The organism is Deinococcus peraridilitoris DSM 19664 (genome assembly GCF_000317835.1).
GTDB classification, from domain to species: Bacteria; Deinococcota; Deinococci; order Deinococcales; family Deinococcaceae; genus Deinococcus_A; species Deinococcus_A peraridilitoris.
This window is the reverse complement of record NC_019793.1, coordinates 2,505,001-2,560,534: the sequence shown is the minus strand read 5'-3', so window position 1 is coordinate 2,560,534 and position 55,534 is coordinate 2,505,001. Positions and strand designations below refer to the sequence as shown.

Genomic DNA, 55,534 nt, shown 5'->3' with positions numbered 1-55,534 from the left:
GCCCGACGACCGCCATTCCGGCAGCCATGCTGACGCTGGCCAGCATGATCGTCGACGGGGTGGCCCTCGAACACCCGGAACGAACCGTCGAAACCCTGCAGGCCTTTGAGGACGTGTCGGCCGCAGCAAAGTTGTTTCTCAAGGACACCACACGAGGAGAGGCGTACTGGGAAGAACAGATGAAAACCTTTGGCAACGCCGACTTTCCGCCGGCAGGGACGCCATGAGCCCGCCTTGGCCGATGGACATCGATCCCACGCACCTGATCGGCTACGAAAGGATGTGAATCAAAAAGTGACTTCGCCAGGATGCACCATTCACGATCACCATCACGGCTGGGACCGCTCGCTGCCGCCCGCGCTGGTCGTCATGCCGGGCGAAACGGTCGAGTTCGAGGTGCTCGACGCGAGTGGCGGTCAGCTCGGCGCGCAGGCCACTCTCGACGACCTGCGCGCGCTGGACTTCGGCCTGGTCAATCCCGTCACCGGCCCGGTTTTCGTGGAAGGGGCCGAACCAGGGGACGCGCTGATCGTGGAGATTCTGGAGTTCGCGCCCTCCGGGGTGGGCTGGACTGCCAACATTCCCGGCTTCGGGCTGCTGGCCGACGAATTTCACGATCCTTACCTGAAGGTCTGGTCGTATTCGGGCGACTTCGCCGAGTTTCTGCCGGGCATCCGCGTGCCGGTCCGTCCCTTTCCCGGCACCATCGGCAACGCCCCCGCCGAGGCGGGCCAGCACTCGGTGGTGCCACCCCGGCGTGTGGGGGGCAACATGGACATTCGCGACCTCACCGCCGGGACGCGCCTGTACCTGCCCGTCGAGGTGCCGGGGGCGCTCTTCAGCGTGGGCGACACCCACGCCGCTCAGGGCGACGGTGAGGTGTGCGGCACGGCGATCGAGTCGGCCATGCGTGTCACCCTGCGCTTCGGGGTGCAAAAGCAGGCCAACTTCCAGGCACCTCGTTTCAGCACGCCCGGTCCGGTCACGCGGCACATCGACGCCGGCGGGTATGACGTGACGACCGGCATCGGCCCGGACCTTTTTGAAGCTTCGCGCGACGCCGTACGCAGCATGATCGACCATCTGGGACGCGAGTACCAGCTCGATCCCTACGACGCCTACCTGCTGTGCAGCGTCGCGGCGGATTTGCGCATCAGCGAGATCGTCGACGCGCCCAACTGGCTGGTGAGCTTTTACCTGCCCAGAGCCATTTTTCAGTGATCCCGCCTCTGCCTTCGCCCTTTTCACCCCCCTTCCCACCAGCCAGGAGAACCCATGCGTAGATTTGCCCTTGCACTGACCGTCATGCTGATCGGAACCGCCCAGGCCCAGGGGGCCGCAACCCTCGTCTACGGGGCCGGCGGTGAGCCTGTGACCCTCGAGTCGGGCAACGTGAACGACACCAACTCGGTGATCGTACAGAACCAGATTTACGACACCCTGACCAGGATGAAACCCGGCACGGTCGAGCTGGCGCCCGGCCTGGCGAGCAGCTGGAAAGCCAACAAAGCGCTGACCGAGTGGACCTTCGTGCTGCGTCAGGGCGTGAAGTTTCACGACGGAACCGCGTTCAACGCGGACGCGGTGATCTTCAACGTGAACCGCTGGTGGGACCCCGGTGACACTTACGGCTACCGCGCACAGGGCAAAGCCTGGGAATCCTGGAAGCTGATTCTCGGAGAAGCCAAAGGAAGCGGAAGCCTGCTGAGTGCCGTGCGCAAGGACAGCGACTCACAGGTGACCTTCGTGCTGAGCCGCCCGGTCGCGGACTTTCCGGCCATGATCAGCACGAACTTTTTCGGCTTTGCCAGCCCGACCGCCGTGAAGAAAGCCGGGGAAAAGTACGGCACCCCCGGCGTGGGCGCGGTTGGTACCGGACCTTACATCTTCGAGTCCTGGACCTCAGGTTCACAGCTGACCCTCAAGGCCAACCCCAGTTACTGGGGAAGTAAACCCAAGACCAGCACCCTGGTGTTCCGCTTTATCAAGGACCCCAGTGCGCGCCTCAACGAGCTCAAGGCCGGGACCGTCGATTTCACCTGCGACCTGACCCCGGACGCCCTTGGCGCCATTCGCAACGACAGCAACCTGTCGGTGGTGCTGCGGCCCTCCTTCAACGTCGGCTTTCTCAGCCTGAACAGCAAGCATCCCATCCTGAAAAACCAGAAGGTTCGTCAGGCCATGGCCCTGGCACTCAACAGAAAGGAAATGGTCAGCGCCTTCTGGGGTGAGCTGGGCGAATCGGACAACAGCTTTATTCCGCCCGCGCTGGGCTGGGCCAACAGCAAGGTAGTGCCCGCGCAACCCCGCTTCGATCCGCAGGCGGCCAAGAAGCTGCTGGCCGAAGCGGGATACCCCAACGGCTTCACGCTCGATTTGTGGTACATGCCCGTCTCGCGGCCCTACTTCCCCACCCCGAAACCCACCGCCGAGGCCATCGCGGCGGACCTCAGCGCCATCGGCATCAAGGCCAACCTCAAGACCGAGGACTGGGCCGCCTACCTGGCCGACCGCAACAAGGATCCGGGCTTTGACATGTACATGATCGGCTGGTCCGGGCAGTTCGGCAGCCCCAACAACTTCTACGGCCCGTTTTACGGTGAAGGTGGCACGGCAGACTCGAAGTTCGATTCCGCAGAAATTCAGCAGCTGCTGCTCAAGGCCACCGGGAGCGCCTCACGGGCCGAGCAGACGCGGGCCTACGCCAAGGTCCACGAACTCACCCACGAAGCGGCCGTGCGGATTCCCATCGTGCACAGCCGCCCGCTGTGCGCCACCCGCACCTACCTCAAAGGCTGGGTTCCCGGACCCAGCAACAGCGAGGCCTTCAACACCATCACCGTAACCGGCAAGAAATAACAAGCCGGATCTGAAAGGGAGGCCCCATCGTGGGGCCTCCCTTTCAGGTCAGGTGCGCCATGCAGGCCTGCCCGACGAGCACCTGGGCGCGCACGCAGCGCTCGAATGCCGCGCCGTACACCGTCTCGTCCGGCACCTCGGTGATGACCATCAAGGGCGCGAGCAGGTCGTCGCGGGCCTGAAAGAGAAAAGGCCAACTGCCGCGCAGCTCGTAATGCGGCGTCAGCACGTGCGCGCCGGACCAGCGCAGCGCCCGTTGCGTGTGCGCCGACAGTTCCTCGTCGCTGCTCAGGGCATGGGCAATCAGGGCGGCCAGCGCCTCGGCATTCTCGCGCTGCCCACTTTGGTAACGAATGATCGTGACGATTCCGGCCGGCAGAGCCCAGGATTCAAAGCCGCGCGGAGCGTAACCGCTGAACGGGCGCGTCCATTCGTGCGAAGGATAGCCGTGCAGGCTGAGGTGCACGGCCAGCTGTTGCCGGTGCGCCGCCCAGACCCGCGCGCGCGCTTCCCAGCGCGCCTCGCCGCGCAGGACCCGGGCTTCCAGATCGTCGCCCAGCGAGGTGTAGCGCGCGGCGTGGTGCATGAACTGCGGGTCTCGTCGGGTCAGCGCCAGGTGCAGCGCGGCCCCGTCCGGGTTCTCCAGCGGAATGGCGACAAAGCTTAGATCCGGAACCTGCGCCAGCATGGGAATCAGCTTCAGGGCGGCGTGCGGACCGCTGGCCTCGTTGGCATGCTGACCGGCCGTCACCAGCAGGCCAATCGGTCGGCCCGTGCGCCCCAGCGCCGGAACCGGACGCCCGTCGTAGCTGTAGGCAGGAACAGTCCACTCCAGGCGATGCTCGTCGGCCAGCGCGCGGGCCGAGGCGACGAGCCGGCGGGGCGACACCGGCGCAGACGGGAGCGGCGCTGGGTCGCCTCCGATGTCGGCCTGAGATGGCTGGGCCCTCCGGGTTGGCTGTTGAGGTTGCGAAGGCCCGGCAAACGCCGTGAGGGTCACCCGCGCCCAGCCCGCCTGGGCCGGACGGGAACGCACCACCGGAACGATGCGACCGGGCTGCAGCTCACGGGCGTCGAGTTCATGCCCTGCCCGCAGCTTGAGGGCCTCGAGGGTTCCGAAGTAGACTTCCTCGCCCAGCGCCTCGAGCATGCTGGAGCGTTCGTGGTCCAGCCCGAGCGGGTCATCGGCTTCGGACAGCGCGAAGGTCACGCTGAGCGTCCGAAAAGCGGGCTGGCCGGGCGCGAAGTCAGCTCGCCGCAGCACTTCGGGCAACACCGCCTTGGTATACCAGTCCCAGGCGCGCTCCGCATCGGTCAGCAGGCGCACGTCGAGCAGCTCACGCTCCTGGGCACTGACCTGCAGGCGCCCGGTCGGGGCCAGCACGGTCGCGCCCCCGGGAGCGGTGCGCGGCGCGAGCGGAAGTGCGCAGCTTCCCTGCCAGACTTCCTGCCCCTGTGCCAGCAGCACGACCCGGCAGTGCTGTGCTGGCCGTGAATCCGCCCGGGCCTCGAAGCGCAGTCCGTGCTGTTCGAGCAGGCCGGAGAGCGGGTAGGTTTCCTGCAGGAAGCGCCCAGGCGGTTCGGGGGCCAGGACGGGATAGCTCAGCTGCAAGGAGTCTGCATTCAACTCAAGGGCCCGGGGCAGAACCTCCTCGGCGATCCAGTGAAAGGCGGGCTTGTAGGCGCTGCGAACACGCACCTCTGCGGGGGGCAGACCGCGTGCGTCCAGAAGGCCGCGAACGGCGAGTTCGAGCTCGCGCCGGACCGATCGGGATTCCGAGACAAAGGCCGTGACGGTCAGCGGGGTTTCGGCACCGAACTCGGCGCGCCTCAGCTGCGCCAGCAGCTCGTCGCCTTCCCACGGAAACGTCGACGTCCAGGTGGTCGTGCTGCCCACGCTTGCGTCCTGCAGATGAGGCGACCGGCCGTGCCCACGCGGTGGCCGCTCGACCCGCAGCGCAGACGAAGCGGCCCACAGCCGCAGCCACGGGTCCTGAGCCGCGTCGAGCGGCAGCAAGGGAGGAAGGGGCACACCACAAGCATAGGGTGAATTTCCTGTCGGAGGACAGTGCGGTCCCCACCCTCGGGCGGGCGCGACGGCCTTGAGTAATGGATGAGCTGTCCTGCGTCCGGCACGCTTCTCCGCTTTCGATGTGCAGTTCCTGCCACTTCGATCGGGATTTCAAGGTGCATAATTTGACAGCTGGCGTATACTACGCTAAACTAGTTTTATCAGCGTCCGGAAAGGACGCTTTTTTCGTTTTGGTTCCCCAGGGCCCGTCTTCCCAGGCGTCACGCGAAGGTGGGAGGCTTTGTGCGATAGTGCGTGCAGAATGAACAGCATTGCCCTGCTGGCCACGCTTTCGGGCCCGGCCTCCAACTTCGGCGTGCAAAAACACAAAATGCCGTTTTGGGCGCTGGGGGTGGACCTTCGCCCGGTTGAAGGCGCCGATACCGCCGAGCGGTCGAGTTCGGCGCCTGAGAAACATCGCTACGCCAGCAGGACCATCATCCACGTGGGCGAAAGCCTGTGCCCCGGCGTTGCCGCGAAGCTCGACGTGGTGCTTGCCAAGCCCTGAACGAATTCTGCCCGGCGGTAGCCGCCGGGCGCGTATCCCGAGGTAGCTCATGACCAATGCAGCCGAGAACCAGGCCCCTCCTCTTCAGCTGATCCTCGCCGACGTTCGCACGCTCGACCCCGCCCGCCCGCGCGCCGAAGGCGTGCTGGTGGCCGCCGGGCGGGTACTCAAGGCGGGCACGCGTGAGGAGTTGCTCGCCCTGGCGCCGCGCGCCGAGGTGCTCGATCACCGCGGCTCGCTCCTGACGCCGGGCCTCACCGACGCGCACGTTCACCTGGTGGGCTACGGCTTTTCGCTGGGCAACGTGAACCTCGCGGGCGCGCGCAGCGTGGCCGAAGTGCAGGCGCGCGTGCGGTCACGCGTTCAGGACGTACCGGAGGGCAGCTGGGTGCAGGGCAACGGCTTCACCCTTTCCGAGCTGGGCCTGCACGACTATCCCAGCGCCGCCGAGCTCGACGAGGTGTCACCGCGTCACCCGGTGCTGCTCTTTTCGCGTGATCTGCACTCGGCCTGGGCCAACTCGCTGGCCCTGCGCCTGGCCGGGGTGAGCGAGGACACGCCCGACCCCGAGGGCGGACGGATTGTGCGTCCGCTCGGCACGCTGCTGGAGTACGCCAAGGAGCTGGTGACCCGCGCGATTCCCGCGCCGACCCCGACGGATTACCAGGTGGCGGCGAAGCGGGCCGTACAGGATTTCCGGGCACGGGGTTTCACGAGCGTGCACACCATGGGCTATGAACCCCCGGAAGCCTTACAGGCCGTGGCCCAACTGGCGGCGCAGGGAGAACTCCCCCTGCGGGTGTGGGCCTGCGTGGACCAGTCACGCCTGGAGGACTTTCAGCGCGCCGGCATGCGGGGCGGCCTGGGACGCGGTTCGCGCGTGGAAATCGGCGGCCTGAAGTTCTTCGCGGACGGCGCGCTGGGCAGCCGTACGGCCTGGCTCACTCCACCCGGTTTCGCCGACGGCAGCGGCGAGGGCATGGCGCTGCATTCTCCTGAACTGATCCGCGAACGCGGACGGGCGGGCCTGGAGCTCGGCCTGACCCCGGTCACCCACGCGATTGGCGACCGGGCGAACACGGAGGTGCTGGACGCCTACGCCGACCTCGCGGCCCTCGCCCGCCAGCAGGGCGTGCGGCTGCGCATCGAGCACGCCCAGCACCTGCGCCCGCAGGACATCGCGCGTTTCGGCGAATTGGGCGTGACGGCGAGCGTGCAGCCCATTCACCTGCTGGGCGACGGTGCGGCAATTCGCGAGCTGCTGCCGCACCTGGAAGCGACCAGCTACGCTTTTCGCCAGCTGCTCGACACGGGCGCGCTGCTGGCCTTCGGCTCGGACGCGCCCGTCGCGCCGCCCGACGTGGGGGCCAACTTCCGCGCGGCCCTCACCCGCACCGACGACACTGGCACGGACTTGGCGCCGCAGGAGACCCTCAGCGAGGACGAGGTGCTCTTCGCGTACACACGGGGCGGCGCCCTGGCCGCAGGCTGGGAAGACTACGGCGTGGTGAGGCCGGGCAGCTGGGCCGACTTTACGCTGTGGGACCGGTTGGGCGGCGAGGCGCGGGCGCTCACCCTGTCCTGACGCTGCCTTGTCCTGCCTGCCTCCAGGGCCGCCGCCTCGGTACACTGAGACATGAGGGGGCCCTGGAGAATGCCCGGCGAAGGTCACGCCCGCAGCGTCGTGCTGAGCGGACCGCTGGACCATTTCTGCGCCAGCGACGCCGCGGCGCACCTGCTGGCCCTTGACCTCGATGACCCGATCAGCCCCATCGAGGTGCTGGTCGGCACACCGGTCGGGAGCGTGCGCGCGGCGCTGGCACTGGGGGACGTCCTGTGCGAGATCAGTGCCCCCACCCTGACCGTGGGCCTGGGGTCCCTGGGCCTCCCGGGCGCGCTCGTGCTGGTCACGGGGCGCCGTCGCCGGGCGCTGGAGCACTGCCAGATCGATCTGTTTTTTACCTCGGGCAGCTCATGGTGTGACGCGTCCACGCCCGTGACGGTGCAGGCCAACGAAGCGGTGTTGCTGCGCGAAAGCGTCCTGCTCACCCTGCTCAAGCGCACGCGGCTGAGTCAGGCGGAGCTCTTCCGTCGGCTCCGGGTACCGCAGCCCATGAGCGCGCAGGAAGCGTGGTCCTCCGGTCTGATCGATGAAGTGCAGCGTCGCTGAGGGGCCAGGGCCGCCCGTAGACCGGGCGGGTCCAAATTTCCGCGCCTTCCCCGCTAAGCTGAAGTCCTATGGCGAAGATCACCGTATTGATAGGAACGCTGCTCACCGTGCTGGGCATCGTGAGTTACGCCCTGACCGCGGGAGCGAGCTTTACCGCCCTTATCCCGGCCGTCCTGGGAGCGTTGTTCGTCGTGCTGGGTCTGATCGGGGGTCGCTCGGACACCGCGCGGCGTCACGCGATGCACGCTGCCGCCGCCCTGGCCCTGCTGGGCGTGCTGGGGTCCCTGCGGGTACTGCCCGCGCTGGGCGCACTGCTGTCGGGCCGCACGGTCGAGCGACCGGTGGCCGTGTTCGCGCAGGGCCTGACGCTGGTGCTGTGCGCGTTGCTGCTGGCCCTGGCCGTACGTTCGTTCATCGCGGCACGGCGAGCGCGGCGCCTGGCAGAGGCGTAACGGGCCATCCTGGAGGCAGCACAGTGTCCCACAGGTGCTTTGGGCGCTGCCTGCTCGTATGCCTTGATCCCAAGTGGCGTTGACGCCCGAGCGAAGAAGTGGGCGCCGACTCGGCAACGAGATTGCGCAATGAAGCAGCACCTGAGTGGTGTTCGCAGGTTCTCCGAAGTGCACGCCAGTTCGTACTTACACTGCCTTCGGCGACGCGCCGTCGTCCGTTTCACATGGCTGCCCAGTCGCGGCAGGTGTGGTGAAGGCTTCGAGCGTCCTTCCAAACATGGACGGGCGGTCAGCCCAGGCAGGGATCAGGGAGATGCTCGCCAGCTTCCTCACCCCCGCTATACGAAAAGGTACCGTCGAAATTGGTCAGGTATGACGAGACAATTTTGGGTTCGCCGTCAATCACGCGAATGCGGATCAGCTCGAATCGGTGCGCTGACCCATGGTCAATGGAGCCCAGCACGGCCTGAGTGACGCCCGTGTCATCCTCGACCATGCAATAAAGTGGACGTTTCTGCTTGGCCGAGAGCAGCACGTGGAAGGCCTGGAACCGCTCATCATTCATATTCCTGGGGCGGGAAATGTCGGAATACACGCCATGCGCGAAGAATCGCTCTTCGAATTTCTCCGCAGCCTGGAGGAAGTGCTCATCGCTCCGCTCAGTGTGCGCCATCATCCACAGGTCGTACTCGGCGTCAAGGTAGCCCTGCACGAAAGTTCGCATGTTCATATCCTGAGCCACCGATCAAAACCAGCGTTCTGACCCGGCATGCGGTGCGGCTTACCACCGCTGTCCTTACCGTGCCCCGTGTATTCAACGTCCTCCACTGCCTTCAGCACGGGTGTCAGTTCACCGGCCAGACGGCGGGCGATCCGGTGACGCATCTGGGTGAGGCGTCCGGGGTCGGTAATCCCGGTAAGTGAAGCCACTGCGGACTCGATGGAGGCGAAGAGCCTGTGCTCCTCGACCACGCCCCAATCCACGCGAATGTACAAGTTGAACCGGCTGATCTGGTATTGACCGACCCAGGCAGCGATGCGATGTTCGATTCCCCCCATGACGCGCTTGTTGTAATGATCACTGGTGGCCAGCAGGTTCAGAGATTTCTTGTACCCTGAACCACCGAACCAGTTGGCGATGATGTGCGCGCTGTTCTGTCCGGCGTTGACGACCTTGTTGGCAGGGTTCTGCGTCACCCCGCGACCCAACGTGGTGAGGTCCAGATCGAACCCGGCAGCATTCCGGATATGCCCGCTCCGACCGATCGTTGTCTCGAACTTCTTGCCCGCACGGGTCCTGAAGGTCATGCGAATGCCTTTGGCGTCCAATTCAAACTCCGGATCAATCGGGTAGAACATGGTGTGCTCAGCTTTCGTCGTGGCGCTCGGGTTGATCTCGACGTAGACAGAGCTTCTGAACTCGTCCAGCTCATCGAGCCGGATGGTTTTGAGCTTGAAGTTCTTCTTGATGCCCTCCAGCCGTGACAGCAGCGCCGGTTTGTCGGTCGAATACGTCTTCAGTGCACTTGCGGCAGCTTGACTGGCCATAGTGACGGACTCCTGCTTCTGCGCAAGAGACCGCTGATCTCCCTTGGACTCATCGGCTGTTCGGACGCTGGCCGGCTTCCGACCGATCAGCCCTTTGAGCCGGACCACCACCTTGTCCAGAACGGCGTCAAGCTTGCCCCGGACCTTCTGAATCACGGCCTTGACCTTGGTGCCGATGTTGCCCAATCCCAGTACCTTGCCCAGGAACCCCAACGCCACCGGAATACTGCGGGCCAGGCTGGCTTCGACACCGCTCACTGCCGCGCTGATATTGCCTGCGGCAATTGCCCCGACGCTCTGGACGGCGCTCGTGACGACGCCCATGATCTGCCTGCCCTGCTCGATCAGGAACTGTACGCTGTGAAAGGCCCCGATCAGGGCGGTCGCGAAGCCCCCTCCGGGAATCAGCATGGTGGCAACTTTGGTGATGCCCGCCATCACGACACTTTTGGTGACTTCGCTTTTCAGGCGCCTGACGATTTCTCCACCCATGCTGCCCTGGTTGGCTTTGATCTCATCCGCGCGGTGCAGACCGCCCCTCAGCGACTTGAACGTATCCAGCGTGCCTTCTGCCGCCTGCACCTGCGCTTCACCGTTTCTGCCCAGGCTGCGCACCAGGCGGCCACGAAGCGCCTGATAGGTCAGACCCATCACGCTGAGCGCGGTCATCAGTACGCCTGATAAATCCAGCTTGGCCGGAAAGGTGATGCCGCTGGCCCCGGAAAGCCACTGCCCCAGACCATTCTGAAGGTGCCGGGAAGCGTTGCGCGCGAAATTGCCGAAGCCGTCCTTCAGAGCGCTGAGCAGGTGACCCGCAAACTTGACGGGGTTTCTCAGGACCTGCAGGATCAAGTCGCCATCCTGTTGCAAGCGCGCGATCACCTGCTGCCCGACCGGCCCCAGCCCTGCGGCAAGGGCAGCCAGGCCGATCTCCGCGATCTTCCGGGTACTGCCGACGATCAGAGATCTGAGGCCAGCGATCCGGCGGGTCAATGTACCTTTCGCGGCGGCCAGGTCTGCCCGTCCGATTGCCGCGGTCACCTCACTCCAGGCGCCGCCCAGATTCAGTCTGCCCAGCTCGGCCCCAAACCACGCCCAGGCCTTCGGGATGGCGCCGGTCTCCTTGAGTGCCCGCAGCACATCCTTGAGGGGCCCGGGCACCCAGAGGGCCAGGGCGTCGAGAATCACGTCCGGATTGCCATTCATGGCTTTTCCCGTGACAAGGTCCCGGCCGAGGGCAAGGCTGAGCTCGCGGTAACCGGGGATGGCGCTCAGGGCAGACGCGACGCCCTCTTTTGCCTTGTCGGCTGCCCACGACAGGGGATTGCCGAAGCGCTGCACCGTGTGCCCTGATGGCTGCAGGTCATGCAGAGGCTTCAAGGCCACCCTTTGTGCTGCGCCATCCTGAACGCGCGCTAGCGCTGCTTTGGGGCTGTACACGCCGGGAGCGTGTGGGTTCGAGGGCAACAGCGTGTGGACACTTGGCATCACGCGGGCCAGCTTCGCGCCCATGCGGCGCGCTTCGGCTTCCAGCCCGGCGTCCGGGTCCACACCAGGGCCGACACGTCCCTGACGTTGCTGGACAGTGTGGGTGACTTCGTGCGCCAGCAATTCCAGGCCGCCTGGCGTGTTCGGGTTGTAGGTGCCCGCACGGAAAAAAATATCACTGCCGGTCGTGAACGCCACGGCATGGACACTTTTGGCAAGGATGTCCGCTTCGCTGTCGGCGTGAATGCGAACGGCGCTGAGGTCGTAATTGAGTTCCTGTGCCAGATGCCGCTGGACCGCTTCGGGAAGTGGATTTCCGGCGCCGCGGCGGGCCTGAATGCGCTGCAGCACCGGTTGTGCCGCTGCCGCCTCCAGCTGCTCGAGCTGACGCTGCACGGCGTGGTCCTGAAGTGCCCACACGTCCTGGGCCTGCTGCTCCTGTTCGCGCTGCAGTGCCACGTCCATGGCGCGCTGCAGGCTGGGCTGCTCACCCACTGGAATCAGACCCAGGGCCACCCGCACGACCGGCTTGGACAAGGCGTGCCGTTGCAGGGCAACCAGGTGCGCCGCGTACGTGTCGTAGCGTTCAGTCGAGGGCCCCCGGTCCGCCCGGAAAGCCTGCACCAAACGGTGCGCCACCTGCCGTTGCAGCGAGGCGAGCTGTTGGGACTGCTGGTAATTCATCCACTTGCCTTCGGCCTGCTGTGCCTGTGCGCGCATTACGGCAACCCAGTCCGCGGGTGACTGAGGACGCATCGGCACCGGTACGGACCCGGCACGTTCAGCCTGCCGCTGCAAAGCCGCCTGGAGAGCGTGCTGAGGAACATGCCCGAATTCGCTCACCTGTTTCCGAAGGATCTGCCGTTGTTCCTCAAGGCGCCGCGCTTCCTGCGCGCGCAGATCCAGGGCCCGCAGGACGGGCTCGACGGCGTGACGCTGCGCCGGGACGGGCGTCGCCGTGAAGCCGGTGATGGCCCGTTGCAGCGGCGTTTTGCGCTGAAGGGCTGAATGAACGGGTGCGCTGGAAAGGACGGGCCGCACCGCTGTCCGCGGCTCCAGGCTGAACTGCCGGGCCGGGATGCTTGACTTGGGCTTGCGTGCGTACTCCATGCCGTTCCTCCGAGAGTCCATCCCATCATGACCGACGTCAGCAGGAAGAGCGCCGCATATTTGACAGCACCTCCCCTTGCACTTGGACGACTGGGCGACGGCTGCCCTGTACGGTCTGTCCTGCCGAAAGGCAGCGCAATCTCCTGCACGGTGCGCGTTTTCGTTCCGGGTGACTTCCCGGGGTTCGGTCATCCTGATCCGCGTACTGGATCACCCCTTCACAAGTCCATCCCCGCCATCGGATGGCTGCCAACGCACCTGGCTGCTGATTTCCCACTTCCAGACTGTCTTTCGCTATCTCATCATTCACACGATCCGATTTTTGATTATGAGTTGAGGAGAAGAGCGTGCGCAGAACCAAGGTAGCCTTTGGCGTCTATATCGGCCGTTTTGAACCACCACACAATGCCCACCTGGCGGTGATGCTCGAAGCACTGGAGCGGGTTCACAAGCTGATCGTGGTCATCGGTTCGGCCCGCAGTGGCCGCACACCAAAAAATCCCTTCACGGCCGAAGAGCGTCAACACCTGATCACCGAGATGCTGGTGCAGGCCGGTGTTCCGCGTGCCCGCATTCTCTTCACCTTCGTGCGCGACTACTTCTACAACGAGGCGCTCTGGCTTTCGGAAGTGCAGCGTGGGGTGGCCGAGCACACCAAAGGCAGCAGCGACGTGGCCCTGGTCGGGCACATCAAGGACGACTCCAGCTACTACCTGCGTTCTTTCCCGGCCTGGGAATACCTGCCGACCCGAATCGAGTCTCCCCTGAACGCCACCGACATCCGCACACTGTACTTTCAGGGGCAGCTGGAAAACGCCGAAAAATATGTGCCTGATACTGTCGCGGCCTACCTGGAGGCGTTCTCGCGCACGAATCACTTCGAAGAGCTGAAAGCCGAGTTCGATTATCTGCGCGCCTACCGCGCCCAGTGGCAGGGTGCCCCGTTCGCGCCGGTGTTCGTCACGACCGACGCGGTGGTCATCAAGAGCGGCCACGTGCTGCTGATCCGCCGGGCCGGGCAGCCCGGCAAGGGCCGGCTCGCCATGCCCGGCGGTTTTCTCGACGCCCGCCAGAGCCTGCTGGCCTCGTGCCTGCGCGTGCTGCGTGAAGAAAGCGGCCTGGGAGAGAACCACGACCTGGAACGCTTTCTGCGGGGCAGCGTGGTGTTCGACTACCCGGAGCGCAGCCTGCGCGGACGCACCATCACCCACGCCTACCACTTCGACCTCGGCCTCGGCTCGCTTCCCGTGCTGCGTTCACAACCCGGGGCGGGTGAGGCCCTGTGGATGCCCCTGGGGGAGGCCCTGGCCCAGAACGAGGCCTTTTTCGAGGACCATCACGCCATCATCGAACACTTTCTGATGAAGTAGCCCCTCGGTGAACTCGTCCCTCGCCTCCTGCCCGGAGAGAAAGCAGGTGTTTCATGACCGCCACCCAGAGAGCCCAACGCCCTGCCCTGCTCAGCGACGACAACCTTATTCTCGACACCGACAGCTACAAGGCCAGCCACTTTCTGCAGTACCCCAGCGGAACCACCCGGCTCTTTTCCTATCTGGAGTCACGCGGCGGCAAATACCCCGCCACGAAATTCTTCGGTCTGCAGTACATCCTCAAGCGCTACCTCGCCACGCGCATCACCCCAGCCATGGTCGAGGAAGCCCGTGACGTCTTTACCGCGCACGGCGAGCCCTTTCCCTTCGAAGACTGGATGTACATCGCCCGCGACCTGCAGGGTCGGCTTCCGCTGGAAATCCGCGCGGTGGCGGAGGGCAGCGTGGTACCCAACCACAACGCCCTGATGACCGTCACCAACACCGATCCCCGGGTGCCCTGGCTGGTCGGCTGGTTCGAGACCATGCTGATGCGGGTGTGGTATCCCATCACGGTCGCCACCCAGAGCCACTACCTGCGTGAAATCATCCGCGAGGCCCTCGAAGAAAGTGCCGACGATCCGCAAGGAGAGCTGGCCTTCAAGCTGCACGACTTCGGCTCGCGCGGGGTGAGCAGCCGTGAAAGCGCGGGCCTGGGAGGGCTGGCGCACCTGACCAACTTCATGGGCAGCGACACGGTAGAAGCACTGCGCCTGGGACGCAACTACTACGGCGCCGAGATGGCGGGCTTCAGCATTCCCGCCGCCGAGCACAGCACGGTGACCAGCTGGGGCAAGGCCCATGAGGTGGACGCCTACCGCAACATGGTCCGCACCTTCGGCCAGCCGGGCGCCACCTACGCCGTCGTAAGTGACAGCTACGACCTCAAGCACGCCATCAACGAGTTCTGGGGCAGCGAGTTGCGTGACGAGATCATTGCGAGTGGCGCCACGCTGGTGGTGCGTCCGGACAGCGGCGACCCTCCCGCGATGGTCCGCATGACGGTGCGCGCCCTGGCGAACAAATTCGGCACGACCGTGAACAGCAAAGGCTACCGGGTCCTCAACCATGTGCGCGTGATTCAGGGCGACGGCATCACCGAAGAAACCCTGCGCGAAATCCTGGCCGCAGTGATGGGCGACGGCTTCAGCGCCAGCAACGTCGCCTTTGGCATGGGCGGCGCGCTGCTGCAGCAGGTCAACCGCGACACCCAGAAGTTCGCCTACAAGGCCAGCGCGGCCGAGGTGAACGGCGAGTACCGCCCGGTCTACAAGGACCCCGTGACCGACCCCGGCAAGCGCAGCAAGGACGGCGTGCTCGACCTCGTGCAGGAAGAGGGCCGTTACCGCACGCGCCAGTACCAGGAGTTTGTCCGGGAGTATCCGGGAAGCGCCCTCAGAACCGTGTTTCGCAACGGAAAGCTCCTCATCGAGGACACCCTCGACGACATTCGCGCGAGGGACTGACAACAGACGACATGGGCCGGCCATACCCTGCAAGCCGTAGGGTATGGCCGGCCCGTCAACACCACATCAGCATGCTATCGACGGCGCACATCGACGCCGTGCAGCCGGAGCCGTACGATATACGCCACCAGTGCGTCGAGGTCGGAGTCGCTGATCTCCTGCGGATCGAAGGCGGGCATGGCGCCCAGACCGGCGCGCACCTGCAGGCGGATGGCAAAACCGGGCAGGGGCTTGTCGTTCAGCGAGGGGCCAAGCCCGCTTTCTCCACCAGGATGGCACTGCTGGCAGTGGACCATGTAGACCGTCTGACCGCGTTCTTCCTGCGCGCTGAGGGTCTGCAGCGGACCGACCAGCGGCTCGCCCCGGCGCTGCGGCAGGCAGCCCGTGAGGCTCGCCATGGCCAGCAGCAGCGCCCCGGCCTGGATCATTCTCCCGGCGCCCTTCATGACTCGCCCTCGCGGACGACACGCCACAGCACGCCCGTACCCGGACGGGGAACCGGGCCTTTTTCGGTGGTGGTCATAATTCCGAAGTCCACGATGTACAGCGCGTCACCGGCGGGATTGAAACGGGCGTCGAGGGGCCGCTCGAACCCCCCGCCCCCGATCTTGGAGGCCGGACCGTTCGTGTCACCCCGGTTCACGGCAAAGTCCTCGACCCGTCCGCTTTCCACGTTCACCCGCACGATTTTGTAGCCGACCGGGCCGGACACCTTGCCGACCCCCGGCGCCAGATCACCGAACTGCGCAACGAAGGCCTCGTTGACATAGCCGAAGCGGGCGCTGCGCGAAAAGTCCAGGCCATTGGAGGACGAGTGCACGCCCAACAGCGCGGCGGGCCGGGGAGGCGCGTTGGGATGGCGCGCGAGCAGCTGCCCCGGCGGCGGACGGCCGGGCGCGGTAAAGTGGTCGGCGTCGGTGAGAGGACGTCCGGCGTGGTAGTCGGGCCAACCGTACCAGGTGCCCGGCGTGACGCGCCACAGCGGATCGCCGGCGCCGAAGACCGGGCGGCTGCCGCGCACGTCGTAGCTGTTTTCGGCGACGTACAGCGCGCCGTCCGGCGACCACGCCAGGCCGAAGGGGTTGCGCAGGCCCCAGGCGACCAGTTCGAGCGGCCCTCCTGCTATGGGCACCCGCAGAATCGCGCCACTGCAGGGCAGCGCGCCGGGCACCACCTGGCCGGGCGCACTGGGTGTTCCGAACGGCAGAAAGGCTCCGGTGACCACCGGGCCGCGCTCGGGAGCGAGGGGATTGCCGCTCTGATAGTTGCGGCCCGCGAGGGTAATGTCCTGGCAGGGAACGTCGTGAAACTGCGGATGGCGCTTCAGCCAGCCGAAGTCGGCATTGTCCTCACCGACCACGCCGCTGTTGGTGGCAGTGCCCTGCCCGAAGTACACGTATCCGTCACGTCCGACAACGGGGCGGTTGGTGTGGTGATCGCCGAGGCTGGGCAGGTTCTGCACCAGCGGCGTGATCTGCCCGTCCGGTGTGACCTTGATGATGCGGCCACCGCCAACCTCGCCGCCCTGGGCGATATAAAAGGCGCCGCCCGCGTAATCCAGGCCGTTCCAGGGAGCGTGCTCTCCGCGCGCCACTTCATGGCGCGAGCCGTCCTGCTCGAGGCGCAGCAGCCGTGGGATGGTGAAAACCTCGCCGTAGGAATACCCGGCTTCCAGCACGTACGCACGCCCCGCCTCGTCAAACGCGACCGCCGTCGGAAAGGTGAAGCCGGTGGCCACCACTTCCAGCCGGTAGCCACGCGGCAGCGCGACGTCGGCGGCACGCACCGTTCGCCCGGGCAGCGAGGCAGTCTGGCCGCCCCCGTTCGAGGGACGCAGCGCAAAGCACCCGGTGAGGAGCGAAAGACCCAGGGCAGCCAGGGCCAGCAGGGCGCCCGGTTTTGTCCGCCCGGCAGAACGCCGTGAGACCGGGGCGGGTGAGGCTGGGCTGCTGAACGCCCGGTCCTGCGACAGGGCCGGACCGGCGACCACGGATGGCAATCCTTTCGGCATGCGACCTCCCGATGATGCGCACCTGGCGGGTGCACACCTCATCGTTGGAGTTTTGCGAAGCCCGCCAGCATCAGCCGGTTAAAGGGGCCTTGAGCAAATTCTGCAGCAGAAGGGGAAAGCAAAAGCGGAGCCGGACTTCGGGCCCCGCTTTTGGTCACTTCACCTCACTCAGTTTTATTTGCCACCGATGCCGATGCCGACACCCACACCGATGCCGATGCTGATCCCCGAGTTCCCCTTGTTCTCCTTGCTGCCGGAAGAGGTCGAACCCGCCGAAGTTCCGGCGTTGGTCTTGCCCTCGGCGCTGCCACCTACCGAGACCGACTTGCCGGGCTGTGCGCCGCTTTCCGCTTCCGTATCGGCCCCGCCGCCCACGCCGACATTCTTCTCGACGGTCGCCAGGACCGCCACGAGCGCTACCGTGCGGGTCTGGTCCCTGACGTTCACGCTCTCGACCTTGAGCATCTTGCTGGCGCCCGCCGTGACTGTGCCTGCCAGGGCGAAGCTGCGCTGTTCACCGTTCTCGAGAGTGATGGTGACGCTCTTGGCGGCGCTGAGGTCACCCGTCGCACTCAGGGTTCCCGAGGCGTCGAACTGGCCCACCGCGTTTCCGGCGCTGTCGGTGAGGGTCACGCTTTTGCCGACCAAAAGCCCGGCAGCCAGGCTGACACCACTCTTGGCGTTGGTGCTCGTTTCCTGCTGCGTCTGCGTGCTCGCCTTCAGGCTGCTCTGCAGCGCGCTCGCGAGGGTGGCGCGGGTCTCGCCGCTCTTGACGATCAGCACGTTCAGGTTGCTGGCAGCGTTCGCCTGCAGCGTGCCTGCGAGTTCGAAGGTCTGGGTGGTGCCTCCCTGCAGGACCACACGCACCTGGGTGGCGGCACTGCTCATGCTGCCCGCCATCAGGCGGCCCGACTTGTCAAAGGTGCCGACCACACGTCCCTGCGCGTCGAGCAGGGCGGCACTCTGGACGCTGCCGCTCAGCGCGGCGCTTGCCTGAAGGCTGCCCTGCGCGCCCATCGAGGAGCGGGGTTCGGTGGCGTGGGCCGCTCCCAGGGTGAGGAGGGCCAGGGTCAGGGCGAGGGTCAGTTTCTTGTTCATGTCAATTCTCCTTTGTTGGGCGTTTGTCCGAATGACCGGAGAGTAATGTTCTAATCTGATGCCAGTATTATTAAAAAGCCTCATTTTTTTGTACAGAAAACCGGGCTAAACAAATGGGGAGATACTTTAGACCTTTTCCCTCAAAAAGCCATCAAATAAGATGACTGGCTTCGTCAGAAATGAAAATATGCAATGTGAGCTCCGTCGAGCATCCGGAAACTGACTATTCTCTTAAAAACACTGCGCTCGAGCACCTGTCAACACCGGAATGGCCATGGTCTTCACCGGGGGCGCTCCCAGTGGTTGCCTCCATGCGCAACTACGCCTTCAGAATGCCTTCACCATGGTAAGATTCGAGATGAAGGTTACAAATCAAGGAGGCAGGGTATGACCACGTCAGAGCAGAGCAGCAAGAAAATCGTCGCCGGGATACTGGGAATTCTGTTGGGCTCGCTTGGAATTCACAAGTTCTACCTGGGCATGACCCAACCGGCGATCATCATGCTGGCGGTCAGTCTCGCCGGCGTCTTCCTGAGCTTCCTGATCCTGCCCATCTTCGCGACCTGGGCCATGGGCATCATCGGCCTGATCGAGGGCATCATCTACCTCACCAAGAGCGACGCCGAGTTTGCCAAGACGTACGAGGTCGGCAAGAAACCCTGGTTCTGAGCTTCCCTTGCCGCAAAAAGGAGCCCGTCTTTCGGCGGGCCTTTTATTTCCGGCAATGGTTAACGACTGGACGCCAGGGGCGCGCCCTCGGCGCCCGCGCGCTGCTGCGGGAAAATCACGTAGGCCGTGCCGCCCGAGTGACCCTTCCACAAACGCTCGAGAATCGCGCGGTCGTACGTGCGGCGCACCTGGGCGTCGGTCTTGCCGGCCGGGTCGTTCACCACGATGTTGCCGCGCGCGTCGAAGCCCACCGCCACGATCAGGTGCCCGCCCGACTGCGGCAGGGGGGCGCCAGGCAGCTCTCCTTTTTTCCAGCCCAGGCTCAGCACCACTGGCACGCCCGCCGCGATGTGGCGCTCGATGTCGTTGAGGCTCTCAAAGCGCGTGACGTAGGCGGTCATGCCCAGGCTGGCGGCGTACGCGGCGTTGAAGGCCCAGTTACCGGTGCCCCCGTACACGGAGTCGAAGGTGCCAGCTGCCGCTTCGGGCACGCTGACCTGAGTGCCCCAGTAGGCCAGCACCATGCTGACCGAGGTGGGCGAACACCAGCCTTCTCCCTGCGCAAAGACCATCTGCGAGCGGGCAGGAACCTGAAGGACCTTGCCCCAGGCCAAACGGGCAGGAGCTGCAGTGGTCGGCGCCGGAGTCACACCGGCCGTGAAGCTCACCATCCGCACTTCGGGCGTCAGGCGCGCGTCACGGGAGAAAAGGCGCAGCCGGTACTGATAGCGTGCAGCGGCGCGCTTCAGACGCAGCAGGTCGGTCAGCACGTTGCCGTCGGCGTCCCCCTGGCCGTTCAGGCTGGCGCGTTCCTCGGCGGCGCTCGACCAGCGCCCGAACGAGTAGTACCGGGTCCAGCGGCCCGCGATTTCCGCGCGCACCTCCAGTTCCAGCCAGGTGCCCTCCGGTGTGAGCGCGTTCCACGAGGGAAGCAGTTCGGTGAAGGCCCTCGCATGAATGGGAAGCGACTCCAGCACGCCGGAATAGCCATCGCCCACGCGCGTGGGCGCGGCAAGCCGCACGCTGCCGTCCGCGCCGACCTGCAGGCCGGTGAGCTTCGACTGGGCAAACTCGGGGGCGCGCTGCACGCTCAGATTGGCGGGCATGAACTGGGATGACAACAAGGAAGGCAGGGCAGCTCCTTTCACAGCGGGCGCTCCCAGCAGCAGAAGCGCAAGACCGATCACAACGCGGCGCATGATGCTTCGACTCTGAAGGGTTGTGGACCCCGCGTCAATCCCCGCCTCAGGCTTTTCCTCATGTACCCAGGGCGAACAGCAGCGCCTCGGGCAGGGCGGCGCGCCACGTGACCCAGTTGTGCCCGCTCTGGTACTCACGGTACTGGTGAGGAATGTTCAGGTCGGCCAGCAGCGCGGCCATGCGGCGGTTGGGCGCCAGCAACCACTCCAGCACGCCGCTGTCCAGGCTGACGCGCAGGTGCGGAGCGCCGCGCTCACGCAGGGTGCGGAGCAGCCATTCCTGCCCCACGCGGGTTTCCATGTAGGCGTCGGGGCGGGCGATAAAGGCCCCCGAGTGCGCCACGACCGTACTGAACAGTTCCGGGTGGTGGCTGCCGAGGTACAGGCTGATCAGGCCGCCGAGGGACGCGCCCCACAAACCGCGTCCCTCGGCTTCGCGCGACACGCTGTAGGCGTCCTCGATCCGAGGAAAGACTTCCTGCGTCAGAAATTCGAGGTAGGCGTCGTTGAGGTAGTATTCGCGCGAGCGGTCCCCCGGCTCCAGAAAGACCAGCACCGCCGGGCGCGCGAGGCCCGCTTCAATGGCTTTGTCGAGCAGTTCCCCCAGCTTGCCGGTGCGCAGAAACGCCACGCCATCCTGAATGTAGAACACCGGGTACAGCTGGCCCGGGTCGTAGCCGGGCGGCATGTACACGCTGGCGCGGCGCGTGCCGGGAAACACACCGCCTTCCCACGCGAGCCGGTCCACCTTGCCGCCCGCCTGCGCGGCAGGCGCGGTCCACAGGGGGTGGCGGGCGTAGGTGCCCACCTCCACCGCGCGTGGATAGGGCCACCAGGGATTGAGGCTCCTGGTGTCGTTGTCGGGATCCGCAAAGGGCTTGCCGTTCTCGCCGATCCAGGCGTATTCGGTCCAGGAATCGCGGGGCAGCGCCACGCGGATTTCCGGGGCGGCGGGGATGGGCTGGCCATTTTGCCAGTCGGTGAAATCTCCCACCAGGTGCCTGGCGCCGGGAGGAGGGGTGAACACGGCGGTGGTGCCTTCGACGAAAACGGCCATGACGGAATTCTACGGGTGAGGTGGGCGAAGCGGCATCGCCCGGCCTCCCCTTTCATCCGGATTCCGGATGATTCCGTACCGTGGAGGAATCATGCAGCGGAGCAGACAGGAAATAGATACGGTTACGGCGGCGTGGAGTACACGAAGCGCTGTTTGTGAAGTGCACGGAATAGCGCGGAAACGGTATCAGTCCTCTTCCTGGCGCTGCAAGGCCACCAACGCGCGGGAATCGTCGAGCAACCCTTCGGCCAGGCGCGCGAAAATGGGTAGCAGGTCAGCGTACACGGCACTGGCTGCGGGGTCGGGCGAGTGCTGGTCTTGCACGCTGACCAGTGCCCCGGCCGCCTCCAGGCCGGGCAACTCTCCCAGCGCCACGCGCGCGAGCAGCGTGGCGCCCAGGGCAGCTGTCTCGACCGTCTGGGGAATGCCGAGCGGACGGTCGAGCACGTCGCAAAGGATCTGGCGCCACAGGGGCGAGCGGGCAAAGCCGCCCGAGGCGCGCAGCTCGCGCGGTGTCGGCACACGACCCGCAAGCAGCCCCGAGACCAGGGCCAGATTCAGGGCCACACCTTCGAGCGCCGCGCGCAGAAAGTGCTCGCGGCGGTGCTCGATGCTTACCCCGATGTACGCGCCGCGCGCACCGGAACTCCACAGCGGTGCGCGCTCACCCAGCAGGTAAGGCAGGAACAGCAGCCCGTCCGAGCCGGCGGGCGCGCGGGCCGCCAGGCTCAGCAGCGCCTGGTAAGGGTCCTCGCCCTTGGCCCGGGCGTACGCGGCGTCGGTGGGCGCGAAGTTGTCACGCAGCCAGCGCAGCACGATCGCGCCGTTGTTGGTCGGGCCACCTACCACCCAGCGGTCTTCGGTCAGGGCGTAACAGAAGGTGCGCCCGCCCGGCTCGACGTAGGGCGAGTCCACCGTGACGCGCATCGCCCCACTGGTGCCCAGCGAGATGGCCGCGATGCCCGGCGTCACGGCGCCCGAGCCCAGGTTTGAAAGTGCCCCGTCGTTCGCGCCGATGATGGCGGGCGTCTGCGGGTCAAGCCCCAGCTCGCGCGCGATTTCAGGGCGCAGCGGCGGCAGGCGCCAGGTGGTCGGCACCAGGGGCGAGAGCTGTTCGCGCTTCACGCGCGCGAGGTTCAGGGCTTCGTCGTCCCAGTCGCGCGCGAGCAGCCCGAACAGGCCCGAGGCAGAGGCAGTGGAATGATCCACGGCCCAGATTCCGAACAGGGCGTGCAGCACATATTCCTTGATCGAGATGAAACGGGCGGCCTGCGCCGTTACCTCGGGGTACTCCTCGCGCAGCCAGCGCAGCTTGGCCAGGGGGGACATCGCGTAGGGCGGTGTGCCGGTGCGCGCGGCCACGCGCGCGCCGCCCTCGATACGCCGGATGCGCTCGGCCCAGCGGCTGGCGCGTCCGTCTGCCCAGGTAAGGGCGCGCGTCAGGGGCACGCCACTGGCGTCAAGGGGAACGATACTGTGCATGGCCGCCCCGAAACACAGCGCCCGAACACGCTGCGCGCCGACTTTGGCGACGACCTCGCCCAGCCCTTTCAAGGTGGCCTGGACGATCATCCCGGGGTCCTGTTCGGCGGCTCCCGGTTCGGGCACCTCTAGCGGGTAGCCGTGCGAGGCGAGCGCGAGCAGCTCTCCCGAGGCCCCGAACGCGGCGACCTTGGTGCTGGTCGTGCCGAGGTCTACGCCGATGTACATGAGAGCGATCATACGCGCAGTCGCCAGGGTCATGGTGGCGACTCCCTTCACGCGGGGCGAGGTTCGGTGCAGGGCGGGGCGCCGCAGCCCTTCCTGGTCGCCTTCACGGCAAGAGGATAGGCTGAAGGCATGACTGCCCGGTCCTCTTTCCGCCGCGCGCTTCGGGTCGGTATTTCCGGCCCTTACCGGCTGCTGCTCGGCCTCGTTTTGCTGGCTCTCGTGCTCGGCGCCGCGCTGATCGTGCAAGGCCGCGCGGCGCGGCACTCTGCGAACGTGAACTTCACGCGCCACATGATCCAGCATCACCTGCAGGCGGTGGACATGGCCACGCGCCTGTATGACCGCACGAATGACCCGTCCCTCAAGGCAGTCACCTACGACATCCTCACCTCGCAGATTGAGCAGGTCGGGCAGATGCGGGCCTGGCTGACGCTGTGGGGAGAATCCTGGGGCGGGCAGGGCATGAAGCAGCAGGAAGCGGCGGCGATGGGCATGGCCTCGCCGGAGAACGTCGCCGCGCTCTCGGCGTTACCGCTCGAACAGGCGGAAGTGCTGTTTCTGCAGCTGATGATCCGCCACCACGAGGGCGCGCTCTCCATGATCGACGGGGCCCTCGGCCAGGGCCTGGCGCCGCACGCCGCCGCCCTCGCGCGCCAGATGCGCGGCGCCCAGGGCAGCGAGATCGGCAGCATGAAGAACATGCTGAGTGCCCGTGGCGCCGTGCCCCTGCCCCCTCTCGCGCCGGGCTCGCATTCTCACTGAGAGACCGCACACGAAGCGAACGAATGAGGGCGGGCCAGCTACACCTTGGCCCGCCCTCACCCTGCCTGACTTCAGTGGTCGTGACCGCCAGTTCCCCCCGCGCGCACGACCCACTCCAGCCGGAAGGCGTTGAAGGTCGCGCCGTTCTTCGGCATGCCGCTCAGCACCAGCGTGTACGCGCCCTCGGCTGGAAAGACGAGGTCCACGCCGAGACGGTTTTTCTCGCTTTTGAGTTTCGGCGTCAGCACGGGCTTCTTGTGCGGCTGCACCGAGCCCGCATACACGCTGACGGTGCAGTTGCAGTTGGTGAGGGTGATGGGGCGCCCACCGCGCGCTCTGGTTTCGAACCAGGTTGCGCTGACCTTGCCCACCACAGGATCGTCGTCGGGCTCGATGTGCAGCAGTGCGCCGACGTTGCCATCCCGCACGATTTCGTGGGCGAGCGCGGACGCACCAAGCAGCAGGGTGAACAGGAGCAGATGTTTCATGGTGATCTTCTGACTTTCCGCAAGCGAAACAGGAACAGGACGAAGGTGAGCGCCAGCAGCACCACCGAGGTCCACGCCAGGGGAACGAGGCCGAAATGCACCCCGATCCATACGGTGTGCCAGGTGGCCAGCACGGTCATGGGCGGGCCCAGCCTGTGCAAAGTCTTCCAGCGCCCCCCGAGGCGCCGCCGAGCGCGGTCGCTGCTGGTGATGACCAGCGGAAGCAGGCCCAGCAGGGCGAGGACGCCGACCCACAACCCGGCCTGGTCAGAGGGGCTGAAGAACAGGACGTTTTCCCAGTCACCTCCCAGGATATGCCGGTGCGAATACCACACGTGGACGAGGGCGTACACGAAGGCCGCCAGGCCCAGGGCGCGGCGGTAGGCCACCAGCCGAAGCCAGTGGGACGCCAGCACCAGCAGCAGGGCCAGCAGCGAGAACCAGCCATAAACCTCGGCCTGCCGCTGACCGAACACGTGTGCGGACGGATCGTACAGCACCCGCAGCGCCAGCTCGGTGTTCAGCGCGCCCAGGGCCGCGATGGCCACCTGCACTCCGGCGGGCGCGACGCCGGAGAAACGGCGGGCCCGTTCCGGCGCCGTTTCCTGCACTCGTGGTTCAGGCTTGCGGCCCGTCACGCGGTGTTTACTCACGCCCTTCCTATCTCACGACCGTCTTGCTGGCCGGTGTCTGCTCGCTGCTGTCATCCCAGCGCACGACGCTGCCATCGGCGTATTTCTGGTGCACCACCCACGAGAGGGTCGCGGCGTCCGCCGGGTTGCGGGCGCTGATCAGAAAGCGCTGAAACTCCATCGGGTTGAGCCGGCCCCGCCAGGTGACCTCGGTGATGTGGCCCTGCGCGTCCCTGACGACCGTGCGGGTCCAGCCGGGCACCGGCTGAAAGGTGCCGACGCGCAAGCCGGGCGGAACGATCAGGCGCACCTCGGTGGTGGCGATCTCCTTTTCGACGGGGACCTGCAGGCGATAGGTTTCGTAGGCACCGGCCTTGCTTTCGCTGACGCCGGTGTCGGTTTTGACGGTGGCGTGCGCAAGGGCCAGCGACGTGAAGGCCAGCGAAGCGAAGGTGGCGGCCGTGACCGCCAGGATTCTATGCAGCATGAAAAACTCCTTGTTGAAGGCGTGAGGGCACAACCCTGCTCGGCAGGGCGCTTCAGGCGGTCAACAGGGACAGGGGCGGGCCGCGCGCCCGGGAAGACAGGGCCACTTTCCGCTCGTGTGGAGCGGGCACGGGCGGGGAATGCGCAAGCCCCAGGCCCGGTACGGCCAGGTGGGTCTCGCCGGGCAAGCCCACGGGCGGGGGCGCGCAGCAGGCACAGTCATGAGGATCATAACTATGCTGGGATGGCCCATGGGCATGCTCGGCCTCGCTGGCCTGTCCGTGGTGGCACGCGGCCGCCGGGTTTCCCGCCTGCGCCGATGCGACAGGCGACCCCACCGCAAGTAGCCGCGCATGACCGTGCGGCACCTGCAGCAGGAAAAGCAGGACCGCAATCAGCTGAAGCGCAAGTCGCGAGGCGGGCACCCTTCTATCATGACGCGTCTCCGGATGAGTCAAAAGGACGCTCGCCCCTCCGGCCGGAGGGGCGAGCGTCCTTCCCGCTCAGGAGGAAGCGCTCAGGTCGGGCTCGGCCACAGCGTCCAGCTGGTACCCGCGCGCGAGTTCACGAAACTGTGCGACTTGCGTGGCGATCCAGTGGGCGTCGTGGCCCAGCTCCTCGGCGAGGAGCTGGGCCACCCGCAGTGCCGCCTGTTCGCTCGCGCGGGCATTGAGCAAAAGTGCCCGCGTGCGCCGTGAGAGCACGTCCTCGACGGTGCGCGCCAGTTCACAGCGTGCCGCCCAGCGCACTTCGGCCTCCAGGTAGGGCAATTCGGGGTGCAGCGCGGTCTCGGCGCCCGCCAGTTGCCGCAGGTGCGCGGCGTCCGTGCCGTACACGTCCAGCGGGGCCGCTTCGGGGGTTTCGGTCCAGCCGTGCAGCCTTAGACCCTGGGTGAGCGAGAGCCGCGTGGGCAGTGCGCCCACCTCGGCGGCCCGGTCGATGGCGTCCTCGCCCATGTGACGGTAGGTGGTCCACTTGCCGCCCGTGAGGGTGATCAGCCCCGAGGGCGCCACGCGCAGCACGTGGTCGCGCGACAGCTGCGCCGTAGACCCCACGCCGTCGCTGGTCTCGGCCTTCACCAGCGGGCGCAGCCCCACGTAGACGCTTTTCACGTCTGCCCTGGTGGGGGCGGGATTCATATACTGCCCGGCGGTGCGCAGGATGAACTCGATCTCCTCGGGCAGGGCGCGCGGTTCCAGGCTGGCATGCGGCACGGCCGTGTCGGTCGTGCCGATCACCACGTGGTCGTGCCAGGGCACCGCGAAGAGCACCCGGCCGTCCTCGGTGCGCGGAATCATGATGGCGCTGTCTCCTGGCAAAAAGCGTTTGTCCACCACCACGTGCACGCCCTGGCTGGGCGAGAGCATGTCCCTGGCGCCGGGCTCGTCCATGCGCCTGATCTGGTCGACGAACACCCCCGTGGCGTTCACCACGGCCCGGGCCCGGACCGTGAATTCCTGGCCGCTCTCGCTGTCGCGGGCGGTGGCGCCGCAGACTTTGCCCTCCTCTTTGAGCAGGCCGGTGACCGGCAGGTAGTTGAGGGTGACGCCGCCGTGGTCGAGCACCGTGCGCATCAGGGTCACGGCGAGGCGGGCGTCGTCGAACTGGCCGTCATGGTAGAGAATGCCGCCGCGCAGCCCCTCACCTTGCAGGGTGGGCGTGTGGCGCAGGGTTTCTTCCTTGCCGAGGTACTTGCTGCCGCCCAGGTTGAGCTTGCCGGCCAGCAGGTCGTACATCTTGAGACCCACCCCGTAGAACGGCCCGGCCCACCAGTCGTAGGCGGGCACCACGAAGCTCATGTCGTGCACGAGGTGCGGAGCGTTCTTGCGCATCAGGCCACGTTCGCGCAGCGCTTCGCGCACCAGGCCGATGTTGCCCTGCGCGAGGTAGCGCACGCCGCCGTGCACCAGCTTGGTCGAGCGGCTGGAGGTGCCCTTGGCGAAATCGTGCGCTTCGAGCAGCAAGGTCTTGTACCCGCGCGAAGCGGCCTCCACGGCCGCGCCCAGGCCCGAGGCGCCGCCGCCGATGATGACGATGTCCCAAATAGGGGTTGTGCGGAGTTGCTCGAGGAAAGTCGAGCGCGGATTGATCGTTGACATGGGCTGCTCCTTGACGACAATTACTGTGTGGTGGCTCCCTGGTCGTCGGGGCGCTCCCAGGCCGTGGAGCGCTGCACGGCGCGCCGCCACTGCGAGAGCAGCGCTTCACGCTCGTCTTCCCCCATGCGGGGTTCGAAGCGGCGTTCCTCGCGCCATTGCCGGGCGATCTGCTGTTCGCTTTCCCAGTACCCGACCGCGAGGCCCGCAAGGTACGCGGCGCCCAGCGCGGTCGTCTCGGTCACCTGGGGCCGCACGACGGGCACGCCGAGCACGTCGGCCTGAAACTGCATCAGCAGGTCGTTTCTGCTGGCGCCCCCGTCCACGCGCAGTTCGCGCACGGGCGTGGCGGCGTCCTGCTGCATGGCCTGCAGCACGTCGGCGGTCTGGTAGGCGACGCTTTCCAGGGCGGCGCGGGCGATGTGGGCGCGGGTGCTGCCTCGCGAGAGACCGTGGATGCTGCCGCGCGCGTAGCTGTCCCAGTGCGGCGCGCCGAGTCCCACAAAGGCGGGCACCAGGTACACGCCGCCGTTGTCGGGCACGCTGGCCGCGAGTGCCTCGACCTCGGCGCTGTCCCGGATGATCCCCAGGCCGTCACGCAGCCACTGCATGACGGCTCCGGCCACGAAGATGCTGCCCTCCAGGGCGTAGTCGGTGCGCCCCCTGATGGTCCAGGCCACCGTGGTGAGCAGCTTGTGCTGCGAGGGCACCGCCTGGCCTCCAGTATTGAGCAGCATGAAGCAGCCGGTGCCGTAGGTGTTCTTGGCCATGCCCTTCTCGACACAGGCCTGCCCGAAGGTGGCGGCCTGCTGGTCGCCCGCCATGCCCGCGATGGGAATGCGCGCGCCCAGCAGACCCGGCGAGGTTTCGCCGTACACCTCGCTGCTGGGGCGCACCTCGGGCAGCAGCGAGCGCGGAATCTCGAGAATGCGCAAGAGCTCGTCGTCCCACTCGCCGGTATGGATATTGAAGAGCAGCGTGCGTGAGGCGTTGCTGGCATCGGTGATATGGCACTCGCCGCCCGTGAGGTTGTACACCAGCCACGAGTCGATGGTGCCGAGGGCCAGTTCACCCCGCTCGGCCTGCTCGCGCGCGCCGGGGACGTGATCGAGCAGCCAGCGGGCTTTGGTGCCGCTGAAGTAGGCGTCGATCAGGAGGCCGGTCTTCTGCACGAAGAGCGCCTCGAGACCCTGAGCGCGCAGTTGGTCGCACAGGAGGGCGGTGCGGCGGTCCTGCCAGACGATGGCGTTGTGAATCGGTCTGCCGCTTTTGCGCTCCCAGATCACCACGGTCTCCCGCTGGTTGGTGATGCCGATGGCCGCGATGTCCGTGGCCCGCAGCCCCGCGCGGGTGATGGCTTCCTGGGCGACGCCAAGCTGGTTGCTCCAGATTTCCTGGGCGTCGTGTTCGACCAGGCCGCTTTGCGGAAAGATCTGGCGGAACTCCTTCTGGGCCGCGCTGACGATGCTGCCGTCCTGATCGAAGACAATCGCGCGGCTGCTGGTGGTGCCCTGGTCGAGGGCGAGAATGTACTTCATCATGCACTTCCTGCACGGCCAGTGTTGCTGCTCAAGGTCGCTCCTCCTGAGGCGCGTAAAAGCCCTTCTGAACGCGTGGTCGGTTTCAACTGTACCCGCTTGTGAACAACGAGTCAATCAGTTTGAACATCTGTTCAGTAGTATGGCACACTGATGATGCAAGCCCCGAAGACTTTCCCTGGAGTTGCCTCATCCTCATGACCCCAACCGACGATCAGACCGCGCTGGCCGTGCAGGTGAGCCGGCTGTACTATTACCAGAACCTCACCACCGAGACCATCGCGCGGGAACTCGGGCTGTCGCGCCCCAAAGTCTCGCGGCTGCTGACCCTGGCCAAACGCACCGGGCTGGTCGAGATTCGCATTCACGATCCGGCGGCGCAGCCGCAGGTGCTGGAGCGCGACATCGCGCAGCGCTACGGCGTGCGCAGCGTCAAGGTCGTCAGCGTCCCGACCAACTCCAGCGAGCAGGAATGGCTGGAGCGGGTGGCGGTCTTTACCGCCAACCACCTCAACACGCTGCTGCAGCCCGAGATGGTGGTCGGCCTGGCGTGGGGCACGACGCTCGAAGCCGTCTCACACCACCTGACGCCCAGAACCTGCCCGGACCTCGACTTCGTGCAGCTCAACGGCGCGGGCACGGCGCGCCACATCACCAACCTGCAGGCGGGCGAGACCTACGCCCGCTTCGCGCAGAACTACGGTGCGCGCGCCCACCTCTTTCCCGTGCCGACCTTTTTCGATTACGCCGAAACCAAACGCGCCATGTGGCGGGAGCGGTCCGTGCGGCGCCTGCTCGACTTGCACGCCCGCGCCCGGCTGCTGGTGTACAGCGTCGGCTCACCGCTGGCGCGCGTCCCGAGTCACGTCTACGTGGGGGGGCAGCTCGAGCACGAGGACCTGCAGGAACTGGAGCGCGAGGGCGTGGTGGGTGACATCGCCACGGTCTTCTTTCGCCGGGACGGCAGCTTCCGCGACATTCCCCTCAACGCGCGCGCCAGCGGCCCCGACCTGACGCTCTTCCAGACTGCCAAACACGCCCTGTGCGTGGTGTCGGGTCTTGGCAAGGTCGAGGGACTGCGCGCCGCGCTGCGCGGCAGGCTACTGAGCGAGCTGATCGTGGACGAAGCGACCGCCAGCGCCCTGCTCGCGGGAGAAAATCCGCTCTGATACCAGCTGGGCTTTCGTTGCAGTCGGGTAAAATCGGCCGGTATCAGCAACTCGTCCTCGGATGAGCGTGCTTGACGGCTGGAGCAGAGGGTGTTTGGGGTGGGGTCGTCATGCCTTACCCACACACCGCTTTCACGCCGAACTCGACGCGGTCGTGCAATGGGTGCTGAACTTCACTGCATGGACGCATTTTCCGCTTGAGGAGAGCGACGACTGAGAGAGCTGCCGTCAGTAAGATGAGGTATGGGAAAGCAGCTCGACGCCATCACACCTGTCCTGAAAGCGTTCATCGAGCAACAGAAGATTTTCTTTGTGGGCACGGCCGGCGAGACGGGCACGGTGAACGTCTCGCCGAAGGGCATGGATTCCTTGCGGGTTCTTGGGCCGAAGCAGGTCGCCTGGCTCAACGTGACCGGCAGCGGGAACGAGTCCGCCGCGCATATCCTGGAGTACCCCAGGATGACCTTGATGTTCTGCGCTTTCGAGGGACCTCCGATGATTCTGCGGCTGTACGGACAGGCGCGGGTGGTCCACGGCCATGACCGGGAGTGGAACGAGCTTTATGCGCTCTTCGGTCCCCTGCCCGGAGCCCGGCAGGTATTCGTGCTGGACGTTCAACTGGTGCAGACCTCGTGTGGAATGGCGGTGCCTCACTATGCCTATCAGGGAGAGCGCCAGGAGCTCAACCACTGGGCCTTGAGGAAGAGCCCGGAGGAACTGCACGACTACTGGCAGCAGAAGAACTCGTTCAGTATCGACGGGAAGCCGACAGCAATCTTGCGGGACGATCTGACCGTGTGAGCATTCCTGCATACACTGTGCTTCACGGCAGGGTGGTGAGCTTGCCGCTGGCGGTCGTACGAAACGGGCTTACCAGGAGCAGACTGAATGACCGGCACACGCTCACACCTTACGGACAGGCGGTCGTTGCAATAGCGTCAGTCTCAGCCGCTTCGTTCACCACACATTCGCTCTCAGGGCGGGCGCACTCGACGTACAGTGCGGCATGATCTCCTCCCTGCGCATCCTGGCCATGAGTCTGCTCGTCGGTGGAGCTGCGCTGGCACAACCGGCCAGTCCTGACCTCTTCTCGCGCCTGACCGAAGCCGAACGTGCCCTGCTGCTGGCCACCGCCGGGGTCGGTAGCCCGGAAGCCTTCCGGCCTGGCCAGCTTCCACCGGCGTTGCCCTTCCGCTTGCCGAACCTGCCAGGACAGACGCTGATCGGATCGGTCGTACAACCGTGGTCAACCCTGGTGGTGGTCCACACCACTGTGGCCCCCGAAGCGGCACGGGTGACAGCGCGCAAGGTGCTCGCGCTGGAAGGCTGGCGCGACCAGTACGAAAGCGCCACTACCGAGGGCGTCTTCCAGAGCAGTTTCGGGAATGGAACGGTCGTCCAGGCCTTTTCCGGTCAGTGCAGGCCCGGTGTGCCCGGCAGCCTGGTGGTGCAAGCCATCCCTGCTGCTGGGGGCACTCGGGTCACCTACCGCTATTCGTCGTTCGAGGGGGCCAGCTCGACCTGCCCTGCCAACCTGGAGTGGACCGACCCGGCCCAGCAGAACTTTTACTCGCCGGGACGCAACCAAAGCGTGCGTGATCCGCTGGCCGAGTTGCGGGCCAGTGGGCTGGTGCTTCCCTCGCTGCCCGCCCCGGCCGGCACCAGGATCAGCCCCAGCGGCAGCAGCTACGGCCTGGAAGGCCCGAACGGTCCCTTCTACACCACCTACGTCATCGTGCGCAGCGCGCAGGCTCCCGACGCCGTGTTGACCCACTACCTCACCGCCCTGCGTACCCGAGGCTGGACCCCCGGCGTCCCGCGGCGCAGCAAGGAAGGCGAGTGGACGGTCACCCTCACCGCGCAGCAGGGCGGGAAAGAGCGCCGCGCGACGTTCTCGCTGATGCCGCGCCCCGAACTGGGCACCACCGAGGGCGTCACCCGCCTGAATCGCGTGGACGTGCGGTTCGCGCTGGGTCAGGGACCGGGCTACTGAAATAGCGCGGGGTCACTTCTTCTGCCAGGGGCTCGTCGTCTCCGTGCCGGTGCGGCGTGATCTTGTCGAGAAAATCCCTGAACCACATCTTGCAGTTTAGATAGAAGCTGTCTGGAGCGAACTTTTAGCCCCATTGTGGGGTGTGAACCCAAAAGAAGTGCGTTCCAGGCAACTTTATTCTGACATCCTCACCTGCTGACCTTGCTGCTGGTCTCCGAAGGAACCTTCGCTGTCGACACGGGAGAGCGGAGAAGTGTGGATTCTCACTGGCAGCGGGGACTGTCGTACTTCAAGCTGGGCTGGAAAACGGTGCAACAAGCCTTGTCTCAGGGCAAACCCTTCTTTGCCGTGTTGCGTCTGGTCGGGGGAGCTGATCCTGACCCGTCCCGGCCGCCGTCCCACGAACGTCGAAGACCTTCGCTTTCAGATGCCCTCCACACCGTCTGGACGCTCGCTTTTCGCCCAACTTCATAAACTCTGTCGGGCCGTCAGGGCTGACCCCCTCAGGAGCACTTTGATGGATCCTTATATAGGAATATCGAGGTGAGCGTTGAAGTGCTTGAGAAGGTGTTCGTCGAAAACTTCCGGCTTAGCCTCCGCTCCCACTTCTCGGACGACAATTTTATTGCTGTCATCAACAAAAACAAATGTAGGATAGATAGCAACGTCAAATGCCTTATTCAAGGTGCCATCAGAGTCAACAATATTACCAACATCATCTAAATAGGGTGTAGACTGCTTCGGTCGTCCTTCGTGTGGCCATCGGTCAATAATAATAAGTGTAACACCCGATTGATGTGCCGCGCTTGCGACTTTCATATCAATCAGGCCACATATTATACACCCCTTGTTGCGGAAGTAAAACAGGCGACGCCCACTGGAAGGATAGAGAAAAGACGCCGGTGGGGACTTTCCAACGCCGCGTTTTGGAAACAGCATGTTTGAGACGACGGCGATCATACTGGAGGGGGGACGCGTTCTTTTGGAGGGACGATTCCTATTTTTATGGCCATATGTACTCCAAGACATGGAAGTGATGCCTTAATATTCATCACTTCTTTTATTTCACCAGTAAGCGCATATTTGTACCGGGAACAGGATGTATACGCAGTATTGACCTTGCGGGGTGACTACTCAGCGCGAGCACCAGTCCCGCGCTGAGTAGTCACCAACAATCTAAAAGCGAGCTAGATTAATAATCGCGCCAAAGGAAAAGAGTGCCCCGACAATCACGGCCATCACTGCTCGTTTTAACTGGACGGCTAGTACGAGAGCAAAGTTAAGAGGGTCTGCATCGCGCATCATGTGCTGCGTCTTGCTACCATGGCGATGCGCAATTATTCCACTGCGCAAAGCTTGCCGCACGGGCCAATAGAGCCGGGCGCCGTATCCGATACAAAAAAGTCCAGCGAACAAATATGCGACTTCGGTATTTTGAGCAAGGTAGTCATTAACGATCTTGTCGATCTTATCAGAGTCCATAGATCACTCCAGGTAATGCTTCAGCACGAGAGGTTGGGCAGGAGGATATCACCACGAAAGACGCTGATGAGTCCCTGCCAAATATTCAGTCCCTGCTTCTGAAGCGTCGAGGAGTAACTTCTAAGGCGGCAGAAGTTCACCCCACCTTCCATCGAACGAAAGCCACCCGAAACCTTCCGCTTCACGCACACCATCCGTATATCGCGCTCCGCTTGATTGTTATCAAACGGCACCTGCTCGTAATGAAGGAAACGCAGAATCGCCTCCCGATGCCGCTGACACCTCAAGGCCAGGTTCCGTCCGAGGGTCTGCTTTACTCTTCCGCGCTGTCCAGGTACCGGTTCCACTGCTGGGTTGGTGTCTAATCCGGCCTGCACCAACTTATCGAACTGCCTCAGGAACGCGGCTTTTCCCTCTGCAGTCAGCGTGCCAGCTTTGTACTCGTGATAGACGAACTGCATAGCGCTGCGCAGCTCCCCGGCCCAAAACTGTCCATGCTGTTCCTCCAGATGCCGCCATTCCCTCAGCAGGTGTGCATTGCACAAGGCATGCTCAGCGGGAAGCTGGAAATACGTGCTCCAGGCGTCGTGAACGAGTGTCCCCTTGAAGTGAGGAAGCACGTCCATGGCTTTCAGAGCAGCGTACCCGCGCTGTGCGTGATGACCATACAGCGTGAGTTGCTTGCTGCTCACCACGTGCATCCACGCCAGCTTCCCCTTGACCTTGCAGCCGGTCTCGTCCGCGTGAAGATCGGACTCCTTCAGGAGTGCGGCTTTGAGCTCCGTCTCAAAAGGCACCAGACGCTGAGCCGCCAACTTAAGGTTCAACGAAATGGTGCCGTCACTCAGGCGTGCTCCGCAGATCGCTTCCAGGATGTTCGAGGTCCGCTTCAGGGGGACGAACTGCACGGCATTAGGTAGACCGCCAAGCCATGCACGCGGGGACCGTACTGCACCTGACCTGGGACATGCGCGGGAAAGGGAGCTTGCTCCCGGTGCTGACACGACGGGCAGACCTTGACCTGGGCACGATATTCCAGCGCATGCAGACGGATCTTCGGGAGGTCCAGAACCTGGCGGGCCAGTTCATCACTCACTGCTATCCCCTCCCAGGACTGACCGCAACCGCAATAGCCGGTAATCGGAAGCGTCACCACCTCATCCGGGTGCTCCACCATCTTCAGTGTCTTGCCCTTGTGGCCGGCCTGAGCACCTGGTGTCCGGCCTGTTTTCTGACGCTCACTCTTTGGTGCCCAGGGTTTGTCCTGGCTGGGTGGCTGGTGGGAGGTGCTGCTGTTGAGTCCGAGGCGCGCCTTGATTTCTCGAAGTTCAGCCAGCACTTCGGCCAGCTGAGCTTCCAGCTTTTTGCAGTTCGGGCAGGTGTCGTCGGAGATGCCCTACTCTACAGCCTTGCCGAAGCCCAGACCCCCCGCTGAGTAGTTACCTTGCGGGGTAGGTTGGTCATTATTTTGCGCGAGAGACCCTGTGGGCATCGTTAAAGCCAACGCTGCCAAGCCAGTTCACAACTATTTGTTATTAGCCATGAATCCCTCAACCGAAGCAGTTCGTAATGAAGACAATCCAGAAACTGAAGGACCAGCACCCTTCACCTTGGGTAGTGATAGCTCACTTGCTTGGGTCACGAAACCGATAAGTGCGGTCGTAGAAAAAATAGTGGAAACACGGCGTCGAATAGCGTTTTTCATCAATCGTCACCTGTTTTTGTTGTGCATTACCATTAATAGCAGACGAGTTACTGCCAGACTGCCGCAAATCTTCGCCAGTACTTCTAAACGGCCCCCTCGCCCGCGGCGGCGAGACCTATAGAAAGGCCAGAATACCATGCTAGACCGCATTTTCTAAGCTGAAACAAGTCAGTTCAACCACATCTTTTATAAGAACGTCGGCAAACACGTCGTGCGCGGCGGCCCAGGCTCGAACGTGTACCTCACCGCAAGGCCCGAGCGGGCCATTTCTTTCTCAGTGTTTCATGCTGGTGGCACAATCAAGCACCTACTCGTCCCGTCCAGTGTTGGTGATCTGCTGAAACTCCCGGACCAACTCGGCCAGGCGCACCATCGCCTCAGGACTGACCGTCCGAATATTCACGGTCGCTGCGCCCGCGAGAAACTCCCGCACTTCGATGTACGCCAGGCGCGCCGGCGTGGCCTCGACCAGTTCTTCCGTGTTGGCCTTGTTGCCCGTATCGATCCGCTCGCCTGTCGTGGCGCTGTATTCGAAGCCACCGTCGACGCGCACCACATCCCCATGTCGGCCTTCCACCCGGGTTGTTTTCCATGGGCGGTGATTGCGCATGATCACGGCCTGCATTCCAACTGCGAATTCATTGTTGTTCGGCATGTTTGTCACTCACCTTTCCAAAGGTCGCAGTCTATCCTCCGCTCCGTCCCTGGACTGGTCAACTCCCGCGCCGCCTTGGTTCACCGTGCCACGCGTCATGCGTGAAAGAAAGTGGGTGAGTGGCAAGACGCTCGGGGAACGCAAGTCCGTATGACTCAGCGAACAAACGGCCGGGGTGCGCCTGACAGCGCGTCCGCAACCGGACGGCGGTCGTTGGGCCGCACCTCGGGCAGATCCTCACGCGAGAAAAAGCGCAGTTCGAGCGTCTCGTCGTCAGGTTCTCCCACCTGGCGCAGCAGGCGGCCCTCGAAGATCACGTTCACGAACTCGGCCTGGTCGCCGTTGGGATAGGTCCAGCGCATCTCGGCCGGATCGCTGTACACCCCGAGCAGTCCGGTCACCTCGACTTCCCAGCCGGACTCCTCGAGCACCTCACGCCGAGCCGCTTCCAGGGCCGATTCGCCGGGGCTGAGCCAGCCGCCCAGCAGCCCCCAGGTGCCGTCGTCACTGCGGCGGGTCAGCAGCACGCGCCCCTGGTCGTCCCGCACCACGACCCCGGCCCCCGGCGCCTTGATGACTTCATGACCGATTTTCGAGCGCAGCCAGCGCAGGTAAGCATCCATTCGCTGGTTCTAGCGTATTTCGCTGGTTCTGGCGTACTGCTCAGGCCAGCAGCAGCAGGGCGCTGTACAGCAGACCGCCCAGCAGAAACGGCCAGAAGCGGCTTTCCCGCTCGCTGGGCAGCTCCTCCTTGAAGACGTTGATCAGAATGCCTCCGGACAGGAACGACAGCAGCACCGCGACGGTGGTTTCGGGCAGCTCCACGCGCACGCCCACCAGCCAGCCCAGCACAATTGCCGCAGAGACCAGCCAGCGGCCCACCCGGTCGTACTGATGCTTGTGGTCCTCACGCAGACCGTAGTCGTTCACCACAAAATGCAGCGCCAACGCGACGGCGAAGGTCAGCAGGCTGCGCGGGCTGTCCTGCTCGCGGTGCAGCAGCAGGTAACCGATCAGGGCGTTGTACACCGCGAAAGACAGAATGTGCGGCCAGAACGCCTCAGGATGGGTATGGTCCCCTGCTCCCTGCTGCCTTTGGCGTTGCCGTGAGGCGCGCGCCAGGCGGTCGAGACCGTAGAACACCACCAGCCCCACGAGCGCCACCAGATAAGCGTGGTGCTCCAGATAGGCCAGGGACGGCCCGGCGCGTTCCTGCAGCACCTCCTGGCTTTCGCTCAGTTCGGGCAGCAGCTGCATGAACACGTATCCGACCGAGATGCCCCCCGCCAGCGACAGCCAGTGGCTACGCGGCGTACCTGAAAGGAAGCGCAGCCGTCCTGCAAACAGGTGCGTGCTGACCAGCAGGACCAGCGAAATCAGGGAAACGAGCCACATGGACACACTCACCTCGCATTACACGGCGTACCCAACAGCACGTCTTGCCCCGAGGGTACGGGTCGGGCGCCGTTGCCACTCCGTTCCTCAAGCATGGCTCAAGGCTTCAGTGTCCGCAGAAGGTACCCGTCAAGACGTTCGCCCTTGCTCCCGCTCCGAACGCCGGAACACGCTAAGGCATGCTTCGTTTGCTGCCCTGCCTGCTCGCACTGCTCGGAACGGCGAGCGCGCACGAGAAATGGTTCATCGACGCGGCCCCCTACCCGAACCGCTTCGAGCTGATTTTTCGGCCCCTGCCGCTCACCCTGATCGCTGCGGTTCTGCTGGGCGCGCTGGGGGCGGCGTGGTGGCAGCGTCGACGTGACGGGCGCGGCTTCCTGCCCACCTTCGCCACTTTCGGCGCGACAGGTGAACGGCTGGCGCTGCTCTACGCCTTCATTCCGGCCATTCTGGCCGCGCACCTGGCCGTACCGCTGCTGGTGAGTGGCGTGGAGGGCCGCCTGTTCTCGCCCAACAACCAGCTGCTGGGCGGCTGGGCGTATCCGGTGGGGCTGCTGGAAGTCGGTATCGCGCTGGCCCTCTTCTACGGAGGCTTCACCCGCATCGCCGCGCTGGCGCTCGGGCTGCTGTGGTTCGCGGGTCTGGCGCTCGCAGGCGTGAGTGACATGCTCGACAATCTGCACTACCTGGGGTTCGCGGTGTTTTTCTACCTTGCCGGACGCGGGCCCTTCTCGGTCGGGCGGCTGGTCCTGCCAAACACCGAACCACCTGCCCGCCTCGCGCGCTTCGCGGTGCCTGCCCTGCGCATCGGGGTGGCCCTCAGCCTGATCGCGGTGGCCTTCAGCGAGAAGTTCGCCAATCTGCCGCTCGCGGGAGCCTTTTTGCAGGAGTACCCCCTGAACGTTCCCGGCAATTTCGGCCTGCCGCTGCCCGACGAGACCTTTGTACTGCTGGCGGGAAGCGTGGAGCTGCTCGTCGGGGTGTTCCTGCTGTTCAATCTTTTTCCGCGCGAAATCATCGTGCTGGCGTGGCTGCCCTTCAACCTGACGCTGACGGTGTTTCGTTGGGAGGAACTGGTCGGGCACCTGCCCTTTTACGGGGTGATGGCCCTGCTGCTCGCCTGGGATCACGCAAAGCGCAGGCAGAACGAGCAGCAGAACCTGTGGCAGCGCGGTCTGCACGAGCTGGTCATGCCGTCGCGTACGGAGCGCGAGAACTGACCGGCTCTCCGCGGCGTGCCCGCACCGGCGACCATGCGGGAATCTTGAGCGAGGCTGTCGGGTACAGGGCGTTTGTCTTGCGTGGCCGCGCTAGCCTGAAGCCATGTGGTCCTGGCGCCTTCTGACTGTCCTGGCAGCCCTGCTGGTGCTGGCCGGTGGCGTGTGGTGGCTGCGAAGCGCACCGCACACCCGCCAGGCTCCGGTGGAAACCGCGCTTCTGCACGTCAGCCAAGGCGGTATTTCGGTCCTGAACGGGTTTGTGCTGGCCGTCCCGCCGGGTTCGAACGTCTCAAGCGCCTACTTCACGCTGCGCAATGATACCGAAGCACCGCTGGGCCTCATCCGGGCCAGTTCTCCGCTGGCCGGGCAGATCACGCTGATGCAGACTGCCACGGTCGCCGCCTCAGACCACGCGCATGCCCACGGTATGCAGGGCATGCAGCCGCTCGATTCGCTGAAGGTGTCACCCGGCCAGGAGGTCACGCTCACGCCGGGCCGCACCCACCTGATGCTGGAAGACCTGACCCGTGTGCCCCGTGAAGGCGAGCGTGTGACACTGATCCTGTCGTTTCAGGGACGTCCGGATCTGCCCGTGGAGTTGCCCGTGCGGAGGTTTGAGTGAAGACGGAAGCCCTGGACGCGTCCGGCCTGGACTGGCTGGGTGGTCTGACCCGCGCCCTGCTGGCCGTAGCGGCCCTGTTGGGAGGCGTGTGGCTGTACGCCCGCATCAAGAGTCCTTTTGCGTACTTCGGCACGACCTACGACAGCCGACCGCTGGCAGCCGGCTTCAGCGCCACCGACCAATCGGGACAGCCTTTCGAGTTCGCCAGTACCCGCGGGGAAGTGGTGGCGCTGTTTTTCGGCTTCACGCGCTGCCCGGACATCTGTCCGCTGACCCTGAACTACCTGCGCAAAGCCAAGGAACAGCTGCCCGCCGACGTACAGGATGACCTGCGTATCGTGTTCGTGAGCCTCGATCCAGAGCGCGACACCGTGGCGCAGCTTCAGGCCTACACGAATTTCTTCGGTGGTGGCCTGACGGGCCTGCGTCTTCCCGAACCCCAGCTGGCAGCCGTTGCCAAATCGTACGGTGTGGGGTATGCCAAGGCGCCCATCCAGCCGAAAGGTGCCTCGGCCAGCTCGGGAACGGGAACCTCGGGAAATTACGCCATCAACCACACGACCGCCACGTACCTCATCGACCGTGAGGGAAAAATGCGCCTGGTATGGGACTACACGCAGTTGCCGCAACTCGACCGGGTCGTGCGCGATCTGCGGCAGGTTCTGAAGGAGTGAACGCGTGGATCTGAATCCTTCGCCGGCGGCCCTGTTGTTCTCGTGGCGCTTGGATCCCCTGGTATGGGGCGTGACCGTGGCACTCGTGGGAGTGTACTTCTGGCACTTCGTGCGCGTGCGCCGAAGTGCCGAGGCACGCGCACACTGGCCCGGGTGGCGGGCGCTGCTGTTCGGTCTGGGCGCGCTGGTGGCCCTGCTGGGGCTGCAAACGAACGCTTCGTCGTACACGCTGAATTCGATGGCGCTGTACATGGGTCGCCTGATGCTGCTGGCCGAGCTGGCTCCACCACTGCTGATGCTGGGCCTGCCTTCCGGACTGCTGGCCCTGCACCGAAGTGGACCGGCGCGCCGTCTGCTGTCGTTCGTGCTCGATCCCTTTGTGGTCTTTGCCTTATGGACGACCATTATCGTATTCTGGAATCTGCCCATTGGCTTTAATGCCTCGCTGGTAAGCGCCACTGCGTCGACGCTGCTGCCCGTGCTCTACCTGCTGGGCGGCACGTTGCTGTGGGCGGTCGCACTGAACACCGTGCCGCAGCTGAACCGTCTGTCGGTGCTCGGTCGGGGAGCTTTTGGTTTTCTGAGCGCCCTGCCGATGATGGGCGTGGCGGCCGTCTGGCTGTACAGTCCCGCCGTGCTGTACAGCCCTTATGTGAACGTGCCGTGTCTGTGGAATCTGACGCCGCTGCAAAATCAGCAGATCAGTGGTCTGGTGATGCTGATGGCGGGCATGCCCGCCCTGGCGTTGGCACTCATGCAGGTGCTGGGCGGCCTGCTGAAGCTCTCCGAGGCCCAGGGCGAACTGGCGGCCTCCGAAAGCGGGTCGGCCGACTGACGGTCACAGGCTGGCAGGGCTGTGAACAGCAGCCGGCACAGCCTCGTCGACAGGTGATCCCTGCGGAAAGTGCCGACCACACATGAAGGTCAAATCAAGTGATTGTGCCGACGTCACGATTTGACAAAAATCGCGTTGCGCACGTCTCCTGAACAAAGCTTTGGAAATGAACGACAACGCAGTCTATGAGAACCAATCCGGCAAAAACTTCACCCATCGTGTGAGTTCACGTCAGATTTGGCCGGCATTCTTTTCACAGAGCATCGGCAGGTGTTGTGCGGTGCCTTCGCTGGTGTGTGATCCGGGCCTCTTCAGAGGTTCGTCTTTGAATATCAACGTTGGGTTTCGGAGGTTTCATGTATCGCTCTATTGGAATAACATTGTTGGGTGCGGCCCTGTTGGTCGGCTGTGGTAGCACGGGGCCTGGTTCTTCGACGGGTCCGACGCCTGGGCCTGGGCCAGGGGCCAGCGTGGTGCCGGCGCAGGATTACGAGGCCGCCAAAAGTGCCTTCGGACCCCCAAGCGCGGACGCCAGCAGCAAAGGCCAGTGGTCGACGCTGATCGGCAACTGGCCGGTGCTGGCCATTCACACCACGCTGCTGCCGGACGGCACGGTGATGTCGTTCGGAGGCAACTACTACCCGGACTGGGCCAACTACGCCGGGAAAAGTGGCGTGCCATACAACAACCAGATCGATTTATGGAACCCCGCGAACAACACCCACACCCCCATGAACTTTCAGGGCAGCGCCATCTTCTGCGGCGGGCACACCCTGCTGGCCGACGGTCGGCTGCTGATTGCCGGGGGCGACGATCTGTCCAAGCTGTTCCGTCACCGTTCGGCCGAAGCGGGCATCAAGGACACCAACATCTACGACTACCGCACCAAAAAGTGGACCAAAGTCGCGTCGATGTCCGAGTTCCGCTGGTATCCCACCACCACCACCCTGCCCAACGGAGACGTACTGGCAGTGGCCGGTAACTCTACCGTGCCTCAGGGCCAGAAGCTCGGCGCCGGCACCTTCGCCGAAACCCCGGAAGTCTACAATCCAACCAGCAACACCTGGCGCCGCCTCGACGGCGCCAAAGCCCAGACTGACTTCTACCCCTGGCTGTTCGTTGCCTCGAACGGTCAGGTCTTCAATGCCGGACCGGACAAGGACGAGGTCGGCTGGATCGGCACCGGGGGCGCGGGCAGCTGGACGCCCGCTCCACCGCCCAACAAGGTGCGGCGTGATTACGGCACGGCCGTGATGTACGACACCGACAAGGTGCTGGTGCTGGGTGGTGGTGGCAGCGACGAGCGCGACAACTCACCAACCTCGGCCAACCGGATTTCCCCGACCAACCACGCCATCGGAATCGACCTGTCGGGTGGTACGGCCCAATACACCACCTTCGCCCCGATGCAGTACAAGCGGCGCTTTCACAATGCCACCCTGCTGCCCGACGGCAGCGTGCTGGTCACGGGCGGCACCCAGGCGTACGGCTTCAACAACGCCAAGTATCCGCCCGACGATCCCGAAAACGCCGCCAAAGCCGGGCAGGACGCTACCGTCAAGATTCCCGAACTGTGGAATCCGGTCAGCAAGTCGTGGACTTCGCTCGCACCGATGACAGTCGAACGTCTGTATCACTCGACGGCCATCCTGCTGCCCGATGCGACGGTGCTGGTCTCCGGGGGTGGAGCCTGCACGGACGGTGATCCCGAGTACTCCGGTTGCCCCGATGAAAAACAGCAGAACGCCGGGTACGACAAGTACCGCAACGCCCAGGTGTACCGTCCGCCGTACCTGTTCAAGGGAGAGCGGCCCAGCATTCAGGGTGTCTCGAAGGCCGTGATCGACTACGGGGACACCTTCGAGGTCACGACGACCGACGCGGCCCAGATCGGCAAGGCCACCTTGATCCGTCTGGGTTCGGTGACGCACTCCTTTGACATGAACCAGCGCATCAGCACCCTCGACATTGTCGGCCGCTCCGGGGGAACGCTGACCCTGCGCGCTCCGGGCAGTCCGAATCTCGCTCCTCCGGGTCAATACATGCTCTTTATCCTCAAAAACGGTGTTCCCTCCGTTTCCCGCATCGTTACCCTCAAATAGAATCCGGAATCAAACGGCCGCTCCTCCGGGAGCGGCTTTGCTGTGTCGGCCGGGAACGCAGGCTCCCAGCACAGTCTCACAGGGCAGTCTCCCAGTGCAGTACGGCCACCGGGAGCCGCCACACTGTTTGGCCCCGTTCTTTGTTGCGCCCGGTCCGCCATGGCGCTGGTGATGAGACGAGCTCTTTGTAAATTGTTGATAAGCGATTATTATTTATCAGGATACCGAAAGGTGTCTGCCTGGAGACTTATGAAACAGATGTCCCTGCTTACCACGCTGCTTGTTACGGGAAGCGCCCTTGCCCAGACGCCGCAGACTGCTCCTCCGCTCAAGGTGGTGGGCAGCTTCTCGATGGTATCGGACATGGTACGGACGGTGGGTGGCACGCGCGTGCAGGTCACCAACCTTGTTCCCGTCAACGGTGATACTCACTCCTACCAGCCTTCCACTGGCGACATCCGCGCCGTCGCGGGAGCCAGGTTGATCTTCCAGAACGGTGCCGGTCTTGAAAACTGGTTTGACCGCCTGCGGCAAAGTGCGGCTCCCAGCGCCCGCGTCGTCACGCTCACCCAGGGTCTGAAACTGCGCGCAGCCGAAGAGCACGCGGGTGAAGACGAGGAACATGCAGAAGCCGGGCACGGGGAATTCGATCCTCACGCCTGGTGGGACGCCGACCACGCCGTGTCGTATGTCGGGCGTATCCGTGACGCCCTCACCCAGGCCGATCCGGCCGGCAGGACAACCTACGCCAACAACGCCAGAACCTACATCGCGCAAATCCAGGCCCTCGACGCCTACGCCAGAAAACGGGTGGCCGAATTGCCGAAAGCACAACGCAAGCTGGTCACCAACCACGACGCGCTGGGATACTTCGCGCACCGCTACGGATTCACGGTGGTCGGGGAAGTCTTTCCAGGGCGCGGCACCGAACAGGCGCCCTCCGCGCAGGACACGGCCCGGCTGATTCGCGCCATCAAAGCGCAGGGGGTCAAGGCCATTTTCACGGAGAACACCGTCAATGCCCGCCTCGCGCAGAGTGTCAGCCGCGAAACCGGCGCGCGCATCGCTCCACCCCTGTACACCGACGCGCTGGGCCAGCCGGGCAGCGCGGGCGACACCTTCCTCAAGGCGTTCCGGTACAACGTGGATACCATCGTGAACGCCCTGAAGTGAAGCGGTCTGCCCTGGTTCAGGAGCGGTATGATAGAGCGCTGCCCGCGCCCGCCCGCGTGGTTTTCGCGGCGCCGACCTTCCTCATGCCAAAGACTGCACTTTCCTGCCCTTTTCTGCTGCCTTCGGCAAATTCCCTGGGAATTGCCCAGCGCAGCGTCAAGCTCCCAGAGCGCCTCACCCTGGTGCGTCTTACGGGCCGACAATGATCCAGGCAGGTCCGGCGAGCATTTTTGCCGTGCCAAACGCGGCCGCGGCGGAAGTGCTGTTCGAAACCGAGAATCTGAGCGTGCGTTACGGCGCGCAGAACGCCCTGGAGCACGCCAGTGTGAACGTGCGAAGCGGTGAGTTCGTGGCGTTGATCGGTCCCAACGGGGCCGGCAAGAGCACGCTGCTCAAGGCGTTGCTGGGACTCATACCCACTTCCGGTGGATCGGTGCGGTTCGCGCCCGCCCTCGCTCCACGCCCGAAGGACGCCATCGCTTACGTGCCACAGCAACAGACCCTCGACTGGTCCTTTCCCGTCACCGTATGGGAAGTCGCCATGATGGGCCGCACCGGACGGCTGGGCTGGCTGCGCTGGCCGGGAAGAACGGACCGTGAAATCGTGCGTCGCGCCCTGGAGCAGACCGGGGTGCTCGATCTGCGTCAGCGACCCATCGCGGATTTATCAGGTGGGCAAAAACAACGGGTGCTGCTCGCGCGCATGTTGGTCCGTCAGGCGTTGCTGCTGCTGCTGGACGAACCACTCACCGGCGTAGACGCAGCCACGCAGGAGCGGGTGATGGCGCTCCTGCAAGCTCAGGCGCGGGCAGGCAAGGGTGTGCTGATGGTCACCCACGACCTGGAAAGCGCGGCACGCTGGTGCGACCGGCTGATTCTGGTCAACCGCTCGGTGATCGCCCAGGGTACTCCGGCAGAGGTCTACACCCCGCACAACGTCGAAGCCACCTTTTCGAGCTCGCACCTTGGACCTGGACACGAGGGCGCATGAACTGGCTACTTGAGCCTCTGCAATACGAGTTCTTTGTACGCGCGCTCCTGAGCGTCACGGTGGTGTCGGTGCTGTGCGCGGTGATCGGCGTGTACGTGGTGCTGCGTGGCCTCAGCTACATCGGGGACGCGATGAGTCACGCGGTGTTTCCAGGTATCGTGGCGGCTTTTCTGCTGAAACTGAATTTGCTGGGAGGTGCAGTGCTGGCGGCACTCGTAACCTCGCTGGGCATCGGGTTCGTGACGCAGCGCAGCGGCCTCAAGCAGGACAGCGCCATCGGCATCGTCTTTGTGGGCATGTTCGCGCTGGGCGTGGTGCTGCTGTCCAGTGCCCGCAGTTACGCCGTCGACCTGGCCAATTTTCTGGTCGGCAATCCGCTGGGAGTTTCAGCGCAGGACCTGTGGGCGTCCCTGATCGTCACGGGCCTGATCGGCCTGACGCTGACGGTCTTTCAAAAAGAGCTGCTGCTGATCTCCTTCGACCCGACGGAAGCGCGCGCCATCGGCCTGCCGGTCGGGCGCCTCAACAACCTGCTCTTGATGCTGATCGCGCTGGTGGTGGTGCTGACCATTCAGCTGGTCGGTACCACCCTGTCGGTGAGTTTGCTGATCACGTCAAGCGCCACCGCCCGCCTGCTGACCCGCAATCTGCGCGCCATGATGCTGGTCGCAGCCTTGATCGGCAGCCTGAGCGGCGTGATCGGTCTGTATGCTTCGTACTACCTGAACGTCGCTCCTGGAGCGACCGTAGTGTTGACCAATACCCTGACCTTTCTGCTGGTGCTGATGACCCGTCCACGCCTGACCTGACCGTCTCCGCGGGCAGGCAGTCCACTCCCGGCTGCACTACATTCCAGACAGGAGGTCCCATGCACCACGATGCCAACACCGACACCGCACCAGCCGTGCTCGACGAGGAGACGCTGGCTTACCTGCAGGCTATCTTTGAGCTTGCAAGGAGCGGTGATGCCGCACAGCTCACTTCCCTGCTGGAGCGCGGTCTGCCACCGAATCTGCGCAACCAGAAAGGTGACAGCCTGCTGATGCTGGCCTGCTACCACGGACATCACGCAGCGGCACGCGTCCTGCTGTCACACGGCGCCGACCCGGAGCTGCGCAACGACCAGGGCCAGACACCGCTGCTGGGCGCGGTGTACAAGGGGGACCAACAGATGGTGCAGTTGCTGCTCGATCAGGGTGCTGACGTCGAAAGCACCTCGCCCGACGGCAAGACCGCCCTGATGATGGCCGCCATGTTCAACCGCACCGCCCTGGCCACGCTGCTGCTCGCGCGCGGCGCCAATCTGCACGCGCGCGACGCGAACGGACTGTCGGTCGTGGATGCCGCCCGGCTGATGGGCGCGCAGGACACCGCGGCCCAGCTCGAAGGGCAGTTGCAAGGAGGGTAACTTTCAAGCCGGGTGCCTCAACCATTCGCGGCTGAGCAGGGCGTACAGATCGTCATCCAGCCAGTGTTCGCCGTCAAAGTAACTTTCCAGAAAGCGGCCCTCGTGACGGAATCCCAGACGGCGCAGCAGGCGCGCGGAGCGGTCATTGCGCGGATCGGTGCGGGCGATGATGCGGTGCACCAGCAGCTGCCCGAAGACCAGGTTCAGCAGGGTGCCCACCGCTTCACTGCCGTATCCCCGTCCCCAGACTTCCCGCGCGAGGGTATAACCGATTTCGGCCTGCTCGGCTTCGAAGAGGTGAAGGCCCAGGTCGCCGATCAACGCGCGGCTGGTGCGCTCCTCAATCGCAAACTGAAACCAGCCCGGTTCCCCCGGTTGGCGCGTCTGCATGGCGTCGACGAGCTCGCGCGCCTGCATTTCGCGGTATGGCGCGTCCCAGCTTTGATAGCGCGCCACTTCCTGCTCAGAGCGGTAGCGGACCAGGGCGGGCACGTCAGTACGGGTAAAACGTCGCAGCACCAGACGCCCGCTCTCCAGGCAGTCGAATATCGGGCGGTGCGTCACGTTCCTACGCTACACGACCGTGTGACGGTCGGCGCCCGATGTTGCGCAGGACCAGCACCAGCAGGCTGCTGATCACCCAGTAGATGCCCGCGACTGCCAGGCAGACCGGCGTGGGCTGAAAGGTCCGTGCGATGATCAGGTTGCCTTCTTGCAGCAACTCCACCACCGTGATCACCGATACCAGCGAGGTGTCTTTGACGAGCCCGATGAACGAGTTGCCCAGCGCGGGAGAGCGGCAGTCCGCTCTGCTTCACCAGGTACGCGGCCACAGGCTGTCGTTGAGCGCCGCATCGATGCGCCCGAGGCTGAGGGCTTTGAGGGGATCAGGAGGGCTTTGTAGGTGCGCACCTGAATGCCGCCCAGGCGGCTGGCGATCTGCTCGTAATTGCTGCCGGTACCGACGCCCAGGCGTTTGCCCTGGAGGTCCTCGAGACTTTTGAAGTTGCGCCTCTCGTTTTGGCGCACGATCAGCTGCGGGCTCGACACCATGTACGGGCGTGAGAAATCCAGCGCTTTCGCCGTTCACACGATAGACCACACGCAACTCCCAACATCCTGCCAGCCGGGATTCACGCAGCGATCTTCCGACAAGGTTACCCTCGACGAAGGTCATGAAAGAACATCTCGTTCACCTCGGACAGCTTCTCAAGACGCACTGGCGGGCCCTGTCGATTCTGGCGCTCACGGTGCTGGTGCCGCTTTTCCTGTTTGCCGACATTGCCGAGGACGTCTACGAGCAGGAAACGCTGGCCGTCGACGAGGCGATCATGCGTTTCGTGCACGGCTTCACCTCCGACCCTGCCAATCACGCGGCAGCGGCCTTCTCGATTTTTGGCAGCGCCAAACTGATGCTGCCCATCGCAGTGACACTGTTCGTGGTGTATTTTCGCCGTCGGCGCCGTTTGGGCTGGTTCGTCCTGCTGGCCCTGGGCGGCGTGGCGAGCGTGAACTTCGCGCTCAAGCAGTTCTTCGATCGTCCCCGGCCCGACCTGTGGGTGCCTTTTCTGCCCGAGACCGACTCGTCCTTTCCCAGCGGCCACTCGATGTTCGCCTCCGCGCTCGCCTGCACCCTGATCGTGCTGCTGTGGTCGGCGCGCTTCCGGGTTTTTGCGGTGGTGCTCGGACTGCTGTATACCGTGGGCATGATGCTCTCACGGGTGTACATCGGCGTGCACTACCCGACGGACGTGGCGGCAGGCGCGCTCTTCTCGGTGGCCTGGGTGCTGGGTCTGGCACGCATCCTGCACATTCCGCGGATTCTGCGCAGCAACCCGTGAAGGAGCCCGGGCAGACCGTGACCTGGTTGCGCCGGCGCAACGCCTTGTGGGAACGGCTGCGCGCCGCCGAAACAAGTTCTCCGGAATTCGAGGAGACACTCGATGAGTTGCAGGCACTGATTCACTGGCCGCGCGAACGGATTCTGGCCGGTCTGGGCTTCCCCGGGGAAACACCCGGCCCGACCACGGACCGTTCAGACAGCTGAGCCGTGCCTCTTCAGGCTCCGCTGTCCCAGACAGGCTCGGGCTCGATCTGCCCGGCGGGGGTCTTGCCACTTTCCAGACCCGAACTGGCGACCGTCTGTACCGGCCTGAGGCTCATGTCGTGATCGCACAGCATCTGGCATGACAGTCGGGCCTGACCCAGCAGCCCCTTGGCTTCCAGCACGCTCCGTTCGGCCTGCGTCATGCGCTCTGGCTCACCTTCCATGAACTCTACCCGGCAGGAGGTGCAGCGCGCCTGACCACCACAACGGTGCAGAATGTCCACGCCGACGCGCTCCAGCGCCAGCACCAGACGCTCGGAGGCGCCAACCTCGAATTCTCCGTAACCTTGCACATTCAGTTTGGGCATGCAGTCAGTCTAGCCGCCCCCTCGCGCGGCGTGGGAGGACGCCCGGCTTGAGGGGAGGTTTACCGGGAAGCGGCGCCGTGCATGGTCCACTCTTTACGGTCAAGGCCGCCTCAAGCTGTTCCTCAAGTGCGCCACACGGCCCACCCGTACCTTACGGTGACCATGCCCGGTACTCCACCTGCAAAGCCAGGGCGCCTCGTTCGCCGCGCTGCCTGCGGCAGCCGAAGTCAGGCCATATGACTTCACGCACCGAACTGCTGCAAGACGAGTACCTGCGCCGCGAAGGCAGCAAGGTGGACGAGTTTCGATACTTCTATCCCGACGGCACCGAACTGACCGATCAAGCGGCGCTGGCGCGAATTGCCAGGCTGGCCGTACCACCCGCTTATCAGGAGGTGTTCGTCTCGCCGGATCCGGACGCCGAATTGCAGGCCTTCGGGCGTGACGCGGCCGGACGCCTGCAGTACCGCTATCATCCGGACTTTCTGCAGGCAGGCGCGCTGCGCAAATGGCAACGCCTGGCGCGCTTCGCTTTCGCGCTGCCCCAGCTGCGCCAACTCACCACCGCCGATCTGCGGCGCGCAGAACTGCCTCCGCGCAAGGTGCTGGCCTTGATGACCCGCCTGCTGTACGTGGCGCACTTCCGGGTAGGCTCGGACGCCTACGCGACGCGGCACAAGACCTACGGCCTTTCGACGCTGCACAAGCGTCATGTCAAGGTGGTGGGCAACACCGTCGAGTTTCATTTCAAGGGCAAGCACGGCATCTGGCAGCACAAGGCGCTCACCGATCGCACGCTGGCAGCCAACATCGAGAAGCTGCTGGCTTTGCCCGGCCGCTTTTTGTTTCAGGCCCGCGGCGAGCAAGGGGTGACGCGAGTGCGTTCAGCAGAACTCAACGCCTACATCCGAGAACTGATCGGGCCTTTTACCGCCAAGGACTTCCGCACCTGGGGTGGTACACTGCTGGCCGGTGAATATCTGGCAGAAGCCGGAGTGGCCGCCAGCGAACGTGAAGCCCGCAAAACGGTGGTGGAGTGCGTGAAAGTCGTGGCGGCCGATCTGGGCAACACACCGGCCGTGGTGCGCGCACACTACATCTGCCCGGTCATCTTCGATCGTTATTTCGAAGGTCGGATTCTCGATGACTTCGAGCCTCGCTCCTCACGGGGTGTCAACGCGCTGGAGGGGCTGTCACGCTCCGAGCTCGCCTTACAGCGGATGCTCGACGCCGAGCACCGACCGGACGGCCGCCCACGTCGCGCGGCCAGGACCCCGTCCAAAGCGGCCTGACTGACCCGGCCGCCTTGGGCGTTTCTTGAATCCGGCACCGGATAAACGCTTGCTGAGCGCACTTCTCTTTCTGTTCCCCTAGTCTGGGCTCATGAGAAGTGATCGCGGTTGGGAGCAGGCTGGCCCAGCAGAGCAACAGGCGACCTGGCAGCGCTTACTTCAGGAACGCCTGCGGGCACACCTTCCCTCTTCGAGGCCGGCCGGTCTTTCCCAGCGCCAATGGATGAGTTACGTCGTGCGGGCCTGCGAGCAGGCCGAGCGTGAGGCCACCGACGAATTGCTCTTCACACAGCCGCGAACTTACTCGCTCGAGGAACTGCTGACCGACCCTTGATCGACACGCACGTTTTGCGGGTTACAGCCGCCGGCCCCTGGGCTGATGGTAGTACACCCGCCCGACCAGCGTTACCTGATCCGGGCGAATGGGCGGGAATTCCGGGTTATCGCTGGTGAGCCAGAAATCACCGTCGAAGCGCCGAACGCGCTTGACCAGAATTCCCCCGCCCTGCACGTGCAGCACGTACACCTTGCCCTCGCGCAGTTCCAGGTCGTTCACGTCGACGTAGATCCGGTCGCCGTGCCGCAGGCCGCCGTCGCTGCTGGTCATCGATTCTCCCTGCACTTCCAGCACCACCATGCCGTTTTTGAATTCCTCGCGCGGGACCAGCTCGGTGTCGATGATGCTCGATCCGTCCTCGCTGAGCGGCAGCCCGGCGGCGGCCAGCGCGTGCACGGGAACCCGCACAAACTCAAGCCCGCCGACCACGTCGTCTTCGCCATGCCCGGTCACAACGCTCAGGCCGGTGTGAGAGGCCCATTCCTCGGGGCTGACCCGGTAAATCAGGCGCAGGGCGTTCATCTTCTGTGGAGTGAGGCTGCTCAGCGTCTTGGTGCCCCGTTCCAGTTTCGAGAGATATGACTGCGAAATACGACAGCTCTCGCCGATGGTCGCGCTGTGCGCCTCCACCTGATCCTGGCGCAACCGGAGCCGCACCCGCAGTTCACGCAGCCACACGGCGACCTCATTTGGGTTGGCGCTGCTCATGCAGTGAATCTAGCGCACTTCAGTCAAGCATAATGTGGGTTTTTCGACTTGAATTATGACTCTTGGAATATTATGTTGATGACATAACCTCGAAAGGAGCCTTGATGCCACCCGTTGCCCCTTCCCTTTTCACATTGCTGCTGACCGCCTTCCTGGCGGCGTTCATCACCCAGCTTGCCCGGCAGCTGATGAAGGAAACGCTTCCCCGCATGCGGCGCACGCTGGCCACGGCCTTTTCTGCCGGCATTGCCAGCGTCGCCACGGTGGCCCTCATGCTCGAATGGTTCACGGTCAGCCACGTGGCCCTGCTGGGCATCAGCTGTATCGTCGGATGGTCAGGAGCCGGGGTGCTGACGACCCTGGGTATCGCCCTCGAACATGGCCTGGGCGTCGATGATACCCGCACAAAACCCCGTCACAAGCGTGGGCCCTAACATGGTCCGGGCCACACCCGGCAGTGGGCGCGCAGGTTACCGGGATTCCGGGCGCGCGGCCCCCGGCGGCCGCGCCGCACCCCGGGCCAAAGAAGACTGCTGCGCAGTCTGATCGCGCTCAAGTCCCTCAAAAAATCCGGAAGTGCTGAACACGCCAAGTGCGGCCTCCACCACCTGCGGGTCGAACTGCGCACCTTTTTGTTTCATCAGCTCGTCAAGCGCCGCCTGATGGGTCCAGGCCGGTTTGTAGGTGCGGGCGTGGGTCAGTGCGTCGAACACGTCGGCCACGGCCACGATGCGGCCGGGCAGCGGAATGGCTTCATCGGCCAAGCCGTGCGGATATCCCTGGCCGTCCCAGCGTTCGTGATGGGTCCAGGCGATCACCTCGGCCAGCTGCAACAGGGTCGAGCGGCTGCCCGACAGGAGACGTGCGCCAATGATCGTGTGGGTCTTCATGCGCTCGTATTCTTCAGGAGTGAACTTGCCCGGCTTGAGCAAGATCGCGTCGGGAATGCCGATCTTGCCCACGTCGTGCAGGCGGGCCGCGACACCCAGGAGATCCACCTGCTCGTCGGGCAGGCCCATTGCCCGTGCAATGGACGCCGTGTACTGGCCTACACGCCAGGTATGCTGACCGGTTTCGTCGTCACGGTATTCACCGGCCAGCGCCAGTCGTGTAAAAGCTTCCAGTTGCGAGTGTTCCAGCTCCAGCGTGCGGTCACGCACCTGACCTTCCGCTTCTGCGCGTGCCTGCCGCGCGGCCTCGGTGCGCAGGCGGTAGACCTCGGCATCGTGTCGGGCCCGTTCAAGTTCAAGCGCATCGGTGAGGCGCGAGGCGCGACGTGTGGTGTATCCGTCGAACCGTTGCTGATCAAGCACGTGAAAGTGGCGGTGATGCGCGAGGGCCGCCTGAAAATCGCCCAGAAGAGCGCAGGTGTGGGCGAGCAGCTCGTGGATTTCCAGCGGTGCGGTTTTCCAAGCGGGGTCGCCGACCAGCGCGAGCGCGCGCTGCAGGACGCCGTGCGCGCTGTGCACCTGCTGTAAGGACAAATGTACACGCGCCAGGTCGAGCAGTGCGCTCGCTTCACCAGCAGCGTCGGTCACCCCCCGGGCCACCTCGGCCGCTTCCCGGTGCGCAGCGGCAGCCTCCATCAGATCACCCCGAAGGGCGTGAAGCTTCCCCAGCCCGCCGAGCGCCGCGAACTCCTGGGCGCGCAAAGCGTGCAGCCGCGCAAGCGCAAGACCACGCTGCAGCGACACCTGGGCCTGCTCCGGCGCATTCAGCGCCAACTGCAGCTGTCCCAGTTCCAGCGTGGCCACGGTCTCATGCGATACCATCTCATGCGACCGGTTCTGGCCGCCCTGACTCAGCGTCAGTGCTTCCTGCAGCGCTGCTTGGGAGCGCTGCAGGTCGCCCAGCTTTCGGTACAGACCACCAAGGCGGATCAGCAGTGCCGCCTTCAAGGACGAATCGTCACACGACTCGTCACTTTGCCCTTCACGCACCAACCGTTCAGCCTCAAGCAGATGAGAGAGGGCCGGTGCATCGTCACCCAGGGCATTCAGGGTGTCGCCCAGCTTTCCCAGACACCGCACTTGTGTGGGTACATCACCGCTCGACCGGTACAAGGTCAGGGCGCGCTCCAGCAGGCGCCACGCGTCTTGTGACCGGTCCTGTCGCTGCCGAATGTGGGCCAGCAGCTCGAGCGCCTCGGCCTGCACCTTCGGATCACCATCCTGCTCGGCGAACACCAGTGCCATCTCAGCCGCCTCCACAGCCGTCTCGTACTGTTCGGATGCTGAGCGCCAACCTCCCAGGCTCAGCTGTACCCGAGCTGCGTCCAGCCACCTTCCGACCACCCGGAAAAGTTCGAAGGAAGACTCCATCGCTTCAGTCGCGCGCATTACGGCACCTTGTCGCCACGCGGCCTGACCGGCCACAAACAGTGCCCACGCCGCCTCTCCCAGCAAGTCATGCGTGACCGCCACTTCCCGTGCGGCCAGCGCCAAGCGCTCTGCTTCCCGTGAATCACGGTCGAGTGCCTCAGCTGCCTCAGCCAGCAAGACACGGCATGCTCCGTCGGCATCATGCTTGGCACTACAGTCTCGATCAGAGGGCATGTCCAGGTACCATCCTGATGATACGCCCAATACTTTGCGGACAAAAGGAAAATTTTACCGAGGCAGCTACAATCTTTTCACAGACTCATGATGAATGCCTGCGGAGGGGGCACACAAAATGATCACCACTCAGTCTGAGGGTGCAGCAGGCCGGGAAGGTACCTCGACTGACGAAAGCAGCAAACGGCGAAATGGCAGGGCGATCCGAATCGGATCGCCCTGCCATTTCGCGAGGCCTGTTCAGATGACCTGAATGTTTTCCGGCAGGCGGCGCAACGCCTTGGTCGAGAGCCAAACGCGCTTGACTTCACCGTCGACGATGACGGTCTTCTTTTGCAAGTTGGCCTTCTGACGGTGTTTGGTGACGCCGGTCACCTTGCGCCCCACGCCGCCCTGCGCCTTGGCCTTACCACGACGGATGACGCTGTTGACGACCATCCCACTCTTTCCTGTTACAAAGCACTTCTTCGCCATGATGTTCTCCTCACGTCCCCACGCGTTTGCAGGGTTTATATGCACGGGGTTCATAACCCTTAGGGCAACCAGTCAAGGATTATACCGCATCCGGGGCCAGTTTGGGCAAGCGCTGCTTCCACGCTCTACTGTTGCCTGCCGCGCCGTACCGCTTTTCTCGACGCCTGCACCCGCTTGAACACGAGGTCGCCTGAGTTCCGTCAAGACTGACGGCATCGTTCAGTTAAGCTAAACGGTCTTCTGTGATGTTTGATCGCACCAGTTCCCCCGCCCAAATCATGCTTCGACAGCGCCTTGATGAGCGTCGGTGAGGGCCCTCTTTAAGTGTTGTGAGGGGCCCGATCAGCTTCCTCACTTATCGTGGGCGCATGCACTTTCGGGGAATACATCACAGGCAGGCCCTTCGGCTGGCTTGGTCACTCGGGGCCGCCAGCGGCGCGATTGTGGCGCTGCTTGCACCTCATGCCGCGCTGATTCTTGGCGCAGTCTTGTTACTCCTGACGCCTTACGCGTTTGGCTTCGGGCCGCTCAGCCGCCGTTTATGGACCGGAGCAGCCATCTTTGCGGTGCTGATCGGATTGCCGCTGATGTGGCGATCGGCCAGCGACAGTGCTACTTTCCTTTGGCTCAGCGGCGGCTTCCTGCTGTCAGTCGGGGTATTGTTCAGCACCAACACCTGGCGGCTGACGGGTGCTTCCGTCGCGGGCCGCTGGGGTGCTGGGCTCGTTCCTGTCGGCCTGACGCTGCTGAGTGCCGCTTATCTCGCACCCGCCGGGATACGGATTTTCAGCGCTCCCCAACAGGTCGGCATGGCCACCCTGTTCGAGCCCGATCCCGCCATCCTGCCCGAAGCGCCGCAGGAAGTGCCCGCCATGCCGCCCGCAACCAAGCATGAAGCGGACCTGCCCGTCATCCCCAGTTTGCCGGTCACCAGCACAGCCCCTGCAGCGCGCCCTGGAGCCAAAGCCCCCGAGGTCAGACGGAAGCAGGCAAAGCCCAGCACCCGGCCTGCAACTCCAGCGTCCAGTCCAACCAAGAAGCCGGTCCGGCCAACGGCCACCGCTCAACGGGCGGCCATACCGCCCAAGAGTGCCAGCAAGCCAGCTCCGGTGTACAGCACGCCAGCCAAGGTACCGGCTGTTCCAGCTGTCCGGGCCTCGTCGGCTGCTGTCGTCCGTACGCCCGTCAAGGTGCCCGTCAAGGTTGCCGCCCCGACCAGGTCGGGTCTTTCCAACAGCAAACCGATTCGGTCGGTGACCGTCAAACCATCTCCCACACAGACTCGCATTACAAAACCGGCCTCACCTGTCGCACCGAAAGCGCCCAAATCCGCCTCACCCTCCACCGCAACTCGCCCGATCACCGCTCCAGCTCTTCCTGCGCCCGTACCCACAAGCCCCATCAGGCGAGAATTCCGGAATCCCCGCAGCGTAGCCGCGGTCGGGACACCCGCTCCAAGTACGGCACGTCCACGTCGTGTGACGGTCCGTTCACCGCGGCAGATCGATCTCTCATCCTCACGTGAAAAGCAGGCAACCCTG

The 55,534-nt window shown here is 64.5% G+C and carries 55 protein-coding genes and 1 pseudogene (1 of these 56 cut by a window edge); 29 read left to right on the top strand and 27 right to left on the bottom strand.

What is annotated here, in order from left to right:
- From DEIPE_RS12465 to DEIPE_RS12455, 3 genes are all read left to right on the top strand, one after another.
- On the top strand, positions 1-227 hold the 3' end of the coding sequence (locus tag DEIPE_RS12465) for a MurR/RpiR family transcriptional regulator (protein ID WP_015236319.1). The gene continues 721 nt to the left of window position 1, outside the view; the window shows 227 of its 948 coding nt (coding positions 722-948); the start codon falls outside the window, past its left edge; the stop codon is at positions 225-227.
- A 67-nt stretch (positions 228-294) separates the two neighbouring features.
- The gene (locus DEIPE_RS12460; protein WP_041231497.1) at positions 295-1,221 is read left to right on the top strand and encodes an acetamidase/formamidase family protein; all 927 of its coding nucleotides are present in this window, start codon (positions 295-297) and stop codon (positions 1,219-1,221) included.
- Positions 1,222-1,275: 54 nt separating this feature from the next.
- Positions 1,276-2,859, top strand: a complete 1,584-nt coding sequence (locus DEIPE_RS12455; protein WP_015236317.1) for an ABC transporter substrate-binding protein — start codon at positions 1,276-1,278, stop codon at positions 2,857-2,859.
- A 43-nt stretch (positions 2,860-2,902) separates the two neighbouring features.
- Here DEIPE_RS12455 and DEIPE_RS12450 read toward each other — a convergent pair whose 3' ends face one another.
- A complete protein-coding gene (locus DEIPE_RS12450; RefSeq protein ID WP_245557535.1) occupies positions 2,903-4,891 on the bottom strand; it encodes a M14 family metallopeptidase in 1,989 nt (662 codons plus the stop codon).
- 301 nt (positions 4,892-5,192) lie between these two features.
- Here DEIPE_RS12450 and DEIPE_RS12445 point away from each other — a divergent pair, with 301 nt between their 5' ends.
- From DEIPE_RS12445 to DEIPE_RS12430, 4 genes are all read left to right on the top strand, one after another.
- A complete protein-coding gene (locus DEIPE_RS12445; protein ID WP_015236315.1) occupies positions 5,193-5,438 on the top strand; it encodes a hypothetical protein in 246 nt (81 codons plus the stop codon).
- 49 nt (positions 5,439-5,487) lie between these two features.
- Positions 5,488-7,023: an amidohydrolase gene (locus DEIPE_RS12440; protein WP_015236314.1), complete on the top strand. Its 1,536-nt coding sequence runs from the start codon at positions 5,488-5,490 to the stop codon at positions 7,021-7,023.
- 51 nt (positions 7,024-7,074) lie between these two features.
- A complete protein-coding gene (locus DEIPE_RS12435) occupies positions 7,075-7,608 on the top strand; it encodes an ATP-dependent Clp protease proteolytic subunit (RefSeq protein ID WP_083865805.1) in 534 nt (177 codons plus the stop codon).
- A 68-nt stretch (positions 7,609-7,676) separates the two neighbouring features.
- Positions 7,677-8,060, top strand: coding sequence for a hypothetical protein (locus tag DEIPE_RS12430; RefSeq protein WP_015236312.1), 384 nt, complete (start codon positions 7,677-7,679; stop codon positions 8,058-8,060).
- A 289-nt stretch (positions 8,061-8,349) separates the two neighbouring features.
- Here DEIPE_RS12430 and DEIPE_RS12425 read toward each other — a convergent pair whose 3' ends face one another.
- Together DEIPE_RS12425 and DEIPE_RS12420 are read right to left on the bottom strand one after the other, a co-directional pair.
- Positions 8,350-8,784: a hypothetical protein gene (locus tag DEIPE_RS12425; protein WP_015236311.1), complete on the bottom strand. Its 435-nt coding sequence runs from the start codon at positions 8,782-8,784 to the stop codon at positions 8,350-8,352.
- 2 nt (positions 8,785-8,786) lie between these two features.
- Positions 8,787-11,816 (bottom strand): eCIS core domain-containing protein, encoded by a 3,030-nt coding sequence (locus DEIPE_RS12420; RefSeq protein WP_245557534.1) that lies wholly within the window; start codon positions 11,814-11,816, stop codon positions 8,787-8,789.
- 105 nt (positions 11,817-11,921) lie between these two features.
- Between DEIPE_RS12420 and DEIPE_RS25005 the strand changes: the two genes are divergently transcribed.
- From DEIPE_RS25005 to DEIPE_RS12410, 3 genes are all read left to right on the top strand, one after another.
- The gene (locus DEIPE_RS25005; RefSeq protein WP_245557533.1) at positions 11,922-12,104 is read left to right on the top strand and encodes a hypothetical protein; all 183 of its coding nucleotides are present in this window, start codon (positions 11,922-11,924) and stop codon (positions 12,102-12,104) included.
- A gap of 449 nt (positions 12,105-12,553) precedes the next feature.
- A complete protein-coding gene (locus DEIPE_RS12415) occupies positions 12,554-13,576 on the top strand; it encodes a bifunctional nicotinamide-nucleotide adenylyltransferase/Nudix hydroxylase (protein WP_015236309.1) in 1,023 nt (340 codons plus the stop codon).
- A gap of 53 nt (positions 13,577-13,629) precedes the next feature.
- Entirely contained in the window at positions 13,630-15,042 is a 1,413-nt protein-coding gene (locus tag DEIPE_RS12410) for a nicotinate phosphoribosyltransferase (RefSeq protein ID WP_015236308.1), read from the top strand.
- 74 nt (positions 15,043-15,116) lie between these two features.
- Here the strand turns inward: DEIPE_RS12410 and DEIPE_RS12405 are convergent, their stop codons facing one another.
- The 3 genes from DEIPE_RS12405 to DEIPE_RS12395 all read right to left on the bottom strand — a co-directional run bounded on the left by DEIPE_RS12405 (position 15,117) and on the right by DEIPE_RS12395 (position 18,151).
- On the bottom strand, positions 15,117-15,470 hold the full coding sequence (locus DEIPE_RS12405; protein ID WP_157448856.1) for a c-type cytochrome: 354 nt from the start codon (positions 15,468-15,470) through the stop codon (positions 15,117-15,119).
- A gap of 14 nt (positions 15,471-15,484) precedes the next feature.
- Positions 15,485-17,053, bottom strand: a complete 1,569-nt coding sequence (locus tag DEIPE_RS12400) for a PQQ-dependent sugar dehydrogenase (protein ID WP_015236306.1) — start codon at positions 17,051-17,053, stop codon at positions 15,485-15,487.
- Positions 17,054-17,227: 174 nt separating this feature from the next.
- Complete coding sequence (locus DEIPE_RS12395; protein ID WP_015236305.1) at positions 17,228-18,151, bottom strand: hypothetical protein; 924 nt, start codon at positions 18,149-18,151, stop codon at positions 17,228-17,230.
- 387 nt (positions 18,152-18,538) lie between these two features.
- Here DEIPE_RS12395 and DEIPE_RS12390 point away from each other — a divergent pair, with 387 nt between their 5' ends.
- Positions 18,539-18,820, top strand: a complete 282-nt coding sequence (locus DEIPE_RS12390) for a TM2 domain-containing protein (RefSeq protein ID WP_015236304.1) — start codon at positions 18,539-18,541, stop codon at positions 18,818-18,820.
- Positions 18,821-18,879: 59 nt separating this feature from the next.
- Here the strand turns inward: DEIPE_RS12390 and DEIPE_RS12385 are convergent, their stop codons facing one another.
- From DEIPE_RS12385 to DEIPE_RS12375, 3 genes are all read right to left on the bottom strand, one after another.
- Positions 18,880-20,019, bottom strand: a complete 1,140-nt coding sequence (locus DEIPE_RS12385) for a peptidase C39 family protein (protein ID WP_015236303.1) — start codon at positions 20,017-20,019, stop codon at positions 18,880-18,882.
- Between the two features lie 58 nt (positions 20,020-20,077).
- Positions 20,078-21,076 carry an alpha/beta hydrolase gene (locus DEIPE_RS12380; RefSeq protein ID WP_015236302.1) on the bottom strand — a complete coding sequence of 333 codons (999 nt, stop codon included), beginning with the start codon at positions 21,074-21,076 and terminating at the stop codon, positions 20,078-20,080.
- A 186-nt stretch (positions 21,077-21,262) separates the two neighbouring features.
- On the bottom strand, positions 21,263-22,819 hold the full coding sequence (locus tag DEIPE_RS12375; protein ID WP_015236301.1) for a gluconokinase: 1,557 nt from the start codon (positions 22,817-22,819) through the stop codon (positions 21,263-21,265).
- A 96-nt stretch (positions 22,820-22,915) separates the two neighbouring features.
- On the opposite strand from DEIPE_RS12375, the gene DEIPE_RS12370 reads away from it, so the two are divergent.
- Positions 22,916-23,548: a DUF305 domain-containing protein gene (locus DEIPE_RS12370; protein WP_015236300.1), complete on the top strand. Its 633-nt coding sequence runs from the start codon at positions 22,916-22,918 to the stop codon at positions 23,546-23,548.
- A gap of 71 nt (positions 23,549-23,619) precedes the next feature.
- Here DEIPE_RS12370 and DEIPE_RS12365 read toward each other — a convergent pair whose 3' ends face one another.
- The 5 genes from DEIPE_RS12365 to glpK all read right to left on the bottom strand — a co-directional run bounded on the left by DEIPE_RS12365 (position 23,620) and on the right by glpK (position 28,791).
- A complete protein-coding gene (locus DEIPE_RS12365; protein WP_015236299.1) occupies positions 23,620-24,036 on the bottom strand; it encodes a hypothetical protein in 417 nt (138 codons plus the stop codon).
- Positions 24,033-24,689, bottom strand: coding sequence for a ferric reductase-like transmembrane domain-containing protein (locus DEIPE_RS12360; RefSeq protein WP_015236298.1), 657 nt, complete (start codon positions 24,687-24,689; stop codon positions 24,033-24,035). Before DEIPE_RS12360 ends, DEIPE_RS12365 begins: the two co-directional genes overlap by 4 nt.
- A gap of 7 nt (positions 24,690-24,696) precedes the next feature.
- On the bottom strand, positions 24,697-25,155 hold the full coding sequence (locus DEIPE_RS12355) for a DUF1775 domain-containing protein (protein ID WP_015236297.1): 459 nt from the start codon (positions 25,153-25,155) through the stop codon (positions 24,697-24,699).
- A gap of 502 nt (positions 25,156-25,657) precedes the next feature.
- Positions 25,658-27,253, bottom strand: a complete 1,596-nt coding sequence (locus tag DEIPE_RS12350) for a glycerol-3-phosphate dehydrogenase/oxidase (RefSeq protein WP_015236296.1) — start codon at positions 27,251-27,253, stop codon at positions 25,658-25,660.
- A gap of 20 nt (positions 27,254-27,273) precedes the next feature.
- Positions 27,274-28,791 (bottom strand): glycerol kinase GlpK, encoded by a 1,518-nt coding sequence (glpK, locus tag DEIPE_RS12345; protein ID WP_015236295.1) that lies wholly within the window; start codon positions 28,789-28,791, stop codon positions 27,274-27,276.
- A 194-nt stretch (positions 28,792-28,985) separates the two neighbouring features.
- Here glpK and DEIPE_RS12340 point away from each other — a divergent pair, with 194 nt between their 5' ends.
- The 3 genes from DEIPE_RS12340 (at position 28,986) to DEIPE_RS25000 (ending at position 31,950) form a co-directional block, all read left to right on the top strand.
- The gene (locus tag DEIPE_RS12340; RefSeq protein WP_015236294.1) at positions 28,986-29,957 is read left to right on the top strand and encodes a sugar-binding transcriptional regulator; all 972 of its coding nucleotides are present in this window, start codon (positions 28,986-28,988) and stop codon (positions 29,955-29,957) included.
- A 243-nt stretch (positions 29,958-30,200) separates the two neighbouring features.
- A complete protein-coding gene (locus DEIPE_RS12335; protein ID WP_015236293.1) occupies positions 30,201-30,758 on the top strand; it encodes a pyridoxamine 5'-phosphate oxidase family protein in 558 nt (185 codons plus the stop codon).
- A 205-nt stretch (positions 30,759-30,963) separates the two neighbouring features.
- Complete coding sequence (locus DEIPE_RS25000) at positions 30,964-31,950, top strand: hypothetical protein (RefSeq protein ID WP_015236292.1); 987 nt, start codon at positions 30,964-30,966, stop codon at positions 31,948-31,950.
- Positions 31,951-32,475: 525 nt separating this feature from the next.
- On the opposite strand, the gene DEIPE_RS24045 is transcribed toward DEIPE_RS25000, so the two are convergent.
- From DEIPE_RS24045 to DEIPE_RS12295, 6 genes and pseudogenes are all read right to left on the bottom strand, one after another.
- The gene (locus DEIPE_RS24045) at positions 32,476-32,910 is read right to left on the bottom strand and encodes a TlpA family protein disulfide reductase (RefSeq protein ID WP_157448855.1); all 435 of its coding nucleotides are present in this window, start codon (positions 32,908-32,910) and stop codon (positions 32,476-32,478) included.
- Between the two features lie 216 nt (positions 32,911-33,126).
- Entirely contained in the window at positions 33,127-33,432 is a 306-nt protein-coding gene (locus DEIPE_RS12320) for a hypothetical protein (protein WP_015236290.1), read from the bottom strand.
- 20 nt (positions 33,433-33,452) lie between these two features.
- Positions 33,453-34,825 (bottom strand): annotated as a pseudogene (gene tnpC / locus DEIPE_RS23170) (IS66 family transposase).
- Between the two features lie 619 nt (positions 34,826-35,444).
- Positions 35,445-35,792, bottom strand: a complete 348-nt coding sequence (locus DEIPE_RS12305) for a hypothetical protein (protein WP_015236289.1) — start codon at positions 35,790-35,792, stop codon at positions 35,445-35,447.
- Between the two features lie 155 nt (positions 35,793-35,947).
- On the bottom strand, positions 35,948-36,415 hold the full coding sequence (locus tag DEIPE_RS12300; RefSeq protein WP_015236288.1) for an NUDIX domain-containing protein: 468 nt from the start codon (positions 36,413-36,415) through the stop codon (positions 35,948-35,950).
- 40 nt (positions 36,416-36,455) lie between these two features.
- A complete protein-coding gene (locus DEIPE_RS12295) occupies positions 36,456-37,187 on the bottom strand; it encodes a hypothetical protein (RefSeq protein WP_015236287.1) in 732 nt (243 codons plus the stop codon).
- Between the two features lie 179 nt (positions 37,188-37,366).
- Between DEIPE_RS12295 and DEIPE_RS12290 the strand changes: the two genes are divergently transcribed.
- The 9 genes from DEIPE_RS12290 to DEIPE_RS12250 all read left to right on the top strand — a co-directional run bounded on the left by DEIPE_RS12290 (position 37,367) and on the right by DEIPE_RS12250 (position 46,212).
- Positions 37,367-38,407, top strand: coding sequence for a hypothetical protein (locus DEIPE_RS12290; RefSeq protein ID WP_015236286.1), 1,041 nt, complete (start codon positions 37,367-37,369; stop codon positions 38,405-38,407).
- A 103-nt stretch (positions 38,408-38,510) separates the two neighbouring features.
- Entirely contained in the window at positions 38,511-39,029 is a 519-nt protein-coding gene (locus DEIPE_RS12285) for a copper chaperone PCu(A)C (protein WP_015236285.1), read from the top strand.
- Positions 39,026-39,703: an SCO family protein gene (locus DEIPE_RS12280; RefSeq protein WP_015236284.1), complete on the top strand. Its 678-nt coding sequence runs from the start codon at positions 39,026-39,028 to the stop codon at positions 39,701-39,703. The genes DEIPE_RS12285 and DEIPE_RS12280 overlap by 4 nt, the downstream gene beginning before the upstream one ends.
- Positions 39,704-39,707: 4 nt before the next feature.
- Positions 39,708-40,538 (top strand): cytochrome c oxidase assembly protein, encoded by an 831-nt coding sequence (locus DEIPE_RS12275; protein ID WP_015236283.1) that lies wholly within the window; start codon positions 39,708-39,710, stop codon positions 40,536-40,538.
- 470 nt (positions 40,539-41,008) lie between these two features.
- Positions 41,009-42,640, top strand: a complete 1,632-nt coding sequence (locus DEIPE_RS12270) for a galactose oxidase-like domain-containing protein (protein WP_052326698.1) — start codon at positions 41,009-41,011, stop codon at positions 42,638-42,640.
- Positions 42,641-42,889: 249 nt separating this feature from the next.
- Positions 42,890-43,813 (top strand): manganese ABC transporter substrate-binding protein MntC, encoded by a 924-nt coding sequence (gene mntC / locus DEIPE_RS12265; RefSeq protein WP_015236281.1) that lies wholly within the window; start codon positions 42,890-42,892, stop codon positions 43,811-43,813.
- A gap of 262 nt (positions 43,814-44,075) precedes the next feature.
- A complete protein-coding gene (gene mntA, locus DEIPE_RS12260; RefSeq protein ID WP_041231485.1) occupies positions 44,076-44,804 on the top strand; it encodes a manganese ABC transporter ATP-binding protein MntA in 729 nt (242 codons plus the stop codon).
- Positions 44,801-45,613 (top strand): manganese ABC transporter permease MntB, encoded by an 813-nt coding sequence (gene mntB / locus DEIPE_RS12255; RefSeq protein ID WP_015236279.1) that lies wholly within the window; start codon positions 44,801-44,803, stop codon positions 45,611-45,613. Before mntA ends, mntB begins: the two co-directional genes overlap by 4 nt.
- A gap of 59 nt (positions 45,614-45,672) precedes the next feature.
- On the top strand, positions 45,673-46,212 hold the full coding sequence (locus DEIPE_RS12250) for an ankyrin repeat domain-containing protein (RefSeq protein ID WP_015236278.1): 540 nt from the start codon (positions 45,673-45,675) through the stop codon (positions 46,210-46,212).
- A gap of 3 nt (positions 46,213-46,215) precedes the next feature.
- Here the strand turns inward: DEIPE_RS12250 and DEIPE_RS12245 are convergent, their stop codons facing one another.
- Together DEIPE_RS12245 and DEIPE_RS24040 are read right to left on the bottom strand one after the other, a co-directional pair.
- Entirely contained in the window at positions 46,216-46,776 is a 561-nt protein-coding gene (locus tag DEIPE_RS12245) for a GNAT family N-acetyltransferase (protein WP_015236277.1), read from the bottom strand.
- Between the two features lie 4 nt (positions 46,777-46,780).
- Positions 46,781-46,951: a hypothetical protein gene (locus tag DEIPE_RS24040; protein ID WP_157448854.1), complete on the bottom strand. Its 171-nt coding sequence runs from the start codon at positions 46,949-46,951 to the stop codon at positions 46,781-46,783.
- Between the two features lie 436 nt (positions 46,952-47,387).
- On the opposite strand from DEIPE_RS24040, the gene DEIPE_RS12235 reads away from it, so the two are divergent.
- Positions 47,388-48,053, top strand: coding sequence for a phosphatase PAP2 family protein (locus DEIPE_RS12235; RefSeq protein WP_015236276.1), 666 nt, complete (start codon positions 47,388-47,390; stop codon positions 48,051-48,053).
- 17 nt (positions 48,054-48,070) lie between these two features.
- On the top strand, positions 48,071-48,259 hold the full coding sequence (locus DEIPE_RS12230) for a hypothetical protein (RefSeq protein ID WP_157448853.1): 189 nt from the start codon (positions 48,071-48,073) through the stop codon (positions 48,257-48,259).
- An 11-nt stretch (positions 48,260-48,270) separates the two neighbouring features.
- On the opposite strand, the gene DEIPE_RS12225 is transcribed toward DEIPE_RS12230, so the two are convergent.
- Positions 48,271-48,627 carry a 2Fe-2S iron-sulfur cluster-binding protein gene (locus DEIPE_RS12225; protein ID WP_015236274.1) on the bottom strand — a complete coding sequence of 119 codons (357 nt, stop codon included), beginning with the start codon at positions 48,625-48,627 and terminating at the stop codon, positions 48,271-48,273.
- A gap of 236 nt (positions 48,628-48,863) precedes the next feature.
- Here DEIPE_RS12225 and DEIPE_RS12220 point away from each other — a divergent pair, with 236 nt between their 5' ends.
- Together DEIPE_RS12220 and DEIPE_RS24035 are read left to right on the top strand one after the other, a co-directional pair.
- The gene (locus DEIPE_RS12220) at positions 48,864-49,919 is read left to right on the top strand and encodes a DNA topoisomerase IB (RefSeq protein ID WP_015236273.1); all 1,056 of its coding nucleotides are present in this window, start codon (positions 48,864-48,866) and stop codon (positions 49,917-49,919) included.
- Positions 49,920-50,010: 91 nt separating this feature from the next.
- The gene (locus DEIPE_RS24035; RefSeq protein WP_015236272.1) at positions 50,011-50,253 is read left to right on the top strand and encodes a hypothetical protein; all 243 of its coding nucleotides are present in this window, start codon (positions 50,011-50,013) and stop codon (positions 50,251-50,253) included.
- A 21-nt stretch (positions 50,254-50,274) separates the two neighbouring features.
- Here the strand turns inward: DEIPE_RS24035 and DEIPE_RS12215 are convergent, their stop codons facing one another.
- Positions 50,275-50,964, bottom strand: coding sequence for a S24 family peptidase (locus tag DEIPE_RS12215; protein WP_015236271.1), 690 nt, complete (start codon positions 50,962-50,964; stop codon positions 50,275-50,277).
- Positions 50,965-51,068: 104 nt separating this feature from the next.
- Here DEIPE_RS12215 and DEIPE_RS22330 point away from each other — a divergent pair, with 104 nt between their 5' ends.
- A complete protein-coding gene (locus tag DEIPE_RS22330) occupies positions 51,069-51,398 on the top strand; it encodes a hypothetical protein (protein ID WP_015236270.1) in 330 nt (109 codons plus the stop codon).
- A 36-nt stretch (positions 51,399-51,434) separates the two neighbouring features.
- Here DEIPE_RS22330 and DEIPE_RS12205 read toward each other — a convergent pair whose 3' ends face one another.
- The 3 genes from DEIPE_RS12205 to DEIPE_RS22325 form a co-directional block, all read right to left on the bottom strand.
- Entirely contained in the window at positions 51,435-53,462 is a 2,028-nt protein-coding gene (locus tag DEIPE_RS12205; protein ID WP_052326697.1) for an HD domain-containing phosphohydrolase, read from the bottom strand.
- 297 nt (positions 53,463-53,759) lie between these two features.
- Entirely contained in the window at positions 53,760-53,993 is a 234-nt protein-coding gene (gene rpmB, locus DEIPE_RS12200) for a 50S ribosomal protein L28 (RefSeq protein WP_015236268.1), read from the bottom strand.
- Positions 53,994-55,056: 1,063 nt separating this feature from the next.
- Positions 55,057-55,257, bottom strand: a complete 201-nt coding sequence (locus DEIPE_RS22325) for a hypothetical protein (protein WP_157448852.1) — start codon at positions 55,255-55,257, stop codon at positions 55,057-55,059.
- Positions 55,258-55,534: the final 277 nt, after the last annotated feature.

What these genes read in the sequence shown, in the direction of transcription:
- DEIPE_RS25000 (WP_015236292.1), top strand. Translation starts at nt 30,964, where the DNA reads ATGATCTCCTCCCTGCGCATCCTGGCCATGAGTCTGCTCGTCGGTGGA.
- DEIPE_RS12350 (WP_015236296.1), bottom strand. Translation starts at nt 27,253, where the DNA reads ATGTCAACGATCAATCCGCGCTCGACTTTCCTCGAGCAACTCCGCACA.
- DEIPE_RS12405 (WP_157448856.1), bottom strand. Translation starts at nt 15,470, where the DNA reads ATGATCCAGGCCGGGGCGCTGCTGCTGGCCATGGCGAGCCTCACGGGC.
- DEIPE_RS12290 (WP_015236286.1), top strand. Translation starts at nt 37,367, where the DNA reads ATGCTTCGTTTGCTGCCCTGCCTGCTCGCACTGCTCGGAACGGCGAGC.
- DEIPE_RS12435 (WP_083865805.1), top strand. Translation starts at nt 7,075, where the DNA reads ATGAGGGGGCCCTGGAGAATGCCCGGCGAAGGTCACGCCCGCAGCGTC.
- DEIPE_RS12420 (WP_245557534.1), bottom strand. Translation starts at nt 11,816, where the DNA reads ATGCGCGCACAGGCACAGCAGGCCGAAGGCAAGTGGATGAATTACCAG.
- DEIPE_RS12220 (WP_015236273.1), top strand. Translation starts at nt 48,864, where the DNA reads ATGACTTCACGCACCGAACTGCTGCAAGACGAGTACCTGCGCCGCGAA.
- DEIPE_RS12385 (WP_015236303.1), bottom strand. Translation starts at nt 20,019, where the DNA reads ATGCGCCGCGTTGTGATCGGTCTTGCGCTTCTGCTGCTGGGAGCGCCC.
- mntC (WP_015236281.1), top strand. Translation starts at nt 42,890, where the DNA reads ATGAAACAGATGTCCCTGCTTACCACGCTGCTTGTTACGGGAAGCGCC.
- mntB (WP_015236279.1), top strand. Translation starts at nt 44,801, where the DNA reads ATGAACTGGCTACTTGAGCCTCTGCAATACGAGTTCTTTGTACGCGCG.
- DEIPE_RS12400 (WP_015236306.1), bottom strand. Translation starts at nt 17,053, where the DNA reads ATGCCGAAAGGATTGCCATCCGTGGTCGCCGGTCCGGCCCTGTCGCAG.
- DEIPE_RS12300 (WP_015236288.1), bottom strand. Translation starts at nt 36,415, where the DNA reads ATGGATGCTTACCTGCGCTGGCTGCGCTCGAAAATCGGTCATGAAGTC.
- DEIPE_RS12455 (WP_015236317.1), top strand. Translation starts at nt 1,276, where the DNA reads ATGCGTAGATTTGCCCTTGCACTGACCGTCATGCTGATCGGAACCGCC.
- rpmB (WP_015236268.1), bottom strand. Translation starts at nt 53,993, where the DNA reads ATGGCGAAGAAGTGCTTTGTAACAGGAAAGAGTGGGATGGTCGTCAAC.
- DEIPE_RS12340 (WP_015236294.1), top strand. Translation starts at nt 28,986, where the DNA reads ATGACCCCAACCGACGATCAGACCGCGCTGGCCGTGCAGGTGAGCCGG.
- DEIPE_RS12410 (WP_015236308.1), top strand. Translation starts at nt 13,630, where the DNA reads ATGACCGCCACCCAGAGAGCCCAACGCCCTGCCCTGCTCAGCGACGAC.
- DEIPE_RS12365 (WP_015236299.1), bottom strand. Translation starts at nt 24,036, where the DNA reads ATGAAACATCTGCTCCTGTTCACCCTGCTGCTTGGTGCGTCCGCGCTC.
- DEIPE_RS12445 (WP_015236315.1), top strand. Translation starts at nt 5,193, where the DNA reads ATGAACAGCATTGCCCTGCTGGCCACGCTTTCGGGCCCGGCCTCCAAC.
- DEIPE_RS12395 (WP_015236305.1), bottom strand. Translation starts at nt 18,151, where the DNA reads ATGAACAAGAAACTGACCCTCGCCCTGACCCTGGCCCTCCTCACCCTG.
- DEIPE_RS22330 (WP_015236270.1), top strand. Translation starts at nt 51,069, where the DNA reads ATGCCACCCGTTGCCCCTTCCCTTTTCACATTGCTGCTGACCGCCTTC.
- DEIPE_RS12380 (WP_015236302.1), bottom strand. Translation starts at nt 21,076, where the DNA reads ATGGCCGTTTTCGTCGAAGGCACCACCGCCGTGTTCACCCCTCCTCCC.
- DEIPE_RS12390 (WP_015236304.1), top strand. Translation starts at nt 18,539, where the DNA reads ATGACCACGTCAGAGCAGAGCAGCAAGAAAATCGTCGCCGGGATACTG.
- DEIPE_RS12235 (WP_015236276.1), top strand. Translation starts at nt 47,388, where the DNA reads ATGAAAGAACATCTCGTTCACCTCGGACAGCTTCTCAAGACGCACTGG.
- DEIPE_RS12335 (WP_015236293.1), top strand. Translation starts at nt 30,201, where the DNA reads ATGGGAAAGCAGCTCGACGCCATCACACCTGTCCTGAAAGCGTTCATC.
- DEIPE_RS12225 (WP_015236274.1), bottom strand. Translation starts at nt 48,627, where the DNA reads ATGCCCAAACTGAATGTGCAAGGTTACGGAGAATTCGAGGTTGGCGCC.
- DEIPE_RS12355 (WP_015236297.1), bottom strand. Translation starts at nt 25,155, where the DNA reads ATGCTGCATAGAATCCTGGCGGTCACGGCCGCCACCTTCGCTTCGCTG.
- DEIPE_RS24045 (WP_157448855.1), bottom strand. Translation starts at nt 32,910, where the DNA reads ATGATCGCCGTCGTCTCAAACATGCTGTTTCCAAAACGCGGCGTTGGA.
- DEIPE_RS12425 (WP_015236311.1), bottom strand. Translation starts at nt 8,784, where the DNA reads ATGCGAACTTTCGTGCAGGGCTACCTTGACGCCGAGTACGACCTGTGG.
- DEIPE_RS12320 (WP_015236290.1), bottom strand. Translation starts at nt 33,432, where the DNA reads ATGGACTCTGATAAGATCGACAAGATCGTTAATGACTACCTTGCTCAA.
- DEIPE_RS12305 (WP_015236289.1), bottom strand. Translation starts at nt 35,792, where the DNA reads ATGCCGAACAACAATGAATTCGCAGTTGGAATGCAGGCCGTGATCATG.
- DEIPE_RS12215 (WP_015236271.1), bottom strand. Translation starts at nt 50,964, where the DNA reads ATGAGCAGCGCCAACCCAAATGAGGTCGCCGTGTGGCTGCGTGAACTG.
- DEIPE_RS24035 (WP_015236272.1), top strand. Translation starts at nt 50,011, where the DNA reads ATGAGAAGTGATCGCGGTTGGGAGCAGGCTGGCCCAGCAGAGCAACAG.
- DEIPE_RS12430 (WP_015236312.1), top strand. Translation starts at nt 7,677, where the DNA reads ATGGCGAAGATCACCGTATTGATAGGAACGCTGCTCACCGTGCTGGGC.
- DEIPE_RS12440 (WP_015236314.1), top strand. Translation starts at nt 5,488, where the DNA reads ATGACCAATGCAGCCGAGAACCAGGCCCCTCCTCTTCAGCTGATCCTC.
- glpK (WP_015236295.1), bottom strand. Translation starts at nt 28,791, where the DNA reads ATGATGAAGTACATTCTCGCCCTCGACCAGGGCACCACCAGCAGCCGC.
- DEIPE_RS12295 (WP_015236287.1), bottom strand. Translation starts at nt 37,187, where the DNA reads ATGTGGCTCGTTTCCCTGATTTCGCTGGTCCTGCTGGTCAGCACGCAC.
- DEIPE_RS12250 (WP_015236278.1), top strand. Translation starts at nt 45,673, where the DNA reads ATGCACCACGATGCCAACACCGACACCGCACCAGCCGTGCTCGACGAG.
- DEIPE_RS12285 (WP_015236285.1), top strand. Translation starts at nt 38,511, where the DNA reads ATGTGGTCCTGGCGCCTTCTGACTGTCCTGGCAGCCCTGCTGGTGCTG.
- DEIPE_RS25005 (WP_245557533.1), top strand. Translation starts at nt 11,922, where the DNA reads ATGCCCGAATTCGCTCACCTGTTTCCGAAGGATCTGCCGTTGTTCCTC.
- DEIPE_RS12375 (WP_015236301.1), bottom strand. Translation starts at nt 22,819, where the DNA reads ATGACCCTGGCGACTGCGCGTATGATCGCTCTCATGTACATCGGCGTA.
- DEIPE_RS12370 (WP_015236300.1), top strand. Translation starts at nt 22,916, where the DNA reads ATGACTGCCCGGTCCTCTTTCCGCCGCGCGCTTCGGGTCGGTATTTCC.